This is a genomic window from Kosakonia oryzendophytica, assembly GCF_027886705.1.
Lineage (GTDB): Bacteria > Pseudomonadota > Gammaproteobacteria > Enterobacterales > Enterobacteriaceae > Kosakonia > Kosakonia oryzendophytica.
The window spans coordinates 1,780,883-1,838,553 of sequence record NZ_CP115659.1 but is presented as its reverse complement, the minus strand read 5'-3'; the positions used below and the strand labels follow the sequence as shown (position 1 = coordinate 1,838,553).

Here is a 57,671-nt window from a genome sequence, read left to right as displayed (position 1 = left end):
CGCTGCCGGTTCCCGCGCCTATATCGATCAGGTGGCGCGCCTGTTGTAGATCCAGCTTTGACAGCGCCAGCGCACGCACCGCCTCTTTGGTCATCGGCACCTTTTCACCGCGAATAAACAGCTCATCTTTCATTGAGGATCACCACCACATTCATCTCGTATTGCGCGTGAACATCCGCTGGCCGTAACCACTGGATACGTTCGTTGTCCATGCCAAGATTTTCGCCAATCACCAGCCAACGATCGGCGGCACCACGGGCGATAAGCGCATCGGCAATGACTTTCGGACCACAGCGCGCGTCGGTGACCATCGCCACTTTGGGTTCGCGGGCAAGCCGATCAAAATCCACCTCACGCCCGTGGCTGCTGGTCAGCCAGATGTCGTTCATATCGATCCCGGTGCGCGAGCAAAGGTACTGCGCGGCGCTGATGCCGGGGATAATCTGTAACTGCGCAATGCCAAAGTGCGCGACCAGCCGGGTACCGATGCCGTAAAACAGCGGATCGCCGGAGGCCAGCACCACCACCCGTCGCGCTGTCTGTTGCTCCAGCCAGGCAAGCAGCGCGGGGATATCGCTATCCAGCGCGCGCACTTCTCCGCCAAATGCCGGAAATTGCGCCAGATGGCGCTTGCCGCCGACCAGCACATCCGCCTGCGCCACGGCCTCTAACGCCTGCGGCGTCATCAGGGCAAGATGGCCCGGCCCCATACCGGCTACCGTCAGCATTGCAGCTCCCGGGCAATCGCCTCTGGCGAGCGGTTAGCGCCCAGTATTTTGTTTTCAAAAGAGAATAAAATGGCGTCGCACTGCGGTGGGGTTTGCGTAAAGCGCAGCATCTGCTCAATACGCTGGCAAATCCGCCGCGCAAGATGGTCGTAGAGATGGTTAAACCCGGCGGCGTCGATGTGCTCCATCGCTGCTTCGGTGGTATCGCAGTCGCTGACCGCCAGCAGCAACGCGTGCGGCGCACCAAGCAACGCCAAGTGCGCGACCAGGGTTTCCATACGCGCATCGGCAATATGGCTGTGGGTATGAAAGATACCGGCGGCGATTTTCACCAGCTTGCCAGGGTGACCCACCAGCACAATCTGCCGGTAGCCCATGCGCACCGCTTCTTCAATCATGTAGCCCACGAAGTTACTCATCGTCACAACATGCTCGCCGGAGACGCCCAGTTGTTCGCGAACGAAACGCTCGCCGTGGTTGCCAGGAACGAGGATCACCCGCTCCATCCCGCCCGCACGTTTTTGCTCCAGCTCCAGCGACAGCGAACGTTTCCAGCTCTCTTCGGACATCGGCGTCACGATGCCAGTGGTGCCAATAATCGAAATACCGCCAAGGATGCCAAGCCGCCCGTTGTAGGTTTTCTTCGCCCGCGCTTCCCCTTCCGGGGCGAAAATTTCCACCTCCGCGCCGCGCGTCGGGCCAATCACTTCACGCACAGCGGCCTCAATGGTCTGCCGCGGCGTGCGATTGATCGCCGCTTCGCCCACCGCAAGGCCAATGCCTTTACGGGTTACCCTACCCACGCCTTCGCCACCGCGCAGCGTAATGTTGCCGCTGTCGTTTACCGTCACGCGGGCAAAAATCAGCATGCCGTGCGTCGCGTCCACATCATCGCCCCCGTCTTTGCGGATAGCGGCCATCGCCTGTTGCCCCTCAATATGCGGTGATTCCACGTTGAGACGCAGCGTGACGCCGGAGGGCGTGACAATCGACACCTGGTGAATGATGTGTTGGCGCAGCACCATCAGTGCGGCGACTTTTGCCGCCGCCGTCGCGCAGGAGCCGGTGGTGTAACCTTTGCGTAGCGCTTTGCCGTTATGCCACACCGGGTCGTCAAAGGCTGGCTCACTCATTGCGCCTCCCGCAGGCTGTAGAGCAATGCATTGATAATGGCAGCGGCGACGTTGCTGCCCCCTTTGCGACCACGGGCGGCAATCGCCGGTAAACCGCTTTCCACCAGCGCCTCTTTTGACTCTTCCGCCCCCACAAAACCGACCGGCACGCCCACGACGCCACTCACCTGTGCCTTATGTTCGAGCAGACGAAACAGCGCGGTGGGCGCATTGCCAAAGACAAAGATTTTTTCCCCCGCGTCACCCAGGGCCAGATCCACCGCCGCCATAGAACGGGTGATGCCGTCCGCTTTGGCTCTGCGCACCACTCGGGGGTCGGAGATATAACAACGCACTTCGCTGCCAAACTGCGCCAGCAGCGTTTTATTGATACCGGAGAGTGCCATGGTGGTATCGGTATAGAGGGAGCAACCGCATTGAATCGCCGTACACAACCTGTCCAGCGCATCCGGGGAGAAGTGCAGAATATCCAGCCATTCGAAATCGGCGGTGGTGTGAATGACCCGTTTGATCACCGCTTCATGCAGCGGGCTGGCAAAACGGTAATCAGGACGGGTGTCATGAATGATCTCGCCGATAATGACAAAGCTTTTGGCTTCAATAGCCTGCGGTTGCTGCAGGTAATCCATTTTTTCCATCCTCAGGCTCCCGCCAGTAGGTAATGCGTCAGCGCAAACAACGCCAGCGCCAGCGTGGAGGCCACCCACATCAGGCCAATGGTTCGTGGAATGTCATCCACTTCAATGGCGCGGTGTTCATCACCAATCCAGGGTTTTTCGACGCGTTCGCCGAAGTAGCCATTCGGCCCGCCAAGACGAACACCCAGCGCCCCGGCCACGGTACCTTCCGGCCACGCGCAGTTAGGGCTGCTGTGATGACGTCGATCGCGAAAACCGATACGAAATGCGTTGCGGGCGTGGTGACCGCATAACAGGGTCGCTGCGCTCAACAGTAACCAGCTCAGCCGTGCCGGAATGAAGTTCGCCACATCGTCCAGCCGGGCGCTGACCATGCCTATGGCACGGTATTTTTCATGTTTGTAGCCAACCATCGAGTCCAGCGTATTCACCGCTTTATAGGCCATGGCCAGCGGCGCGCCGCCGATCAGTAAGAAGAACAGCGGCGCAATCACGCCATCTACGGTGTTTTCCGCCACGGTCTCCACCACGGCGCGGGTGATCTGCGGCGGTTGCAGGTGCGCCGTGTCGCGCCCGACAATCCATGACAATTTTTCGCGGCTGTCGCTGAGCGAGCCACGGCGCAGCGCGTTTTCCACCTCCCGCGCCATATCTGCCAGGCAGCGCGTCGCCAGCGTGGTGTAGATGATCCACACCTGCACACACCAGCCAAACCAAGGATGGATAGTCGTCGCCAACGCCAGCACGCCCCAGCTCACCGCCCAGGTGATGCCCACGACCAGCAACCACATCACACCACCGCCAACGCGCAATGCGGTATCACTGTGACACCGTCGCCGCACCACGCGCTGGATGTGCGTAATCAGCGCACCAATCCAGCGTACCGGGTGCGGCCAGTGCGGCGGATCGCCAAGCAGACGATCGAGGAGAAACGCCGCACACCATGCCAGTAACGTCATAAGGCCCTCCTTGCTGCCTGAAACCAGTGGTTGAGCATCTGCGGACGTTGCCCGAAATGCAGATGCAGATAGCTGGCGAAGGTATTTCCCACCTGCCAGCCCCCCTGCCAGTGTTTCACTACCTCACCATCGCGGGTTTTGTAGCAATCCAGCACGGCAGCATGCTGCGGAGTAAAGTCGGAGTAATGGAATTCGTGCCCCCTCAAGATCTCGCCCGATGCCGCGAGTAGCGTCTGTTGCGTGGCGCGGGCCTCACAGTAACCAAAGCGCGTCAGCCGTGTGCCCATTACGCTATGACCGGGAATGACATCAGCCATCGGCCAATGGTGGCCGTCCGCATCACACAGTGTGGTACCGAGGTACATCAGGCCACCACATTCGGCGTAGATTGCCACGCCGCGCTGGTGGGCGGCCCGAATGGCGTCACGCATCGGCTGATTGGCTGACAATGCACGCGCATGCAACTCCGGGTATCCCCCGCCCAGCCACACCATCTGGCACGCGGGCAATGTGCAGTCATGCAGTGGGCTGAAACGCACAATACGAACGCCAGCGCGTTCCAGCAGCAGCAGGTTATCAGGGTAGTAAAAGTTGAAGGCTTCGTCGTCCGCCAGCGCCAGCGTCAACCCGGCCCCGGCCTGTTCCTGCTCCAGAGGAGGTATATCGCCGTCCGGCAGATGGGTAATGGCACTCAGGGCGAGCAACCGATGGATATCCACGGTCTGCGCCAGGCGGTCGGCAAAGTCGCGCCACGGCTGCGCATCCACGATGGATTCACGGGCAGTGACCAGCCCAAGATGGCGTTCTGGCAGCGCCACACCCGGCACGGTCGGCACATACCCCAGCACCGGCACCGCGCAGAAATGTTCGATGGCCTGTTTAAGCAGCTGATAATGGCTGTCGCTATTGACGCGGTTAACAATCACGCCGGCAATCGGTAATTGCGGGTCGAAATGGCAAAAGCCCATCACCGTGGCGGCAATTGATGTGGAGACCGATTTGCCGTCTACCAGCAGGATCACCGGCACGCCAAGCTGTTTCGCCAGCCCGGCGCTGCTGCAATAGTGAGGGTCAGTGCCGTAGCCATCGTAGAGCCCCATTACGCCTTCGATAACGGCAATATCAGCGGCGAGCAAATGCTGTGTAAACAGAGCATTAAGCGTGGGTTCCGGCAGCATAAAGCTGTCGAGGTTGCGGGACGGAATGCCGGTTACGGCGCTGTGCCAGGCGGTGTCAATATAGTCCGGGCCGACTTTAAAAGGCTGCACGCGCAGGCCGAGGCGCTGCAAAACGGTGAGCAACCCGAGCGTGACAGTGGTTTTCCCACAGCCACTGCCCGTGCCGGCAAGGATAAAGGCGCTGCGCCTGTCTGACATTCCTGAAGCCCCGTTGCGGGTGGGAAAGGTGGGGTCAGGACGCGCGTCTGCCCAGTCTGTCGACTGTACGCTTCTGAGCAACCCACTTCCCACCGAAGTTGTTGATAACTGCCCATCCGGTCGGTCTTCTGGCTTAGCGTCATCCTCGCCCGTCCTTCCCGATCCTGCGATCAGTGGTGATTACGGGGTTGTCAGCATCACAGCAGCGGGGGCTGCGGGGGATTTTCACCCCCTTCCCTGCCGCAACAACGTGCGGCGTAACCGGATGGATTATTCATCACGGTGTGAAATTGTCACCGCAATGTTGTCCCTGAATGCACTATATCGAAGCAGGGAAATAAAAACTGATTCAGTGTATCGGGGCGGAGACAATAATTTGTTGCGCTATAACAATGTATTGCGCACCCCGTTGATTAAAGCCTTATACAGCCTTGATTCAAATGGGTATTACGCCATATTCGAATAGCAAAATAGTGTTATCGGAAAATTCATTCCCGTCATAGTTTGCATTATTCTGCAAACGGAAGGCTTGCGGCGTAACCGGATAAGTCTGGCGGAAAACCTGGCTAAAATAGCCGGCTTGAGAAATGTCTAAATTGCGCGCAATACTGGCGATGCTCCGCCGCATGCATTACGGTGATGCACCGCGATGATGCTTCCCGCTTTCACGGAGTGGCCAGATACCTGCCAAATGCGAGTGAAGCAGTCGGTTGTCACGCTCCGGCGTTGATTGTGATGGGAGAAGTGGTGTCATAGCGGGAATCTCTGGCGTTCGCCGGGCCAAAATGACACTATCCGGGCTTTCGATTTAAAGGAGCAGCGCTGTGGCGCAGGCACACTGTCCCGCATCCTGCGGTGAACTTATCCAGGGCTGGATCCTGGGCAGCGAAAAACTGGTGTCCTGCCCGGTGGATTGGTACAGCAGTGTGGAGGTGACCTACGGCGCACCGCTGCCGGATGAGCGCCCGCTTACCCGCGCCATGATTCGGCTGCTGCTTGAGCACTGGCGGTTACCGGCAAGCCTGACGCACACGCTGCGCATTGACTGCCGCTCCACCATTCCCGTCGCCAAAGGCATGGCCAGCAGTACCGCCGACATTGCCGCCACTGCTGTTGCCGCCGCTTGCCACCTTGACCAGCCACTGGATGAGCCGACGCTGGCAAAACTGTGTGTGGCGCTGGAGCCTACCGACAGTACCCTCTTTTCCGCACTGACATTGTTCGACCATCATGACGCGCAAACACACATTGCCTGCAATGGCCTGCCGCAAATGGAAGTACTGGTGCTCGAAAGCCCGTTAACACTGACCACCGCGGATTATCACCGTCTCCCGCGCCAGCAGATTTTGCAGGATAACGCCAGAACGCTGGATCTGGCGTGGCAAAAATTACAACAGGCGTGCCAGCGCAACGACCCTTCGCTGCTCGGCGAAGCCACCACGCTCAGCGCCATTGCCAGCCAGGCATTATTACCGAAACCCGCGTTCAACACGCTACTGGAGGTCGTGGAGCGCTACGGGTTATACGGTCTGAATGTGGCTCACAGCGGCAGCGTGGTCGGGCTGTTGCTCGACAGTGCACGGCACGATGTGGATGAGGTTCGGGAGAGGTTAAATACCCTGAAGTTGCTGGCGCACTGGCCGCAAAATCATTTGCTGAAAATGGTTGCCGGGGGCATCCGGCAGGACGGCGAGAGGCGAACCTCTCACCGCTGAAGAGATTATTCCGTTTTGGCGTCAACCGGCTTCAGTTCGCCCATGGTTTTGAGTTTTTTGGAGATGTCACGACGCTCTTTCGACAGCTCGGCGTTTTTGATGATGTAGTCATCAACGCGATCTTCATAGTCGGTCTTCATGCTGGCAATGATGCCCTGGATGGCTTCAACGCTCATGCCCGGCTTGATATAGTCGCTGAGGTTGTCCAGCAGCAGTACGCGCTTCTGGTTATCACGGATCTTCTTCTCAACGTCCTGAATTTCGCGTTGCAGTTTATTCTTGCGGCGGAACAGACGCACAAACTCCAGAACATCCTGGAATGAAGGCTTACTCGTTTCCATTTTTACACCCCTGATTATGTGAGATTCGGATTCGTTAAAGCAACGGCATGGAGGCAAACCTAACCCAAAGCCATTGCATCTGACAATGATTTTTCCTTTTCCCTATCATAACCTCAAATGTAGCTGAATCGAAACAACCTGACAGTGGCAAGTGGTTATCTGCCGCTTATTTACGCAACGCCCGACAGATCAAATGCGACAGTAATTCCAGCTGGCGCGCCAGTTCCATGCTCAACCAGACATAACCGTGGATAGACGTTTCCGCGACAGCGTCCCCCTGATGCTCACCACTTAATTGCCGAAGCTCTGCGACAATCTCATTCAGTTTTTCCGTATTCGCCAGCACCGGTTGCGGGTTGCCTTCGTACAACGCATGGGCGATGGTCAGCAGCGTCTGCTGCGTCATCTGTTGTGTTTCCCGTAAAGTGTTGGCATTGATCATCACAAAATGGCTGGCGCGTGAGCTCCAGTGCGCATTAATTTGCAGCTCCAGCATGCACACCATATTGCGGCTGACGGTCTGGATAGCTTCGAAAATCGCTTTCTGAATGTGCGTCTCTTTGCAGGCCGGGGTTATCAGGCCCCGCATTTTCACCACGTCGCTGAGAATCTTTTGCAGATGTTTTTCCAGCCGTGGACGCTCCACCAGGTTGCGGGAAAACCCCGCCTGGTAGACGCGGTTAAACGCGGTGACAAAACCCGCCATCTGGATCCGCCAGTGCAAAAACGCGCGCTGCGGCCAGATACCGGTAAACAACATAGCCAGCAGTGAACCGATGATCACATCACCGCTGCGCCAGAGTGCCGTGTGCATATCCCCGGCTGGCGCGCCGACCACCACCGACAGCGTAATGCCTATCAACAAGGCCTGATACGGTTTTTTACCCAGCGCCAGCCAGCCGCAGAGAAACATCGCCGCCGCGCACCACAGCAGCATCAGCGGCAAAGAAATCAGTTCCAGCTTGAGGGCAATCAACCCCAACGCCGCGCCAAAGATAGTACCGCCGATGCGCTCAAAGGCACGCGGCACCACGTTGCCCCAAAAGGAGATCGGCCCCATCAGCACCACCAGCGTAATGAGTGGCCAGGTCCCTTCCGGTACGTTCAACAGCCGGATTATCAGAAACGTCAGGATAAACGCCAGCGTCACGCGCGCACCGTGTACGATGCGATAGTGGCGATAGAGACGAATTTCAAACGGGCTAAGTGATTTGTCGCGACGCACAGCCGCTCTCCACATTCAAACGACGAAGGCGCAATTGTAGCGATATTTCTGTGGCGGAAGTCACTCTTTAAAACAAAAAAGAGGCAGGTAAGCACACGCTACCGCCTCTTTTTCACCACATAACCGCTTAAAGTACTTTCGGCTCCACCGGGATATGCATATCAATGTCCCAGTACCCGTCGCTTTGCCCGTCGTTTTGATAGACTTCAAAACAGGGTCCGGCCGCAATCTGCAACGACTGGTCGCTCAGTAACTCATCGAAAAACCGATCCCAGCACTGTTCAAACTCTTCGTTGTAGACGCGGGCATGTGCGACCGCATACTGCCCACCTGGGATGTCAGTGGTGATCACCCCTTCGCTATTGGCTGGAATCTTGAACGCACTGTCGACAGTAATGGCCACGTCGCAGCGCAGTTTTTCCGGCGGCACCTCGTCCGGGTTATCGTAATAGACGCACACCCATTCCAGCGGCTGAATCTGATTATTTTCCACCCACATTAACAACTGTTGAAAACCCTGCTTAACTTTCTCATCCCACGGTCCCACCAGATGGAAACCGGCGATACGGCGTTTTTCAAGCTGCTTAACGTTGTAGCCCATGCTGACTCCCTCACCATTACTGTTTAGACATACAGTATAGCTAATCCAGAAAGGAGCGCCATGCAGGCCAGCGTAATTATGCGAGCCGACTCGCACCCTTGCGATCCGGCCACCACGACGTCAGGATTTATGGTGCAGGTAATCGCTTAAACGGGAGAACCAGCCGCCTTTGCCGACGCTATCCAGCGTCACCAACGGCCAGTGGGCCACCACCTGGTCCCGGTCGTAAAGCTGGATCTCCCCTACCCGCTGGTGTGCTGCCAGCGGAGCATCCAGCTCTTTCTTGTCCAGCACGTATTTGGCTTTGATGTTTGCCAGTTCCGCTTTTGGCAACACCATCCAGAAATCCTGATCGGTGCCAACATCCACCTGCTCTTTATCGCCGTACCAGACCCGTTCGCTACCCACTTTCTTGCCATTACGTAGTACTTCGACAGTGTCGAAATTTTGCTGGCCCCAGTGCAGCAGCTTGCGCGCCTGATCTTCACGCCCTTTCGGGCTATCGGCACCCATGATCACCGCAATTAAACGGCGCTCGCCATCAGTGCTGGAAGCAATCAGATTAAACCCCGCCCCGGAGGTATGCCCGGTCTTCAGACCATCAACATTCAGCGTTTTATCCCACAACAGACCATTGCGGTTTTGCTGCGTGATGCCATTCCAGGTCAGACTTTTTTCACTGTACATATGATAAAAATCTGGCTCACCGTGAATGATGGCGCGCGAGAGCACCGCCAGATCGTAGGCCGAACTGTGCTGGCCTGGGGCATCCAATCCATGTACGGTTTCAAAGTGGGTGTCGCGCAGGTTCAGCTTCTGTACGTACTCATTCATCATGGTCACGAACTGCGACTGACCGCCCGCAACATGATCCGCCAGCGCCACACAAGCATCGTTGCCGGAATCCACAATCAGACCACGGCTCAGGTCGCGCACCGTCAGGCGGTCACCGGGTTTCAGGAACATCAAGGAGGATCCGTCAAACACCGGGTTGCCTTTTGCCCAAGCATCATGGCCTACGGTGACAACATCGTCAGCGCTGATGCGGTGGCTATCAATCGCGCGATCCACCACGTAACCGGTCATCAATTTGGTCAAACTCGCCGGGTTACGCTGCTGATGTTCATTGCCCGCCGTTAAGATTTGCCCGGTGGTGTAGTCCATCAATACCCAGGAACCGGCCTGAATCGCCGGAGGCTGCGGGGCAAAAGGTAAGTCGTCGGCCAGGGCGCTGTTTACACAGAGCGCCAGCAAAGAAGCAGCAAACAAACGGCGTTTCAATGAAATATCCTCATAAGCATCTAAAATCGCCGTTCTTTTTACGGAACTTCGTGTGTCGTTACCTGTTTAAATTGCAATAAAATGTGACACACATCTGATATAACCCCCTGTTTTTGCGAAGCTGCACGGAATCCACGCGGGTTTTTCTTCGGCACACTGCGCGGGATGGTTTACCATAGACGGCATATTTACTGACAGGATGAGCTTCTGGTGTCTGATTCCACCGCAACACCCACTTTTCTCTTTCACGACTACGAAACGTTCGGCACCAGCCCGGCGCTGGATCGCCCGGCGCAGTTCGCCGCCATCCGCACCGATGCGGATTTCAACATTATCGGCGAGCCGGAGGTGTTCTATTGTAAACCCGCCGACGACTATCTGCCGCAGCCGGAAGCGGTACTAATAACCGGTATCACTCCGCAGATAGCCCGCGCCAGAGGCGACAATGAAGCCGCTTTTGCCAAACGCATTCATGACCTGTTTACCGTGCCGAAAACCTGCGTGCTCGGTTACAACAATGTGCGCTTTGACGATGAGGTCACGCGCAATATCTTCTATCGCAACTTCTACGATCCCTATGCATGGAGCTGGCAGAACAACAACTCGCGTTGGGACTTGCTGGATGCGATGCGCGCCTGTTACGCGCTGCGCCCGGACGGCATTGTCTGGCCGGAAAATGAGGATGGCCTGCCGAGCTTTCGCCTTGAACACCTGACCAAAGCCAACGGCATCGAACACAGCAACGCGCATGATGCGATGGCCGACGTCTATGCCACCATTGCCATGGCGCAGTTGGTCAAAGCGAAACAGCCGAAGTTATTTGATTATCTGTTCAGCCACCGCAACAAGCAGAAGCTGGCGGCGCTGATTGATGTGCCGCAAATGAAGCCGCTGGTGCACGTCTCTGGCATGTTTGGCGCGTGGCGCGGCAATACCAGTTGGGTTGCGCCGCTGGCCTGGCACCCGGAAAACCGGAATGCGGTGATTATGGTCGACCTGGCGGGCGATATGTCGCCGTTACTGACGCTGGATGCCGATGCGCTGCGCGAGCGGCTCTACACCCCGAAAGCCGACCTGGGCGATAACGCCGCCGTGCCGGTGAAACTGGTGCATCTGAACAAGTGCCCGGTCCTGGCACAGGCCAATACATTGCGCCCTCAGGATGCGGAACGGCTGGGCATCAACCGCCAGCAGTGCCTCGATAATCTACAACACCTGCGCGATAACCCGCAGGTGCGGGAAAAAGTGGTGGCGATTTTCGCCGAGGCCGAGCCTTTCACGCCCTCAGAGAATGTTGATGCGCAGATCTACAACGGCTTTTTCAGCGACGCCGATCGCGCGGCAATGAAAATTCTGCTGGAAACCGAGCCGCGCAATTTGCCCGCTCTGGATATCACCTTTGCCGACAGCCGTATTGAGAAGTTGCTGTTTAACTACCGTGCACGTAATTTCCCTGGTACGCTGGATGAAAACGAGCAGCAGCGCTGGCTTCAGCACCGTCGCAATGTCTTTACCCCTGAGTACCTTCAACAGTACGCCGACCAGCTACAAGCACTGTTCCAGCAGCACGATGGCGACAGCGAAAAACAGGCGCTGCTGAAAGCGCTATGGCAGTATGCCGAAGAGATCGTGTGAGACGCGTTCCCTGACTGACAGGCATAAAAAAACCGGAGGCATGACCTCCGGTTTTTTATGTGCTGCAGCGTAAACGTTACTGCACGATATCTTCGTACTGCGGCACCGGATTACGGAAGCTGCGGGTTACGCAAGCCAGATAAACCAGCCCGATCCCACCCCAGATAAGGCCAAGGATCATCGAGCTCTGCTCCAGGTTCACCCACAGCGCCCCAACGGTCAGCGCGCCGCAGACCGGCAGCACCAGGTAGTTGAAGTGCTCTTTCAGCGTTTTGTTGCGTTTTTCGCGGATCCAGAACTGGGAGATCACCGACAGGTTAACGAAGGTGAACGCCACCAGTGCACCGAAGTTAATCAGCGCCGTTGCAGTGACCAGGTCGAAACGGATCGCCAGCAGCGCGATAGCGCCAACCAGCAGCACGTTCCACGCCGGTGTGCGCCATTTCGGATGCACATAGCCGAAGAAACGGGTCGGGAAAACACCATCACGGCCCATCACATACATCAGACGGGAAACGCCCGCATGCGCCGCCATACCGGATGCCAGTACGGTCACGCTGGAGAAAATCAGCACGCCCCACTGGAAGGTTTTACCGGCAACGTACAACATGATTTCCGGCTGGGATGCGTCCGGATTTTTAAAACGGGAGATATCCGGGAAGTAGAGTTGCAGGAAGTAAGACGCTGCGATAAAGACCACCCCACCGAGCAGTGCAGTCAGGAAGATGGCGCGTGGGATCACGCGTTCTGCATCTTTCGTCTCTTCAGAAAGAGAGGAGATGCCATCGAAGCCCAGGAACGAGAAGCACAGAATCGTCGCGCCGGTGATCATCGGCACAACATGTGCACCCTCAGACCAGAATGGGCGTGAGCTTACCAGCGTACCCGAACCTTCACCGTGCGACACGCCGTAGATAATCAGGCCAACGATCACCGCAACAATCCCCATCTGCAAAATCACGATCAGGGTGTTGAAGTTTGCGACGGTCTTGATGCTGCGCAGGTTGGAGATGGTCATAAAGGCCACCAGCGCAACCACGAACAGCCACGACGGAACGGAAGGTACCAGCGCTTCGAAGTAAATTTTGGCCAGCAGGATGTTGATCATCGGCATGAACAGATAGTCTAGCAGCGATGACCAGCCCACCATAAAGCCCACTGCCGGGGAGATAGATTTCTGCGCATAGGTATACGCGGAGCCCGCCGACGGGAAGCGGCGCACCAGCTTACCGTAGCTCAACGCAGTAAAGAGGATAGCGATAAGCGCAAACGCATACGCGGTCGCCACGTGGCCATCGGTCAGGCCAGAGACGATACCAAACGTATCGAACAGCGTCATCGGCTGCATATAGGCCAGGCCCATCATTACAACCGGAATCAGCGTAAGGGTCTTACGTAATTCCACGCGAGAGGTTTTTGGAGTAACGTTATGCGTCATGGCTTTCCCCCTGTACGGCGAGAGCCGGCGCAAAAGCAGATAATTGCCCCATTTTCGTTCTTTCCTCAGCGACAACGACTGTCGGTTTTTAAATGTGTATCTATCCGGTACGAAGCCCGGCCTCTTTTATTGAATGACGTTTTGCCTGCAAAAAAATAACCGACGTGTTTGGCGTCGGTTAATCTCTTCATTTTTGCAGCGACATATTTTGCACCAGATTGGAGCGTGATGACAATACGGTGAGACGTAACTCACTCATTTATCATCGCTAACCGTATGATTTGTAGACTATCGCTGAATGATTCGCCACAACAATAGCATTATTTGTTAAAAAATTGATTCCAGCGGCATCTGCAACGGATCCGGATAGAGGTACTCAAACCCCAGTTCATGACAGATACGGCTGCCATCCACCAGTTTACCTTTCTCCTTACTGTGGGAAGCGGTAAATTGCGGCGGCGTCACGCCAAGCTGACGCGCCATTGCCGGATAGAACGTCGCGCGTGTCGGGTGCTCCGGGGCGCAGAGATTATAAATATGGCCGCCTTTTGGCGATTGCAGCAGCAGTGTAATCGCCGCAATGACATCTTCCAGATGCACCAGGTTAACGCCGTGATCACCGTCCGGTGCGGTTTTCCCGGCAAAAAAGCGGCCAGGATGCCGGGCCGGGCCAACCAGCCCCGCCAGCCGAAGAATATCCACCGACGTGCCAGGCAGATTATGCAGCCAGTCTTCCAGCTCTTTCAGCGTGCGTCCGCTGGCAGTGACCGGATTGCGCGGCGAGTTCTCTTTCACCACACCGGAAACATCGCCATACACAGAGGTGGAACTGGTGAAAATAATCCGCGGAATGCGGTACGCCAGCGCACTGTCTACAATCTCCTGCATTGCCTGCAGGTAGAACTCCTCGCCAGGCCCGCTACGACGCGCGGGTAACGTGATGACCAGCGCATCCACACTCATCAGCGCATCGAGGTCATCTGGTTCGCAGACCAGATCGGGAGTGAGATTCAGCACATAGCTTTCGATCCCGCACATGCGGGCCGCTTCCACGCCATCCTGGCGAGTTTTACTGCCAGTGACTCGCCAACCGCGCGCCGTTAATGACAACGCTAACGGCATACCCAGCCACCCCAGACCAATAATCGCGACCTTTTTCATGTGCCCCCCTGTTCTCTTGCTTCCACCTTTCAAGGCTACGCCAGCCAGGGATAACTGACAATTCATAGAGCGTATATGAAATGATTTAAAGATAAAAAAAGGCCTTGCCTTTGCCGACCAAAGTGGTTTAGGTTAAACGACAACATATGAATAAGCATTCATCGAGAATTTTATGACACGCGTTCAATTTAAACACCACCACCATCACCATCATCCTGACTAGTCTTTCAGGCGATGTGTGCTGGAAGACATTCAGATCTTCCAGTGGTGCATGAACGCAGAGAAAGCCCCCGGAAGATCTTCTTCTGGGGGCTTTTTTTTGAACCAAATTCAGCAGGATAAAGAGGACAACAGAATGTTAGATAACTCGCGTTTACGCATAGCTATTCAGAAATCCGGTCGCCTGAGTGAAGACTCACGCGAATTGCTGGCCCGCTGCGGCATCAAGATCAATCTGCATACACAACGATTGATCGCCCTGGCCGAAAACATGCCGATTGATATTCTGCGCGTACGCGATGACGACATCCCGGGTCTGGTGATGGACGGCGTTGTTGATCTGGGGATCATTGGCGAAAACGTACTGGAAGAGGAACTGCTGAACCGCCGTGCGCAAGGCGAAGACCCTCGCTACTTCACGCTGCGTCGTCTTGATTTTGGTGGCTGCCGCCTGTCGCTGGCTACCCCCGCTGATGAAAGTTGGAGCGGCCCGGCGGCGCTGGACGGCAAACGCATCGCCACCTCTTACCCGCACCTGCTGAAACGCTATCTGGATCAGAAAGGCGTCTCCTTTAAATCCTGTCTGCTGAATGGCTCCGTCGAAGTGGCCCCGCGCGCGGGTCTGGCCGACGCGATTTGCGATCTGGTTTCCACTGGCGCCACGCTTGAAGCCAACGGCCTGCGCGAAGTGGAAGTGATTTACCGTTCCAAAGCCTGCCTGATCCAGCGTGATGGCGAAATGATGAATGCCAAACAACAACTGATCGACAAACTGCTGACCCGCATCCAGGGCGTGATTCAGGCGCGCGAATCTAAATACATCATGATGCATGCACCGAGTGAACGTCTGGAAGAGGTGATCGCCCTGCTGCCAGGCGCTGAACGCCCGACGATTCTGCCGCTGGCGGGCGATCAGCAGCGTGTGGCGATGCACATGGTGAGCAGCGAAACCCTGTTCTGGGAAACCATGGAAAAACTGAAAGCGTTGGGCGCAAGCTCCATTCTGGTGCTGCCGATTGAGAAGATGATGGAGTAACGCCATGAGCTTCAATACCGTAATCGACTGGAACAGCAGTAGCGAAGAGCAGCAGCGCGCCTTATTAATGCGCCCGGCGATCTCCGCGTCTGACAGCATTACCCGCACGGTGGTGGAGATCCTCGACACCGTTAAAGCACGCGGCGATGATGCGCTGCGTGAATACAGCGCAAAATTCGACAAAACGCAGGTTGACGCGTTGAAAGTCACCGATGATGAGATCCGTGCCGCCAGCGCTCGCCTGGGCGACGATATCAAACAGGCCATGGCCGTGGCCGTGAAAAATATCGACACCTTCCACAATGCGCAAAAACTGCAAACGGTGGATGTGGAAACCCTGCCCGGCGTGCGTTGCCAGCAGGTCACTCGTCCGATTGCGTCGGTTGGTCTTTATATTCCTGGCGGTTCCGCCCCGCTGTTTTCGACAGTATTGATGCTCGCGACCCCGGCACGTATTGCCGGTTGCCAGAAAGTGGTGCTCTGCTCACCACCGCCGATTGCCGACGAAATTCTCTATGCTGCGCAGCTCTGCGGTGTGCAGGAGATCTTTAAAGTGGGCGGCGCGCAGGCGATTGCGGCGCTGGCCTTTGGTACCGACTCCGTCCCCAAAGTCGATAAAATCTTTGGACCGGGCAACGCCTACGTTACCGAAGCGAAGCGCCAGGTCAGTCAGCGTCTGGATGGCGCGGCCATTGATATGCCCGCCGGCCCTTCGGAAGTTCTGGTGATTGCCGATAGCGGTGCAACACCGGATTTTGTCGCCTCCGATTTACTGTCGCAAGCCGAACACGGCCCGGACTCACAGGTGATCCTGTTGACGCCGGACAGCACAATGGCGACCCGCGTGGCGCAAGCCGTTGAGCGTCAGCTGGCCGATCTGCCGCGCGCGGAAACGGCGCGCCAGGCGCTGTCCGCCAGCCGTCTGATTGTGGCGCGAGATCTGGCTCAGTGCGTCGCTATCTCGAATCAGTACGGTCCGGAGCACCTGATTATTCAAACCCGCGACGCCCGTTCACTTGTAGAGAGCATCACCAGCGCCGGTTCCGTGTTCCTGGGAGACTGGTCACCAGAATCCGCCGGCGATTACGCGTCCGGCACCAACCATGTGTTGCCGACCTATGGTTACACCGCCACCTGCTCCAGCCTGGGTCTGGCGGATTTCCAGAAGCGCATGACGGTCCAGGAGCTTTCCCGTGAGGGTTTTGCCGCGTTGGCAAGCACCATTGAAACGCTGGCGGCGGCCGAACGCCTGACCGCTCACAAAAACGCCGTCACCCTGCGCGTCAATGCGCTGAAGGAGCAAGCATGAGCATCGAAGAACTGGCGCGCAAAAATGTGCGTGAACTGACGCCGTACCAGTCGGCCCGCCGTCTTGGTGGTAAAGGCGACGTCTGGCTGAATGCGAACGAATTCCCGACGGCTGTCGCGTTCGACCTCACACAGCAATCCCTGAACCGTTACCCGGAGTGCCAGCCGAAAGCGGTAATTGAAAACTATGCGCAGTACGCGGGCGTAAAACCGGAACAAGTACTGGTCAGCCGTGGTGCGGATGAGGGTATCGAATTGCTGATCCGCGCTTTCTGCGAGCCGGGTAAAGATGCCGTGCTGTTTTGTCCGCCGACCTACGGTATGTACAGCGTCAGCGCCGAAACCTTTGGCGTTGAATATCGCACCGTGCAGACGCTGGAAAACTGGCAGTTGGATCTGCAGGGTATTGCCGACAAGCTGGACAACGTGAAAGTGGTCTATGTTTGCAGCCCGAATAACCCCACCGGGCAGATTATCAACCCACAAGACCTGCGCGTACTGCTGGAAATGACCCGCGGTAAAGCGATTGTGGTAGCGGACGAAGCCTATATTGAGTTCTGCCCTCAGGCAACGCTGGCAGGCTGGTTGAGCGAATATCCGCACCTCGTTGTTTTGCGTACGCTGTCGAAAGCTTTTGCGCTGGCGGGCCTGCGCTGCGGCTTTACGCTGGCTAACGAAGAGGTGATCAACCTGCTGCTGAAAGTGATCGCACCGTATCCGCTGTCAACGCCTGTCGCAGACATCGCGGCGCAAGCGCTGAGCCCGCAGGGCATTGTGGCAATGCGTGAACGCGTAGCGCAGATCCTTACTGAGCGTCAGTATCTGGTCACCGCGTTAAAAGAGATTCCGTGCGTGGAACAGGTGTTTGATTCCGAAACCAACTACATCCTGGTGCGTTTTACTGCGTCCAGCGCCGTGTTTAAATCTTTGTGGGATCAAGGCATTATCCTGAGAGACCAGAACAAACAACCTTCTTTAAGCGGCTGCCTGCGCATCACCATCGGCACCCGTGCAGAGAGCCAGCGCGTCATTGACGCTTTACGTGCGGAGCAAGTATGAGCCAGAAGTACCTGTTTATTGACCGTGACGGAACATTGATTTCCGAGCCACCAACCGATTACCAGGTGGATAAATTCGACAAGCTGGCGTTTGAGCCCGGGGTGATCCCGGTGCTGCTGAAGCTGCAAAAAGCGGGTTATAAGTTGGTGATGATCACCAATCAGGATGGTCTGGGCACCAGCAGTTTCCCACAGGCAGATTTCGATGGCCCGCACAATCTGATGATGCAGGTCTTCACTTCTCAGGGCGTCGAATTTGAAGAGGTCCTGATTTGCCCCCACTTCCCTGGCGACGCGTGCGATTGCCGAAAACCAAAAGTGAAGCTGGTGGAGCGTTGGTTGGCGGAAGGGGTGCTCGATGCGGCCAACAGTTATGTGATTGGCGATCGTGCAACGGATATTGAGCTGGCGAATAATATGTCCATTTCCGGCCTGCGTTATCACCGCGACACGCTGAACTGGGCGATGATTGGCGAGCAACTCACCCGTCGCGACCGCTATGCGCACGTGAAGCGTCACACCAAAGAGACGCAAATTGATGTCAAAGTGTGGCTGGATCGCGAAGGCGGCAGCAAAATTCACACTGGCGTCGGCTTCTTCGATCATATGCTGGACCAGATCGCCACGCATGGTGGCTTCCGTATGGAGATTACCGTCAAAGGGGATCTCTATATTGACGATCACCACACCGTGGAAGACACCGGCCTGGCGCTGGGTGAGGCGCTGAAACTGGCGCTCGGCGATAAGCGCGGCATTAACCGCTTCGGCTTCGTGCTGCCGATGGATGAGTGCCTGGCCCGTTGTGCGCTGGATATCTCCGGCCGTCCACACCTGGAGTATAAAGCCGAGTTTACCTATCAACGTGTGGGCGATCTGAGCACCGAGATGGTTGAGCACTTTTTCCGCTCGCTCTCTTACACCATGGCCGTAACGTTGCACCTGAAAACCAAAGGCAAGAACGACCACCACCGGGTGGAAAGTCTGTTTAAAGCGTTCGGTCGCACGCTGCGTCAGGCCATCCGTGTGGAAGGCGACACCCTTCCCTCCTCGAAAGGAGTGCTGTGATGAATGTGGTGATCCTCGATACCGGCTGCGCCAATCTCAACTCCGTCAAATCCGCTATTGCCCGTCACGGCTATGAACCGCAAGTGAGTCGTGATCCGGACGTGGTTTTGCGCGCCGATAAACTCTTTCTGCCAGGCGTGGGTACCGCACAAGCAGCGATGGATCAGTTACGCGAGCGTGAGCTGATTGAACTGGTTAAGGCCTGCACCCAGCCGGTGCTCGGCATCTGCCTTGGCATGCAGTTACTCGGGCGTTTTAGCGAAGAGAACCACGGCGTCCCGCTGTTGGGCATCATCGATCATGATGTACCCAAAATGAAGGATGTCGGTCTGCCGCTTCCCCATATGGGCTGGAATCAGGTCTACCCGAAAGCGGGTAACCGCCTGTTTCAGGGCATTGAGGACGGCGCGTATTTCTATTTTGTGCACAGCTATGCCATGCCGGTTAACGCCAATACCATCGCACGTTGTGATTATGGTGAACCCTTTACTGCGGCAGTGCAGAAAGAGAATTTCTATGGCGTACAGTTCCACCCGGAACGCTCGGGCCGTGCAGGCGCGCAACTGCTGAAAAATTTCCTGGAGATGTGATGATTATTCCCGCACTAGATTTAATTGATGGCACCGTGGTGCGTCTCCATCAGGGGGATTACGCGCAGCAACGGGACTATGGTAATGATCCGCTGCCGCGCTTGCAGGATTATGCGGCCCAGGGCGCGGAAGTGCTGCACCTGGTGGACTTAACCGGCGCCAAAGATCCGGCGCGCCGGCAGATCCCTTTGCTGAAAACGCTGGTGGCCGGCGTGAATGTTCCTGTCCAGGTTGGCGGCGGCGTACGCACCGAAGAAGACGTAGCAGCCTTGCTGGATGCGGGTGTTGCCCGCGTAGTGATCGGTTCAACGGCAGTAAAATCGCCTGATGTGGTCAAAGGCTGGTTTACCCGTTTTGGCGCTGACAAGCTGGTGCTGGCGTTGGATGTGCGCATTGACGAACAGGGAACCAAACAGGTAGCCGTGAGCGGCTGGCAAGAGAACTCCGGCGTCACACTGGAGACATTGGTGGAAACCTACCTTGCGGTCGGTCTGAAACACGTGTTGTGCACTGATATCTCACGCGACGGTACCTTAGCTGGCTCCAATGTCTCGCTGTATGAGGAAATTTGCGCGCGCTGGCCGCAGGTGGCGTTTCAGTCTTCCGGCGGTATCGGCGGTATCAATGATATTGCCGCTCTGCGCGGTACGGGCGTGCGCGGCGTCATTGTCGGGCGGGCGCTGCTGGAAGGTAAATTCACGGTGAAGGAGGCCATTCAATGCTGGCAAAACGGATAATCCCTTGTCTTGACGTGCGCGATGGCCAGGTGGTGAAAGGCGTGCAGTTCCGCAATCACGAAATCATTGGCGATATCGTCCCACTGGCGAAGCGTTACGCTGAAGAAGGCGCGGATGAACTGGTGTTTTACGATATTACGGCCTCCAGCGACGGTCGTGTAGTGGATAAAAGCTGGGTGTCGCGGGTCGCTGAGGTGATTGATATTCCCTTCTGCGTAGCCGGGGGCATTAAATCTGCGGATGATGCAGCGAAAATCCTCTCTTTTGGCGCAGATAAGATTTCCATTAATTCCCCTGCACTGGCGGATCCGACGCTGATTACCCGACTGGCAGATCGCTTTGGCGTGCAGTGTATTGTGGTGGGTATCGACACCTGGTTTGACACAGCAACCGGTAAATACCACGTTAACCAGTATACCGGTGATGAAAGCCGTACCCGGGTCACGCAGTGGGAGACCCTGGACTGGGTACAGGAAGTGCAAAAACGCGGCGCCGGGGAAATCGTGTTAAATATGATGAATCAGGATGGCGTGCGGAACGGTTACGACCTTGAGCAACTGAAGAAAGTGCGTGCGGTGTGCCATGTTCCGCTGATTGCGTCCGGCGGTGCCGGTACGATGGAGCACTTCCTGCAAGCCTTCCGGGATGCGGATGTCGACGGCGCGCTGGCCGCATCGGTCTTCCACAAACAAATTATCAACATTGGCGAATTAAAAACGTACCTGGCAGACCAGGGCGTGGAGATAAGGGTATGTTAACAGAGCAACAACTGGCCCAACTGGACTGGGAAAAAACCGACGGACTGCTGCCCGCCGTGGTGCAGCATGCGGTTTCTGGTGAAGTCCTGATGCTGGGATACATGAATCAGGACGCGCTGGCAAAAACGCTGGAGAGCGGCAAGGTCACCTTTTTCTCCCGCACCAAAGGCCGCCTGTGGACCAAGGGCGAAACCTCCGGGCATTTCCTCAATGTGGTCAGTATCGCGCCGGACTGCGACAACGATACCCTGCTGGTGCTGGTCAACCCAATCGGCCCGACCTGCCATACCGGTACGTCGAGTTGCTTTGGTGATAACAGCCATCAGTGGTTGTTCCTGTATCAACTGGAAACGCTGTTAGCCGCGCGGAAAACTGCCGATCCGGCCAGTTCTTACACGGCAAAATTGTATGCCAGCGGCACTAAGCGTATCGCACAGAAAGTGGGGGAAGAAGGCGTAGAAACCGCGCTGGCCGCTACGGTGAATGACCGCGAAGAGCTCGTTAATGAGGCTTCAGATCTGATGTATCACCTGTTGGTATTGCTGCAAGACCAGCAACTTGATTTGACAACAGTGATTGAAAACCTGCGTAAGCGGCATAAGTAAAGTACCCGGGGAGCCACCACGCGCTCCCCTTATTTATCAGAGATAAAGCAGTTACCATTCTTTCCCACAGCAGGTATCATCCCCCCACAGTTTTACGCATCACACGTTATGCATACCAAACATTGAGGTTGAAGATGAAATTTCTGGTTACCGGCGCGGCCGGCTTTATCGGCTTTCACGTCTGCGGGCGTCTTCTGCAAGCGGGCCATCAGGTCGTAGGGATTGATAACCTTAATGATTACTACGACGTCAGCCTGAAGCAGGCGCGCCTGGATTTGCTCCAGTCTCCTGCGTTCAGCTTTCACAAAATCGATCTCGCCGACCGCGAAGCAATGAGCCACCTGTTCGCCAGTAAGAAATTCGATCGCGTCATCCATTTAGCCGCACAAGCGGGCGTACGGTATTCCCTTGAAAATCCACATGTTTATGCTGATTCAAACCTGATCGGTCATCTCAACGTGCTGGAAGGTTGTCGCCACAATAACGTGCAGCATTTACTGTACGCTTCTTCCAGCTCTGTTTATGGTCTGAACCGTAAGATGCCGTTCTCCACCGATGATTCCGTGGATCATCCGGTGTCGCTGTATGCGGCCACCAAAAAAGCCAACGAGCTGATGTCGCACACTTACTCTCATCTGTATGGTTTACCGACCACCGGGCTGCGTTTCTTTACCGTTTACGGCCCGTGGGGGCGCCCGGATATGGCGCTGTTTAAGTTCACCAAAGCGATGCTGGAAGGTAAAAGCATTGACGTGTACAACTACGGGAAGATGAAGCGTGACTTCACCTACGTGGATGACATTGTTGAGGCCATTATCCGTATGCAGGATGTGATCCCACAGGCAAACCCAGAGTGGACCGTAGAAAGCGGTTCTCCGGCTACAAGCTCCGCGCCTTATCATGTCTATAACATCGGCAACAGCTCGCCGGTGGAATTGATGGATTACATTACCGCGCTGGAAGAGGCATTAGGCATTGAAGCACAGAAAAATATGATGCCGATTCAGCCTGGCGATGTGCTGGAAACCAGCGCCGATACACAGCCGCTGTATGAGACAATTGGCTTTAAGCCGCAGACTACGGTCAAAGAAGGCGTGAAGAAATTCGTCGAATGGTATAAAGCCTATTACAACGCGTAACAGAAAAACGGCCCTGACGGGCCGCTTTCGTATCAGTCATTACCAAACAAATCGCGGGTATAGACTTTCTCTTCCACATCCGCCAGCTCTTTCGCCATGCGGTTTGAGATAATCACATCAGATTCTTGCTTGAATGCTTCCAGATCGCGCACGACGCGGGAGTGGAAGAATTCATCTTCTTTCATCATCGGCTCATAAATGATGACCTGCACGCCTTTTGCTTTAATACGCTTCATGATCCCCTGAATCGAAGAAGCGCGGAAGTTATCGGAGCCGCTCTTCATAATCAGACGATACACACCCACGACTTTTGGTTTGCGGGCAAGAATTGAGTCAGCAATAAAGTCTTTGCGTGTACGGTTTGCATCCACTATGGCCGAGATGATGTTGTTCGGCACAGACTGATAGTTTGCCAGCAACTGCTTGGTGTCTTTCGGCAGACAGTAGCCACCGTAACCGAAGGAAGGGTTGTTGTAGTGGTTACCAATACGCGGGTCCAGGCAAACGCCTTCAATAATCTGGCGGCTGTTCAGCCCCAGGCTTTCGGCATAGCTGTCCAGTTCATTAAAGTAGGCAACACGCATCGCCAGATAGGTGTTCGCGAACAATTTAATGGCTTCTGCTTCGGTGGAGTCGGTAAACAGTACCTGAATATCTTTCTTGATAGCCCCTTCCTGCAGTAGGGAAGCGAACCGCTCCGCACGTTCAGAACGTTCGCCAATCACAATACGAGACGGATAGAGGTTGTCATAAAGCGCTTTGCCTTCACGCAGGAACTCCGGCGAGAAGATGACGTTATCAATGCCCAACTTCTCTTTAATAGATTCGGTAAAACCGACCGGAATGGTGGACTTGATGATCATGACCGCTTGCGGGTTGATTTCATGCACATCGCGGATCACCGCTTCCACTGAACTAGTGTTGAAATAGTTGGTTTTCGGATCGTAATCCGTCGGTGTAGCAATAATCACAAAATCCGCGCCGCGGTAGGCATCATGCTTGTCCGTCGTTGCACGGAAATTCAGCGGCTTATTCTGCAAATACTCCTGGATTTCCTTATCAACGATGGGAGAAATCTTCTTGTTCAGCATATCGACTTTGTCCTTCACGATATCCAGCGCCACGACCTCATGGTGCTGCGCGATCAGGATCCCGTTCGATAGACCAACATAACCTGTTCCGGAGATTGTTATTTTCATTCGATAAGCAACTTTTGTGAGTGTATGAACCGGAGGTGGCGACTCCGCCGCCACCGCTTAATATCAATAACTGTTGGGGTTTTTACCTCTTCTGTTGAGGGACTGTCAAGGCGTCAAACGGCGTACAATAGCGGCGTTTATGCGCGGTTTAGCAGGTAACAGACAGTAAAATGAAGAGGACTTCCCGTAATAACGGCGATTCAGCGGAAAAAAAAGCCCGGTTGCAGTAACCGGGCTTGCTTTTAGAGACGACTGATTATCAGATTAATCCAGCCATTCGGTATGGAACACGCCGTCTTTGTCGATGCGTTTGTAAGTATGCGCGCCAAAGTAATCACGCTGCGCCTGAATCAGGTTGGCAGGCAGCACCGCAGAGCGGTAGCTGTCGTAGTAAGCGACGGCAGCAGAGAAAGTCGGAACCGGAATACCATTCTGGACCGCATAAGCAACAACATCACGCAGTGCTTGCTGGTAGTCATCCGCAATTTGCTTGAAGTACGGTGCCAGCAACAGGTTAGCAATGGCCGGCGTTTCCGCATAGGCATCGGTGATCTTCTGCAGGAATTGTGCACGGATAATGCAACCCGCACGGAAAATCTTCGCGATTTCGCCGTAGTTGAGATCCCATTTGTGCTCATCCGAAGCCGCACGCAACTGAGAGAAGCCCTGCGCATAAGAGACGATTTTACCGAGGTACAGTGCGCGACGGACTTTCTCGATGAATTCAGCTTTGTCACCAGCCGGTTTAGCCTGCGGACCGGACAACACTTTTGATGCCGCAACACGCTGATCTTTCAGCGAGGAGATATAGCGAGCGAATACGGACTCGGTGATCAGCGACAGCGGTTCACCCAGATCCAGCGAGCTCTGGCTGGTCCATTTACCGGTGCCTTTATTTGCCGCTTCATCCAGAATCACATCAACCAGGTATTTACCTTCTTCATCTTTTTTAGTGAAGATATCTTTGGTGATGTCGATCAGGTAGCTGCTCAGCTCGCCAGCGTTCCACTCACTGAACGTTTTCGCCAGCTCTTCATTGGAGAGGTTCAGACCGCCTTTCAGCAGGGCATACGCTTCTGCGATAAGCTGCATATCACCGTATTCAATGCCGTTGTGCACCATTTTGACATAGTGACCCGCACCGTCCGGACCGATATAGGTCACGCATGGCTCGCCATCTTCGGCAACCGCAGCGATTTTCGTCAGGATCGGTGCAACCAGCTCGTAAGCATCTTTCTGGCCGCCAGGCATGATAGACGGGCCCTTCAGGGCACCTTCTTCACCACCGGACACACCGGTGCCAATAAAGTTGAAGCCTTCCGCAGAGAGTTCGCGGTTACGACGAATGGTGTCCTGGAAGAAAGTGTTGCCGCCATCGATAATGATGTCGCCTTTTGCCAGATAAGGTTTCAGGGACTCGATAGCTTTGTCGGTGCCCTCACCCGCTTTCACCATCAGCAGAATGCGACGCGGGGTTTCCAGGGATTCAACAAATTCTTTAACGGTGTAGTAAGGAACCAGCTTTTTACCGGGGTTTTCGGCAATCACTTCTTCGGTTTTTTCGCGGGAGCGGTTGAAAACGGAAACGGTATAGCCACGGCTTTCGATGTTAAGCGCCAGGTTGCGCCCCATCACGGCCATACCAACAACGCCGATTTGTTGCTTGGACATTACATACTCCTGTCAGGTGTGGGCCCCACACTGGATAAAATATCCTAAAGGGTGTTTCAAATATCATACCCTTTAAGTGATTAAATGAGGTAGTTCAAAGTGGAGAAAAAAGACTAAAGTACACTAAACGCTAAAAAAAACAGAAAGACATAATTAGATAAACAATTAAACAATATGTATTAAAAGCGCAAATTTTAAACGGAAATGCATAATTCAATCATCTCCCAAGAATTTTTTTAATCCCGCGTTTGATTATGCTATCACTTCCGTGAAGACTTGCACTTCTGTGAGCAGACAAGTGATTGATAAAATGATGATTTATTGTGTCTGCAATTTGGCGACCAACCTCACCTGTCAGATGGTTAACATATGCAGCGTGTTTATCAGCTTCATTTTTCCACCATTGTTCTTTTGCCTTATGGATAAACATATTACCTGACAGCTCATATATAGCCCTGACTTTATCAAGGAATATCTCATCCTCAGCAAGTTCGAGAAGCGCTTGCGGCTGTTTCGATCCAACAAGGAGAACCCCGAGGCCATTTGAATGGTTGAAGCTAAAAGAAGGATACAGGCCGCAAATCTCCTGCCAAAATTGTTTTGAGCCAAAACCCTCCGCAACTACGTTTGTATCATGAAAAAGAATAATACCATTATCTTTGGACACTTTCGGTAGCCACGTCTCATAGTCATGCTTGACTGCTTCATAATGATGGCAACCATCAATATGGAGTATATTGACCGAGTTTTCAGCAAATTCAGCCAGAGCATTATCAAAAAGTGATCGATAAAGTTTAGTATTTGGGAACGTAGATGAGAAAAAGTCTTTTACTTCAGAATAAACCTCCTCACCATAAATACCCGTAGTATCGTCCCCCCCCCATGAATCAACACCAGTAATCTCGCAACCAATATTCAAATCACGAGAAGCTTGTGAGAAAGTCGCAAGACTATCACCACGGAAAACACCCAGTTCGACTAAAACCTCAGGCCTGGTAAGCTCCATAAGCCAGGCAGCAAACAAAAGATGTCCGTGCCAATCAATAGCCTTACTCAAACGTGCCGGGGTGAAACGTAGGCTGTAGGCGGAAGGATAGAGGTCAGTATTATCATTCGGATGCTTCACTGGCATTACTCCTGTTGGTTTCCATAATTTTTGAATTAAAATCAGAAAAACTGAATTGGCTTTTCTGTTCATAGTTTGCCAAATTAAAATCGCGATTGCCTTTAGGCATTGTCAATGCAAACTCAATTTTATCGTTGAGTGATTCGCGAATTGGATCAAAGGGTACAAGGTTTGACGAAATTGCTTCGATATAATCTGCATCGCGAATACCGAAAGTATTTGTTATTGTAGGTATTCCTGACGCGGCCGTCTGATAAGCTATAACACCTGGATGGTCAGAATAAATTAGTGCAACGACTGCATCGCAAGCTGAAATTAAATCAAGATAATCCTTTTTAGCTAGTTTACTGAGTATAATCACATCAGTTCCGTTTATTTTTTGTGAGAACGAAGTCCCAACCGCCCCAACCAAATAAATTTCATAGCCACAATGCTGATGGCAAAAATCAATAACTGTACGCATTATGAGCTCAGGCATATTTCTGCTATTAAATGCTTCTGGGCGATAATAAAAAAAGATTTTTTTCGACCTTTCTTTTTTTGCATCAAAAGGTTCTATATGTGGAGCAGTTACATAGCAGTTTACGTCATCACTAAGCAATCCTTTCCGAGTGATCGAACTAGCAAGAATACCTGTTGAAAACACAATATTTTTAGACTGGTACAAAGAAGCCTGGCTTCGAACATACATTGAACCGTAAGGATAAAAACCTGACTCAAAATCCTGACAATAATAAACAACCCGCTCAAGATTACCGAAAACATCCTTCGCCTGGAAAAATGTTTCGGTGTCAAAACAATATATAAGTGTTGGTAATTCAATTAACTCCCCGATCTTATTAAAAGGAATAACCTCAATTCCCTTCCCATATTTGTCAAGTAGCCTTTCATTATAATCCGGATTACCTACGATCACCTTCACATGAGCAAAATCCGGGAAAATCAAGGACATGTCCGAAAAAAAAACAGTATAACCAGCAAAGAAAAGATCGTCAGTAAGGAACGGAATGAAAATAAGTAACGTTTTCTCCTTCGCATCAGGGAGAGAACGCAGATCAGGTCGATAGCGAGGTAATGGGAAGATATTTTTAGGCTCTGCAATTCCAGTTGCCAGAACCGGCCCCTCTAGTCTAAATTCATAAATCTTGCGTGAACTCCATACTCTCAATTCAAGTTTACCAAGAGTACAAAAATGAACATATCCGCAACATAAATTGCCGGTACTCACAGCATGAGCGATGTCTGCGTTATTGTTAAGATAAAACTTATCGTCGAAATCTATGCCTGATTCCAGCCCTTGAGACAATAAATAGACATTATCAACGAACCAATCATATGAATATTTATTGCAATAGTCAGATTCCGGGTAAGCTAACTGTATTGAATGACCATATTTTTTAAGCCAACGTTTCTTCTTTAATCGTTCAATCAACATTAAGCATCCTCGCTGCTTCATCTCTTAAATGGCCAGAAAGATTATACATTAAAACTTGTGCCTCGGATTTCTTACCGCATCGCACCAAGCAACGGATAAGAGTAAATGCAGCCGTTTGATCTGACGGTTGGATCACGTTGGCCTGGCGTAAAAATTTCAGCGCAAGTCGTGGAAATCCGAGGTCTAGCATTGTGCATCCAAGCCCATGATTCACTCCCAAATTACCAGGCAATGATTTGTAGCTTCGCCAAAACCAATACAATGCATATGTAAGTTTACGCTTTCTGAAATAGTCTTCAGCAATGCGCACTGATAGATGTGCTGATTTTTTAAAATATTGCTTTAGATGAATAACAGCATTCTCAATAGAAGCTGTATCGCCATTAAAAGTAAAGGAATCAAGCATTCTCTCAAGCACAAACAGACAATCATCGTCAGATAAATATTTGATGTTACCATTATTAGATAACATCCAATTATAGACCATGCTTAGGGTTTCATTATCACGTTGTCGAATATTCCAGCGTAGTGCATGAGTAAGTTTTTTTGCATCAGGAGCGTCTGACTTCAACATTCTCTGAATTAATTTGCTGCGCAGTAAAACAATATCAGAATATTCACGAGAATAGTTGTTTCTTATGTTGTCGATCTCATCCCGAAAGGGTAATTCGGGAACCCATTCTGCATTCATCTCATCATCATTTGACGTTGGGATGAATAAGGCAGTAGAGTTAATGAACGGGAGATCTTCAACTGTACATCTTTTCTCTGGGGTATATTTCTCTACTAGACTTCGCAGTCTTTCAAATTCTTCTCGATCACCAGTTTGGTATTTATAAAGGCCTTCATTTATTCCCCAAGATGGAGACCTGCTACATTTGATGATATCCGTTAAAAAAGCAAAGTTACGATCAAATGCCTCGAACCATTTAGAATAAAGCAGTGCCATTTCAGGGCTGAGATTTGACCAATCATAGTCAAACACATTGTTATTACATTTCATCATTTCGTTCGACTGAAAACGCAGATCAAGCTTTTGGATGAGCAACATCAGTTGCTGATCTGTCTTACAGGCTTCCAGCCAGAGAAAACACTCAGGGCCAATACCATTAAAAATATGGTCGGCAACATATTGCGTCCGCACTGAAAAATGCATAACCTTTCTTATTGCGGAGATTGAGCCTAGATATATCATATCTTTAGCCATGAATGGCAGACTCAGCGAAATGTGCTCAACCGCTAAACGTTCATCTTGTATAGCTTTGCGCACGGCTGTATCGCCAAGGTCTGCATTGATGAAAGCTTCAATGACATCTTTGCGTAACAAAAACTTGTCAGTACGACCTTTCAGCACGTAGGCGTCCGGTTCCAGCACACTCAAACCCGCTTCAAGTGTACGCCATTGCCTGAATATATTAGCCGGGCCGCCAACATCGATTCCTGCACTACCTACTATTTTTATATTTTTAGATGCAATCCAATTAAACAGTTGCAGGTTTTTATTAATGTCTTCATGCCATGTTGAAATAACAACATCGATATGCTCGTTAGCTTTTTCCCTTTGCTCCAGGATGCAATCTATTATCAAAACAAATTCTTCAAGGTCGCGGACTGCGCCATTAATTAAAATTGTTTTTTTCATTTGACTGTCTCTTCATCCTTAACAAAATTCTCGAGCGATTCGCAGCAACCACTATGTTTGGTCGCTAAATATCCGAAATATCGTTCTAGCGCGTGTACACAGCAACCATCTAATTGACCAGCCTCTTTTTCAATTTTATGCCGGTGCAAATTCATAGCTTTCACGAGTTTTAGGAAATTTCCAGTTCCAAGAAACATAGTTCCTGGAATAAATTTACTATGCGCTTGCATAGGGTCATCACCTAATAAATAAGAAAGCCAATGGATATTATTCTCCAGATGATCGCTAATTTCCAAAACAGACTCGCCGAATATTTTAGGACCATCATCCGGCATTAACGAGAAAATTTTATCAGTGATACCTTTATTACCGATAAGAAACTCAACATTTAGCTTAAACCAGCGACCTTTATCCCGTAGATGTTTTGACTTTTTCGTATGCAGTTTAACAAAATGGCTGTAGTTATTAAGCTCAATGAACTTTAAGCTCATCAGGAAGGGCATAACATCCCTACCATGATTTGGCGTAATAAAACCTAAAACTCGTTCAGTACTGAAGCGCTTCTTTGCTTCTTCGATGATTTCACAATGTGGCGATGTGATGACAATGTCATAATCGGTGAAATCTTTGAGTTTATCATAAATATATGCTGCTTCTTCATGATAAAACGCATGTATGAAGACAACTTTGCTATTTTTTGTATTCAACCTTAATTGGGTGGTGCATATAGTATCTTGTAAATCACCTGAGGTGCAGTTGACATCTTCAATCAAAAAGCGATATGAGTCATTTTCCTTCTTTAACCCCAGGAACAAATCGTCATTATATAAACCAGTTGGTTTATTGGAAACGACTAACTTACTAATTGCCCCCCTATTCAGATAATTATGAAATCTTCTGAAAATTTTAAAAAAAGCAAGAAGCAAGAGCCTCCAGGGGTGATTGATAATGAAATCGGTTTTACTTTTATATTCCTGAAATTGGATAGTAAGCCTTAATACCTCAAAATATCCTCTAAGTAACATATTACTTATCCCTCTTCCTCATGAAATATCTGGCATATATATCTGTCAAACGAGGACAATTATATTTTAAGAAATCAATCGTTTTCCGAGAGAGATGTTTATTCAAAATGCGATGTGTAAGTGAATGAGTGAAATTAACATTTTGTGTTTTCCGTAAAATTTCATTCTCACGTCGTAAAGCGGTGATCTGCTCGTGATATCGTCTGCTTGCTGTGTCATTGACATCTTTTACAAAGAAATGCTGCGTGGCGCCAGAAATCACCCATTTATTACTTTGCTCACATACAGCTTTCGGTGAGGGTAAGTCACTAAACTTGCGTGAGAAGCGTTGATAATCATCGAATACATCTTTAGGAACAGCGAACATATCATAATTATCATGATTGCTAATATCATCACGGATAGCTTTTATTTGTTCTTCAGTAAACATCGAGACAAGGGATGTTATAAAACTTTGGTTAACGATCACATCACTTGAATCATCGCCAATTAATTTATCGTGACCTGAATATGTGAAAGCATCTTTCATGCAGGAAACATCAGCTGTTGTCTCCAACGTGGGCCCCCAGCCGATCTTGAAATAACTATCAAGAACTATCCACCAACCTTGAACAGCTCGCGAAATACTTGTGTTTGAAACAACATCATTGATCTGTTCACTTCGGCGATCTGCAATCTCACTAATGTGCGGCAAATTCCAGTAAAAGTGTTGCTTAAAGAGTGCCTGTTCTCTGAAAGGATTGAAAAAGAAAGTTTGTTCGACCGCTAAACGGTTATATAGCAACTCCATTTCAGCAGACAAATTCACTAGCTTCTTAAGATCGTTAATATGGCCAAAGAATTGAGCATCACCGCATAGGAACGGATATAGAGTTTGCGCATACTCAACCAGAATGCGATTTTTCAACCCAACATTGGCAAAATCATTCGTTACAGGTGTCCCATGCTCGAATTCATGCAGCATAGAGGCATGATTATCAGCTAAGTCAACTCTAGTTTTTAATACAAACTGATCTTGGTTCTTTAAAGCGCTCAGTCCGTAGTAGAAAGCTAACATCTGATGTAGCTGATGTCCGCCTTTAAGCACTAAACGAGGCTCTTCGACTTCGATGATTCTGACATTCTTGCTTTCTAATTCTTTACGTAAGCCAGGATAGTTATCGAGCTCGTTAATCCAAGTCGAGTATATAATTTCGTCAACACGTCCCTGATCGCGCCAATCAAAATAATTCTTAAGTTTAGTAAGCAATTTTTCCTGGCTTCTTACTAAGCCACAAATCACAACAGAAACGGCCATGATGATTATTCCAAATTATTTATTCGTAACAACTTCTATAAAATTTGACGCCTTCTTCAAAGGGACCATCAAATAAAACTTGACCTTTATCTATCATAACCAGTCGGTTACAAACACCTAGCATCTGATCTGGAGCGTGAGTTGCAATGAAAGCTGTCGAAGATATATTAATAGTATCCATCAATTTCGCATTCGCTTTTTTCATGAAAAACTCATCACCGCCACCAAGCACTTCATCGAGCACTAATATGTCAGGCTTTTCGCTAATGGCGATAGCGAAAGCGAGTCGACTTTTAAAACCAGTGGATAAATGTTTATACTGCTTGTAACGATCGTCGCTCAATTCACAGAAATCAAGAATAGACTCAGCAAGTATCGGAATGTCATTTTTCTTGACGTTTTTTATTATTAACGACAGATTGATATTCTCAGCCACACTCAACTCTTCCTCGAGCCCAATCCCAGCGGCCAGAACAACAGTTGGTTTTTTTTCTGTCCAGACGGTCCCACAACTAACGGGATAGATGCCTGAAAGTACTTTGAGAAAGGTCGTCTTACCATTCCCATTTCGTCCTACTACACATATTTTATCACCTTCATTAGCAACAAAATGTGGTATAGAGAGAATCTTTCTTTTTTTCCGATTCACATCTCTGAAGTTAAGAATCAGACTTTTCAGCGATTGCGGGCGCTCAGCTTCCGGTACTAATAATTCAACATTTTTAAATTCAACTGTTTTTTTCATAAGTTAATTACCGTTTTTTTCCCGACCGCATTTGATAGCATAAAACCAAGTGAAACAGTAATCACAGCCAATACAGTGGGTATAGCAACCAACTTCAGAGAAACCGGATCACCCATAAAAAGAGACTGAGACAAGAGGATAAAATACGTAAAAGGATTGAAGCTTATTATTGACGCAGCTAAACCTGTCATCGCTGATTTTGCATATGCGATTGGAGTGAGCCAAAAAGCAATCTGCAGGAAAATCCCCATAAGATAAGGGAGATCACGCAATACCGGAGTCAAAGTAGCCAAAATCATTCCAAGCCCGAACAAAAATATAAGGAGAATAATCATTAAGACCGGAACTAATAGTAGATTAAACACGGGGACGTGGTGAAAAATAGCCAGAGCAATAGCAATAAAGTAAAAAGGAATCAAAATGATGACTTCGGATAATATATCTGACATAACTAAAAGATTATGAGAGATATTATTATTTTGCAGAAGTGCCCTTCTTGAAATAAGGCTCTGACAACTCCTCAAAAGTGCACTTTGAATCACTATCCAGCAATTCAATCCACTAATTAACCAAAGCAATATATTTTCAATATTACTTTTAAAAACGTGAGTCATGATAAAGTACAATATAGCCATTTGTGACAATGGATTCATTAAACTCCATGTCCACCCGGCATATGTATTAAGAGACCTTTTCTGAATCTCAAATATTGCAAGTCGCAAGCTGCTATAAAACATTATTTCATACCTTAGTAAGCAATATCAAATTTTAGTCTGATATCTATTTACCAATTTTCAACAAAGAACGCTTCATTAAGAATCTATAATGAGATAAGAGTCCAAAAGAAAACTACCGAAGCGAGTGGCACATTAGTATTCTGATAAAAGGAAATTATCGCTACACTATATATTTGTCATTCAAAGCACCAGGTAACTTTACAACAACATTTGTAGCATCTGTTATTGCCTCAAATGAACTTATTTCACCAGGCGACAGAACAATAATATCGCCTTCATGCCATTCTTTATCCAACATTTTTATTGTGCCGCTAATTACAACGGTAACCTCAGTTGCAATCTTGTGATAATGGGCATCTTCTTTATCACCTTGTTTGTATTTTTTAACTGCAACTTCACAACTTTCCGTTGACAGGGCTGTTGGCGAAAATCCGCCAACAAACCAGCCTTTAATCATTTCATCAAGTTTAAAATTTTTCATAAGTGACAGCACTATTCTCGAATTGGTTGACTTGTCTTTCCGTTTTCAATGGCTTGTAGTCACTAACTTTCAAGTTACGGACCCCAATCTGCATCTGGCGGAGAATCAATTCATTAAAAGTTGGGGCGACGTAGAAGCGCTCATTAACACTAGCATTTTTTCTAATGATATTTTTTGCAGCTTCAAGAAAATCACCGGTGCGTGCAAACCAAAATACACCGGCAGTAGCCTGCTGGCTTATAGGTTTTTGCTGTGCTGCTTCAATAACGAATCCCTTTTCATCCAAAGAAACATATGAATAACGAGGATGAATCGATTTAAAAACAAACGTGCCGCCATCTAGTTTGTTTTTTCTGAACTCATTTAGTGCGTCAGTAAAGTCAAGATCAACAAGCTCATTTGCACTGATGATCAACAACTCATTAGCAGCATCAAGCTGGCTCGCAGCCAAAAGAGCAGTACAAGCAGAACCTTTAGTTCCTTCAGGTATTTTTGAAACAATACAATTCGGTGCTAGTAACTGAACAATACGGTCAAGATGATATTTTTCTATATCTTGCTCAAGCAAGGCAAAACTATATTGAGCGTTAGAAATACCTTTGGTGTTTATAACGATACGCTCAATAAGTGAAACACCATCGGTCTCTGTCAAACAAAGAGGGTAGCCACCGTCACGCTGTTCATTTGTAGTGGGACCAGCAGCAAGGACAAGTATGTTAACTGCCATAAATATTTCTCCTAATCGTAATGAAGATTACAGTGTTTTAATCCTTGAAGATATATTCGTGTAATTCGTATCATGAACATCGCGAACAACAAGTAAATGCCCACCGGCAGCTTTTGCAGCTTTAATGCCATTTTCATTATCTTCGACAATTAAACATTCCTCTGGTTTAAAACCAAGAGTTTTCATTGCTAATTGATACATTTCAGGATCAGGTTTACCGTGGGTAACATCTTCATTGGAGATCATCAGGTCAATATAACCAGACAGTGCTGCTTTATCCATCATCGTTGTAACGGTATTTCTGATTGAATTTGAACACACTGCAATTTTGTAGCCTTCAGCCTTCAGACTCGAAAGCGCATACTCATGAATAAATTGAGGTTTGCATTGTGTGTGCACAATTTCCATCGTGTATTGCTGCTTCATTTCATTGATAAAATCATGCAACTCAGATGGTAAGTGCCTCTCTTTACTGAGCATTTCTAATTTTTTTTTGGTCGGCAAACCATCAAAAGTCGTGAGATGATCAAATCGCGATATTTTCATCCCGAAAAGATCAAGTGCTTTGTTTAGTGCTTCGTAATGCCACTCTTTTGCATCAATAAGCACTCCATCCATATCAAACAAAATTGCTTTAATTGTCATAGCTGCCTCATTTACCAAAAAAATACTCACTCGCTTTTTCAGGGACATCAGTGCAAAGGATCAAATTTGATTCTCCACTAAAAGGCAACAGCATTTCCCATAGTCCCTTATTTTCCCTGCCATGTAACTCAGAGGAAACGACGCAAACACGTTTCTTAGTGTCCAACAAAGACAATATTGTTTCCGCGGAGTACCACTCACCATCGAATGCATCCAGCCATACTCCGGCACATTTATCCAGCCATATAGCTTGTGTTTCTACTTCACTAATTCGAGTAAAAACAGCCAAGGGACTGTCAAAATAGCCGCGCATATCGGGAATTGACATATCAAACACGAAGCAGTCGAGCGTTGGGTAATTTTCCACCACACTCGCCATTTTATTCGCCAAGCCATCGGCTTTCACATTAAGTGCCAATGTAAGCTTATTTTCCACCGTACCATATTGACTTGCATGCTTTATGAAATCATCAAATGGAACAGAGTTAACATCAGCAATATCATGAGAAATAACTAATGCACCATGATAATCACGAACATCTGTCTCAGTGCCATAGCCCAATGAGAAAGAACGAGTGAAAGCAATCTCTGTATTTTTCTCTCCAGATTCTTTCCAATAACCTCTATGAGAAATAATTTTCATTTAACTTTCCCCAGTGCTTCGTTGCATATAGCAAGCGACAGGAATAAATTTAAGTCATCTGGAATTCCTAAGCCATACATCCCATTAGCTTCTGAACCGACATTGAAAATGCCAACCTTATGATTTTTATCATTTATTAATTGATTATAAGTTGGTGCGACATAAAATTCATTATTAACACGTAAATTACTATCAATCATAGCTTCTGCCGCCGCGACAAAATCACTGCCATGCTTAAAATTATATATTCCAACAGTGGCTTCATCAGAGATAACCACTTTTTCAACCACTTCCCGGACTAAATTATTTTCATCAACTTTAACAAATGACCATTTAGGATCATTTGCGGTCATAGTCATAATTAATCCATCAAGGTTTCCTGTTTCCATAAAATCAAGATAATCATCTATATTAATATCGACATATTGATCACTATTGGCGATCATAAGCGCATCTTGATTATTTATGAGATTTTTGGCAGCAAGTACTGTACATGCTGCACCTTCAGTCAATCCATTAATTTCAATAACTTCAGCATTTGCAGACCACGATTTCAACTTTTGCTGCAGTCCATATTTCTGAGAGTGTTCTTTTTGACAGATAAAAATAAAACGATGAGGTTGCGTCGGCATAAGATTGTTAATAACCAATTTAATCATTGGTACTCCATTTATCGGAATCAATGGTTTCGGATCAACATATCCAGCTTTTGCGAAGCGACTTCCAGCACCAGCCATCGGAATAACAATATTTATCATTTGACACCTGCAAAAAAATTACATACAAAGAAAGATCGGTTTAATGATGAAATCCCATTTATAGGCACATATTCATCAGACTTTATTAAGCATTATCGCACACAAAAACGCCAGACTACCGAAAAGAGTTTGTCTGAATAATCTTATTTTCGAGAAAAGCCAAATCCTCTGAATCAATCCAGATTGCCTCGCTCGGACAAACCTATCGAGAATTTTTTTATTCTCATCAGTCAATTCGATATCCATAATGCTCAATACTTCAAGATTCATTTGGATCCAAGTCCTGTATCGGCCATCCAATACGCCAAGTAATCGACTTAATCGTGCCACGAGACTTTTATTGGCACCAATAATGTTACTTTGATGTTGCCTGTAAAGTATTGTTGGCTCTGCATCATAAATCACGCGACCACCACAGCCAGACACCAGTATATATATCCACCAATCATGTGATACAATATCTTTATCAACGGGGGTTTTTATGATTATCTTTCTAGTTGCGCGATTAAAAATCATAGTATTACCGCCAGCTATGCTTTGAACCAGTGCATTCCTGAAGCATGGATTTTTTTTAAAATGTGGCGAGTAGCCTAGATCAATATTTTTCTCATCGACTAACTTTGTTCTCCCGCAATATAATTCAGGAAGAACTGCATCTATATCAAGTTTTTCAGCCGCTATTTCTAATTTTCTATCTAGCCATTCATCATCTTGATCGCTGAATGCATAATAGTCAAAGTCCTCTGGAACTTTGTCAACAAGAGACAAAAAAATTCCATGCAAATCCCTTTCTAGGCCCCTGAAAAAGTATTACACGTTCATTACCCAGTCGCTCTTTATACTCATTAATTATAGATATTGTTTCATCCGTTGAGCCATCATCAGATACATACAACACCCAATTATTATGGGACTGTCGGATAATTGAATCAAGTTGCCTCCTGATATAAGCACTACCATTATATGTGCATAGCAGTATGGCTATCTTCGATTTATATTTCATATGTTAGTCGAATTGAGCATCTTTCAAAAGCAGACCTACTGCATCCTTTGCAGATAATGAGACATCATCAATTTCAGGCCATGTGATATTTAGCTGCGGGTCATTCCAGAGTATGCACCTTTCAGCATGTGGAGCATAATAATTCGTCGCTTTATATAAGAACTCAGCTGAATCCGTGAGTGTTAAAAATCCATGAGCAAACCCCTCAGGGATCCATAGTTGCCGCTTATTTTCCGCACTCAACTCGACGCCAACCCATTTGCCAAAAGTGGGAGACGAAGTTCTGATATCAACTGCTACATCAAATACGGCCCCGAAAGCGCACCGGACGAGTTTACCTTGAGAAAAGGGAGCTAACTGATAATGAAGCCCTCTCAAGACATTTTTTTTTGATTTTGAGTGATTGTCTTGTACAAACTGTACATTTCTACCAACTGCTTCATCAAAAAGATGTTGGTTAAAGCTCTCGAGGAAAAAACCTCTATCATCCCCGAATACCTTAGGCTCAAAAATAAGAACGTCCGGAATGGTTGTTTTAATTACATTCATTTGATTGCTTCTCTAATTTATTTACCAAGTGTTTCAGTGATGACTCTTCTTACTCCAACGCTCCAATGAGGTAGTAAGACATTAAATGCTTTTTGAAATTTTTCGTTTGATAAGCGTGAATTTAATGGCCGTTTTGCTGGCGTTGGATATGCAGAAGTTTCAACATGATTTACTTCTTTTATCTGTAACTTTTCACCGTGCTCTTTGGCAACATCGAACACATATCTTGCATAGTCATACCAGGTTGTTTCACCGCTTGCGACCAGGTGATACGTGCCATATAGCGTCTTACCTTCGCGCTCCGTCCTGATTGCAATAGCAGTACAGTCCGCTAATAATTCAGCCCCTGTTGGTGCGCCATGCTGATCGTTAATAATCGCTAATTGTTCTTTTTCCCGCGCCAGCCGTAACATTGTTTTGGCAAAATTAGCGCCTCGCGTTGCATATACCCAACTGGTACGGAAGATAAAGTGCCGAGGATTGTGCTTAGCGATCGCGAGTTCACCCATCAGTTTTGTTTCGCCATAAACATTTAATGGGCCGGTTGCTTCATCTTCAGTACGATAATGTGAACCTTCACCATTAAAAACATAGTCTGTGGAGTAATGGATCAGTAGTGCACCCAGCTTTGCGGTTTCTTTCGCTATAACTTCGACGCTGTCAGCATTCAAACGCTGTGCCAAATCCCTTTCACTTTCGGCTTTGTCCACTGCGGTATGCGCTGCGGCATTAACAACAACATCAGGCTTAATACGACTGATTGTCTCAGCAATACCATCAAGGTTAGTCAGATCACCACATAACTCTGTATCAAAATAATCAACAGCGATCAGGTCTCCCAGTGTAGAGAGTGAACGTTGCAGCTCCCAACCAACCTGACCATTCTTTCCAATTAGCAAAATTTTCATTATTTATCCGACGCTGGGTTCACATGTTTTACTCATTAATTAGCATGAGCAAATAACGACCATAGTCATTCTTGGCCATTCTCTTCGCCTGCTCTGCCACTTGTTCTTTGCTTAACCAACCTTTACGGTATGCTATCTCTTCGAGGCAGGCCACTTTCATTCCCTGCCGTTTCTCGATGGTGTGAATAAACTGTGATGCTTCAACCAGACTGTCATGTGTGCCTGTATCCAGCCAGGCAAAACCACGCCCCAGCAACTCAACCTGCAAACTACCACGCTCAAGATACATCTGGTTTAATGTCGTAATTTCAAGTTCACCGCGTGCCGAAGGTTTTACTTGTTTAGCCATTTCGACGACGTTGTTATCATAAAAATAGAGCCCGGTCACTGCCCAGTTCGATTTTGGTTTCAGCGGTTTTTCTTCAATAGAAAGCGCTCTAAAGTTCTCATCAAAATCAACAACCCCAAAACGTTCAGGATCCTGAACCTGGTAGCCAAATACCATTGCGCCACTAGTCAGTTGCGCCGCCGCTTCGAGTTTTTTACCAAAGCTTTGACCAAAGTAAATGTTGTCACCCAGCACCAATGCACAAGGCTCATTATTAATAAACTCTTCACCAATGATAAACGCCTGCGCAAGTCCATCCGGTGATGGCTGGACGGCATATGTCAGATTGATGCCGAATTGTGAACCATCCCCTAAAAGTCGCTGGAAAGCTGCCCTATCTTCAGGCGTAGTGATAACTAAAATGTCACGAATTCCTGCTAGCATAAGCACAGAAATCGGATAAAAAATCATTGGTTTGTCATAAACAGGCAGCAGTTGCTTTGAGACACCTAAAGTGATCGGATAAAGACGGGTTCCGGAACCACCAGCAAGAACAATACCTTTCATCATCTATTCCTTAATTAATCCGCCAGTCCCAGACGTTCGCCTGCGTAGGAGCCATCCATAACACGCTGCCACCAGCCCTAGTTATGCAAGTACCACTGAACGGTTTTGCGGATGCCGGATTCGAAAGTTTCCTGCGGAACCCAACCCAACTCATCTTTGATTTTGCTGGCGTCAATAGCATAGCGCAGGTCATGTCCCGGACGATCGGCAACATAGGTGATCAAATCGGCAAAGTGACTAATCCCCTCAGGTTTATCAGTGATCACCTCATCAAGGATGGCGCAAATCGTTTTGACCACATCGATGTTTTTACGCTCATTATGACCGCCAATATTGTAGGTCTCGCCGACCACGCCTTCGGTGACGACTTTATACAACGCACGTGCGTGATCCTCTACGAACAGCCAGTCGCGGATCTGCTCACCATTGCCGTACACCGGCAGTGGTTTGCCAGCCAGCGCGCTGAGGATGATCAACGGGATCAATTTCTCAGGGAAATGATAAGGACCGTAATTATTCGAGCAGTTCGTTACCAGCGTAGGCAACCCGTAGGTGCGACGCCATGCACGCACCAGATGATCGCTGGATGCTTTAGAGGACGAATAAGGGCTGCTCGGCGAGTAAGGCGTTTTCTCTGTAAACAGGGGCAACTCAGAGCCAGCCGGAACCTCGTCAGGATGTGGCAAATCGCCATAAACTTCATCGGTAGAGATATGGTGAAAGCGGAACAGGGATTTACGTGGTTCATCCAGTTGCGACCAGTACTTGCGCGCCGTTTCCAGCAACACATAGGTGCCAATGATGTTTGTTTCGATAAAAGCGGCAGGGCCTGTGATAGAGCGATCAACATGACTTTCAGCGGCAAGGTGCATTACCGCATCCGGCTGATGCTCAGCAAAAATGCGCGCCATCGCCTCACCATCACAAATATCAGCGCGTTCGAAAGCGTAGCGCGCATTATTTTCAATTTCCGTCAGTGACTCAAGGTTGCCGGCATAGGTTAATTTATCGACATTAACCACTGCATCCTGAGTGTTATTAATAATGTGGCGAACTACCGCTGAACCAATAAAACCTGCACCACCAGTGACCAGTATTTTCACGAGAATTATCCGCTCTTGCTTTTCAATGTATTGACTTAAAAAAACCAGGAACCCAGGCCTGTTACTCGCAACCAAATTTCAGATACGCTACCGCCCCTGGCTCTACAGCTACCAGTATACTGTGTGTACGACTCGACAATTTAAAGTTGCACCAACGCCTATCGGCGACTTAATTTTGCCCACCGCCCGGCACAAAATGCTAAACGCGTATTCTCCGCTTAAACAGCGCTGGAAACAAGGAAAAATCTCATCGACATCTTAGCGTTGTATATCAATCACTACCTTTTTTAGTGATTGATTTTAATAATGAAAATAAAAGGGCAGTAAGAATATGCTGAAGACGTAATCGTCTTATCGCCACTCTTCACTGCCCTTACGTTCGCTATTCTAAATACACGTTTTACGATTGGTTACTGCACCAGCAATTTCTTAATGCTGTCGCGGAATTTCTGCCCTTCTTTCAGGTTACGCAGCCCGTAGTTAACAAACGCCTGCATATAACCCATTTTTTTACCGCAATCATAGCTCTCGCCGGTCATCAGCATCGCATCAACCGACTGTTTGTTCGCCAGTTCAGCGATAGCATCCGTCAACTGAATACGTCCCCAGGCACCCGGCTCGGTTTTTTCCAGCTCAGGCCAGATGTCTGCGGAAAGCACATAACGCCCGACCGCCATCAGGTCGGAATCCAACGTCTGCGGCTGATCCGGTTTTTCAATAAACTGCACGATGCGACTCACTTTACCTTCGTTATCCAGCGGCTCTTTGGTCTGAATAACGGAATACTCAGAAAGATCGCCTTTCATACGCTTCGCCAGCACCTGGCTACGGCCAGTTTCAGCAAAACGCGCCACCATGGCGGCAAGGTTGTAGCGCAACGGGTCGGCCGTCGCGGTATCCAGTACGATATCCGGCAGCACAACCACGAACGGATTATCGCCCACGATCGGACGCGCGCACAGAATAGAGTGGCCCAGGCCCAGCGGCTGCGCCTGACGCACGTTCATAATGGTCACGCCCGGCGGACAGATGGACTGTACTTCTGCCAGTAATTGACGCTTAACACGCTGTTCGAGCAGCGCTTCAAGCTCATAAGAGGTGTCGAAGTGGTTCTCAACGGCATTTTTTGACGAGTGAGTCACCAGAACGATTTCTTTGATCCCTGCAGCAACAACTTCGTCGACGATGTATTGAATCATCGGCTTGTCGACGATCGGTAGCATCTCTTTAGGAATCGCTTTTGTGGCAGGAAGCATATGCATTCCCAGACCTGCTACCGGAATAACTGCTTTCAAATTAACCATTGATTTCTTCCACCTATAAATAATGGGATGAATTATAAACCTTTGCCCTGTTTTAGCCAGTGGGTTCGCAGCGTGCGACAGTGAAAGATGTTACGCCGAATGTCACGAGCAAGCAGTAGATGTAATCCTAACCCCTGGGTCAAAGCACCAGGATTTATCGTAAAAGCCTCGCTTGCGGTCATTACGACTTTTTCGCGGGTAAGCGGAAATTCAGATTATCGACATTCACCACATGCTGATCGACACGGTCGATGTCCACTGAACTTTGCCCGTTCTCATTAACCGCATGCACGTTCGCCAGTGACAGCAACGTGTCCTGTTTTGCCATAAAGCGACCCCGCACATCTTTGCGTAAATCAAAGTTTAGCTTCAGCGCCGGCCCCACCGATGCCTGCTGCATAATATTGATATTACGTAAGAAAAGGTGCTGGGGTTTGTTGTGCAGTTCCAGCGTGGCTTGCTGCATTTTTACGTTAGTGATCGCCACAAACGAAGTGGCATTGCCGGAGGAAATCTGAATACCGCGCAGCTTGTATTTACTGCTGGTATTATCCTGGCGGATATCGTTCAGTTTGAAATTCTGCGGAATGGAAAGATAGTTCCCTTTGATCACGCCGTAGCCAATCAACATACCGGCGCTATTGTCCATGCTGATGTTATCAATCACAAAGTTGTCGCAGCCATAAATCGCCACCGTGGCATTATCAAGACCGGCTTTTTTACTGAAATCCGGCGTGATGTTGCGAGCTTTCACGTTGCGGATAATGAAGTGCTTGCCGTTCTCAACGTGCACCAGTTGGCGGCAATTGCTGCCAGTGATATTGGCGACGACAAAGTTTTTCACCGCCTGATCTTCCGGATAGGTGTTGTCGTAAGTACTTCCTGCCAGACCAATGCCAATACCCCAGTTGATCTTGCCGTTAGTACAATCGATATTGTCGATAACATGGTCGGAGATCAGAATGTTGCGATCGTTGATAGCGACATTCCACTCGATGGCGTCCCCCTGCAAGTCGCTGAAGCGGCCATTGGTGATGCGCACGCCGTCAAACTGGTTATGGTAGCCCTGACGCAGAATGCCATAATTGGCCTTTGTCACCGTAATCTGATCAATCAGCAGATTGCGCATCACCCGGTTGTCTTTGCCACCAATGTAAATCTGCATCACCGGCCCATAGCCGCTCATCGCCACCCCTTTGATTTCACAATCGGAGCCGCGCACATCCAGCGTAATATTGTAAAGGTTGCCGCCATCCTCGCCGATCACACGGCTACCATCCTGCAATACAATGCGCCCACGACCATTGCCTTTCAGCGCACCGCGCACCAGCAATGTTTTGCCTGGCGGAATGAAAATCCCGGTATTGATGTTTTCACACACCAGCCCTGCGGGGATCTCAACCGTTTGTCCGGCGGCAAACGCGTCGTTAAGCGCCGCAGGCCAATCATTATGATTGTATTGACGGATATCGACAGTGCCGTTACCGCCTATCGCGCGCGCGACCGTGGTATGCAGAAGGGGTAATGCCGCCAGTGCTGAACTGGCGGCGAGGAAAGAGCGTCGGGTAAAAGATGTTGATGATTTGCAGGCGGCCATAAAACCTCTGTTTAAAGCGTTTGCAGCAGACTTGCCAGTTGCTGGTTGATGATTTTTTGGTTGAAGTCAGCTTCGACTTTCGCGCGTGCCCGGGTCACCACCGGGGTGAGATCGCTATCCTGCATGGTTCCGAAAGCGGCTAAACGCTGCGCCAGCGCTTCAGCATCTTTTTCCGGCACCAGCCAGCCAGACTCCCCGGCGTCAATCAATTCCGGAATGCCGCTGTGCATCGTCGAAACCACCGGGATCCCCACCGCCATCGCTTCCATCAGCGCAACAGGGATCCCTTCCATATCGCCGTCTGCGCCGGTAATAGACGGCAAAAGAAACACATCCGCTTCATCCAGAAGCGCTTTGACTTCATGGCTCGGTTTAAAGCCCGGCATCTCGATCACGTCTTCCAACTGGAACTGTTCAATCAGGGTACGCAAGCGCCGCTCCCAAGGCCCCATACCCAGAATGCGATATTTGAACGCCACGCCGCGCGCTTTCAGCAGACGGCAGGCTTCAATCGCCACATGCAGCCCCTTCTTCTCGGTCAGGCGGGCGACAGAGATAATTTGCAACGGGCTTCCCGGCGTTTTGACGGGCCGCAGACTAAAGCGCGTCATGTCTACGCCCATACGCGAGACGGCGATTTTTTTCTCCGGGCAGCCCATCTTTTTCAACCGCCCCGCCCATAAATCGCTGATCGGCAACATCAGGTCGCCGCGCTGGAATAATCGCTGATACTCTGGCGTGTAGTGGTTCAACACGTCGCGGTGTGAAACATCAATGCCATGGAAAACCGTGGCAATTTTGCCTTTCAGCACCCCAAGCTCGCGCAGTTTCGCCGCCGTAACGCCAGCAGGCCCAAAATGGGCGATAAACACATCCGCAATAAAGGCACGCGGCGCAAGCGCACAGATAGCCGAGAGGATCAGGTTGCGCGCTTCATCGCCATAACGCGACATATTCAGCGCTTTCCACGTCGACGATTTCCAGCAACCCCGTGCGATTGCCTGCGCGCGGTAACTCAGTTTCGCCAGTTTCCCTTCCGGTTCAGCCAGCAGCCAGTGTGTTTTTTCAGCCAGCTTATACTCCGTATATGCGGCGTGGGTGTTATTCATATCGCCCTTATGCAGGGCGACAATCTCCACCTCAAAACCCATGTTAATAAAGGCGACAATCTGGTTAAGGACGAATGTTTCCGACGCTAAGGGAAACTTCAGCAAAAAGAAGCTGACTTTCATTTCGCCCCCTGCACACGATCCAGTACCGATTTCACCATCTTCATTCCCTGTTCCCGTTCCGCTGCTACGGCGACTGCCAGTCGCGCGTTAATGGCAGGCAGTTGCCCGAGGGTATCCGCCGCCATCGCCGCCAGAGAACCATCAAGCAGATGACGGATATCCACCGCCATTTCCGGCATGCCCAATTGCTGCATAATTCCGGCAGATTTGTGTTCGTAGTTGATGGCGATCGCCGGTGTGCCGAAGTTCATTGAAATAATGGCGGAGTGCAGACGCGTCCCGACGGTTAAATCGCAGGCACCGAGAATTTTGCCCATTTCCAGGTCGTTCAGTTCGTCCATCACCACGTGGTAGCGCGACGGGTCACTGACATACTGACGTAAATTGAGCGCCACCATGCGGTCATCTTTGTTGTAACTATCAATACCGGTGCAGGTCGACAGCGCAATCACCTGGTAGCCTGCATCAATAATACGGTTAACGACGCCGGCAAAAGCCTGTTCATAAGCCTGCTGAGTGGTATTCAGGCGCTTGTCGAACGGTGCCAGTTCACGCAGGGTAATCGCCACCGTCTTCTCTTTCGCCGCCAGATCCAGCCAGTGCTGCACAGCATAGCTGGCCACAAAATCGGCCTGGTGATGCGCCACCAGCCAGGCGGTATCCACGCCCTGCTCCACTTTGTCGGTAGTGATACTGCTTTGCTTCATCAAATTAAGGCTGACGGTTTCGCGCAGGATCAACGCCTGGCAATGGCCGAAAACATAATTGGCCAGTTGGTTGAACTGCTCGTTCTGGAACGGCCCAACGCTGTGGCCGATCATATACAGCGGCTTTTTCGCCATAAACGTGCAGAGCGCATGTTCAAACTGCGGAACGCCATACAGATCAACAAAAAAGGAGCCGCCCACCTGAATAATGGCGTCATAGCCGGAAAGCAGGCGCACAAAATCGGTAAACCCCTGTGCAATGGCAATATTGCGCAGTTTGCCGGTATCGGTCACGCGGGAAAGCAGTACCTGATGCTGGTAGCGGCGACGCAGGACTTTCTTGACCCGCCCCATCAATCCGGCAGCATTGTTCTGTTCTTTCATTTGGCTGTACAGCGGGTCGCCCATCACCGGACGATTTAACAACCAGGATGAACTCACCGGATAGCGGCTCATCACATCCACATCTGCATCAGGCTCAATCAGGGCAATAGCATCCAGCAATCCGCGTAATATTGCGCTGTCACCACGGTTACCGCAGGTATGATTGCCAAGGATCAATAATTTCATAGCGACCTCTTAAAGGGGTTCAATAACGTTTCTTAGCCTGCGCGGAGCAGCGTTTTTAATTTCTCGTTACGGCAAAACTGGCGCTTCATCTCCACCACCAGCGCATTACGCGATACCACCAACATCAGCACAAAAGCCACAACCCCCGCCGCGACCTGAATCGCCAGCGTGGCAGCAAGGGGCAAATGCCCGTTCAGCGCCAGCCCCAAACCGTAGCTCACCACCAGCGTCGGTAATGAGAGGTAGAACGGCAGCCACAGGCTCAAAATGTACTGGCGGTAACTGGAACCGAGCACCGGTTTGATCATCACGAAATAGCTCAGAACGGTATTAATGATTTGTACCAGCAAAAAGCCGAGGGTGACGCCCAGCGCGCCCCCCATGTGCCCGCCGATAATAATGGCGGGAATAAAAAGAAACGTTTTAAAGACGTTGAATTTAAAGCTGATATCCACCCGCGCTTTCGCCATTAACAGCGAACCTATCGGGTTTCCTACTGCGCGTAACAAGCCAACGATGCACAACAGTTGCAGGATGGGAATAATGCTGCTCCATTTGTCACCGAAAACCAGCGGCACGAAGTTGTTTGACACCACCATCAGTCCGAGCAAAACAGGAAAGTTAATGATCCCCACCACCGACAGTAGCTTGTAGAAGTTCACGCGCAGTTTTTCGGTATCGTCCTGAATTTTGGCAAACGCCGGGAACAAGACACGGGTAATGATCGGGTTGAGCTTCATCGGCGGGACAACGGCCACGTTGTACGCCAGGTTGTATCCCCCGGCGACGCTGGCGCCGAGGATACGCGCCAGAACCAGCGTTGAGAGGTTGGTGTTGACATAATTGATGATACTGTCTGCGGTCAACCATGCGCCAAAGCGCAGGTTGGAACTCACCGAGGCCAGTGAAAAATGCAGCCCAGGACGGTAGATCTTACGACCAAAGTAGCCAAACAGCAGCGTACGCACAGCGCTGTTGACCAGATAACCAAGGATCGCCGTCATGGCGAGCGGCCAGAAAAAGGCGCTAATGACCGTAAAGCTAAAGCCCGCCAGTACGGAGAGCGTTTCGATCGCGCCGATTTTGTTGAACTCCAGCTCTTTTTGCATCAATGCACGGAACTGCTGGCCATGCGGTATCACCACAAAAGCCAGCGACAGCGTACGGATAAGCGGCGCCAGGTCAGGGTTATTCAGCACATGAGCAATCACGCCGCTCAGGGAGAAGACCGCCACACACACCACAATCCCCAACCCGACGTTCAGCCAGTAAAGCGTCGTCAGCTCAAGATGACTTATCTCTTTGCGCTGGATGATGGAGTTTGCAATGCCAAAATCAGACAGCGTATCCGCCAGCGCGATAATCACCAGCGAGATCGTCAACAAGCCAAACTGGTGGTTATCGATGATGCGCGCCAGTACCGTCATCTGCACCAGCCCCAGACCAATGATGGTCAGCGTGGCCATGGCGGACCACTTTGCGCCGCTGATGGTTTTTTCTCTCAGGCTCATGACCTTTCCTTAATACGCCGCTTTGTTGACAAAGCCTTTAAAGATGGTCAGAAAAACGATTTTGATATCGAACCACAAGCTCCATTCGCGAATGTACTCCAGGTCAAATTCGATACGTTTTTCCATTTTTTCCAGCGTGTCCGTCTCACCGCGCCAGCCATTAATCTGCGCCCAGCCGGTGATCCCCGGTTTCACTTTATGACGGAGCATGTAGCCTTCAATGAGTGAACGGTATTGTTCGTTATGCGCAACCGCGTGCGGACGTGGTCCCACAATGGACATTCCCCCCGTCAGCACATTGATAAACTGTGGCAATTCATCCAGCGAAGTACGGCGCAGAAAACTGCCAACGCGGGTCACGCGCGGATCGTTCTGTGTAGCCTGGGTCACGACTTTGTCGTTCTCCATCACCTTCATGGAGCGGAATTTCCACACTTTGATGGGTTTCCCATCCATGCCATAGCGCGTCTGACGAAAGATAATCGGCCCCGGCGAGCTGAGTTTCACCGCCACAGAAATGCCCAACAGCACCGGGGAAATCAGCAGCAGAATCAAAGAAGAGAGCACAATATCTTCGATGCGTTTCAGGATGCGGTTAATGCCGGACAACGGCGTGTCATACAGCGGCACCACCGGAACACCGTTTACCTCTTCAACACGGGAATGCAGGATATTGAAAGTAAAGACATCGGGAATCAGAATGACGGAACAGGTGGTGTCCGCCAGCTGACGCACCAGATTCTTAATGCAAGCAGCATCATTCATCGACATCGCGATGTAGACATTATGGATTTTGCCGGACTTGGCGTCATCGACCAGTTGCTCGAGGTTACCCGCCCAGTCAGTGGTAATGCAACCCGGTTGCGGATCGTGGTAAACACCGACCACATCGAAACCCAGCCACGGTTCATTGCGAAATCCTTCCAGTAACTCCTGCCCCATTGGCATATCACCCGCCACCGCGACACGACGGGTGTTATACCCCAGGTTACGCAGCCAGCCGGCGCCAAAACGGATCACCGCACGACTTATCATTAACCCCATACTGGTTAACAGATACCAGGAGAGATAAATTCTGAAGGTATTATCAAAATCATTGCTGAACGCCAGCAGCCCTGCGCTGAAAATCAGGCTCAGCGTCCAGTTCTGCAACAACAACGTCAGTTCGGTCATGATCTTAACGCCCCGCCACGAGCGATAAAAATCCGTCATTCCGCCAATCATCTGGAAGACGACCAGGGTAATCAGAGCCATCATAAGATGCATGTAGAAAAACGGCAGCGCATTAACTTTGCACACTACCCAAAGTCCGCCGAACATAATGGTGATGTCGGAGAAGCGCTGCACGATAGAGATTAACGATGCATTCGTTTTGGCCCGATCGCGCTTTTTTAGATTCGTCATCGTTGTACCTGCCTGTATGTTCACCCTCCCCGACCAAGGGGAGGGGAACGCCTGATATTTACTGATTCAACAGCGCCAGAATTTCCTGCGTTCGCGCTTCCATCAACGGCACATTCTGGCGGGATTCCACATTGAGACGCACGACCGGTTCCGTATTGGACGAACGCAGGTTGAAGCGCCAGTCCGGGAACGCGATGCTGATGCCATCCGTGCGATCGATTTCCTGTGCCCCCGGTGCGAAATGTTGTTCGACGCGGGCAATCGCCGTTGCCGGATCGGCCAGTTTGCTGTTGATTTCACCACTTGCCGGGAACGCTACCATGCGGTCACGAACCAGTTCGGCCAGCGTTTTGCCTTTCAGGCACAGCAATTCCGTTACCAGCAGCCATGGGATCATGCCGCTGTCGCAATAGGCAAAGTCGCGGAAATAGTGGTGCGCACTCATCTCGCCGCCGTAAATGGCATCTTCTTCACGCATGCGCTCTTTAATAAACGCGTGCCCGGTTTTCGACATCACCGGCGTGCCACCCGCACGGCTGACAACGTCCACGGTGTTCCAGGAGAGGCGCGGGTCATGAATGATCTTCGCCCCCGGATGTTTTTCGAGGAACGCTTCCGCCAGCAGGCCAACAATGTAGTAACCTTCAATAAACTGGCCGTCACCGTCGAACAGGAAGCAGCGGTCGAAATCGCCATCAAACGCGATGCCCATATCCGCATGGTGTTCAATCACTGCATTGCGGGTATCCGCGCGGCATTCCGGCAGCAGAGGGTTAGGAATACCGTGCGGGAAGGTGCCATCCGGTTCGTTATGCACTTTGACAAAAGTGACCGGCACGTTAAGCGCCTTAAAACGCGCCTCAATGGCGTCGATCACCGGACCGGCCGCGCCATTACCGGAGTTGATCACCAGTTTCAGCGGTTTCAGGTTGCGGGTATCGATATACCCCAGCAGGTGGTCGATGTAGGCATCACGCAGGTTGATTTGTTTATAGCTGCCGCGTTTGCTCGGGTTTACCGGTGGAAAGTCATTGGCTTCCGCCAGGCGCTGCACATCGCGCAGCCCGGTATCGCCGCTGATCGGGCGCGCACCCTTACGCACCAGTTTCATGCCGTTGTAATCCATCGGATTATGACTGGCGGTCACTTCAATGCCGCCATCCACGCCAAGGTGGAAGGTCGCGAAATAGATCTCTTCGGTACCGGAAAGCCCGATATCAAGTACATCCACTCCGGCATCCTGCAGACCTTTTGCCAGCGCCATTTTCAGCGCCTCGCTGGTCTGGCGAACATCGCCACCCAGCACAATGGTCTGCGGCTTCAGGTATTCACCGTAGGCGCGGCCAATACGCCATGCAATCTCTTCATTCAGTTCTTCGCCCAGCTTTCCACGGATATCGTAAGCTTTAAAACAGGTTAATTTTTCCATCATTACCTCTTCTTCAGGCAACAGTCAGCCTTGACCGCAAAATGGCCATATATAATTGATTAATAAATAATTTAATGCCGGAACGCGGTTCCGTTATCCGGCATCGGGCGTTAAATACGCCCGTAGCGATCCTTGAATCGCACGATGTCATCCTCTTCAAGGTACGAACCGGAGCGCACCTCAATCAGGTCGAGCGGAATTTTGCCCGGGTTTTCCAGGCAATGGCGCGCGCCGAGCGGGATGTAAATCGACTCGTTCTCGCCTAACAACTTGACATCATCATTAATGGTGACTTTCGCCGTGCCAGCCACAACCACCCAGTGCTCTGCGCGGTGATGGTGCATCTGTACGGACAGGCCTTCGCCAGGTTTGACGGTAATGCGTTTAACCTGGTAGCGTTCACCGGAATCGATAGAGTCGTATTTGCCCCACGGGCGATAGACTTCACGGTGGATATGGTGTTCGTGGCGTCCATCTGCTTTGATTTTTTCCACCACTTTTTTCACATCCTGTACATGGTTACGGTCAGCAATCAGCACCGCATCTTTGGTCTGTACCACCACCAAATCTTTTACGCCGACGGTCGTCACCAGTCCGGACTCCGCGTAGACGTAGCTGTTTTCGGTGTCATGACTGATAACGTCACCGTGATGGACGTTTCCCTCCGGCGTATGCTGGCTGATTTCCCACAGTGAAGACCAGGAGCCAACGTCACTCCAGCCTGCATCCATCGGCACCACAACCGCATCAGCGGTTCTCTCCATCACCGCGTAGTCAATCGACTCTTCCGGACAGGCCAGAAACGCGTCTTCGTCGACACGGATAAAGTCCATATCCGGGTCGGTGGCCTCCATCGCCTTTTCACATGCAGAAAGAATATCCGGACGGTATTTTTTCAACTCTTCCAGGAACCGACCGGCACGGAACAGAAACATGCCGCTATTCCAGTAGTATTCACCGGTGGCTACATAGCCCTGGGCGGTTTCCAGGTTCGGTTTTTCCACAAACTGCGCCACGTTAAACGCAACCGCATCCACTTTGCCTTCACACACCTCGCCACGGCGGATATAGCCGTAACCGGTTTCCGGCAGATCGGGCACAATCCCGAAGGTCACCAGTTTGCCGCTTTCCGCATAAGGAATAGCGTTACGAACGGATGTCCGGAAAGCCTCTTCGTTCTGAATAACGTGGTCGGCAGCCAGCACCAGCATTAACGGATCGGCATCCGGGTTGTGACGCTTAACCGCCAGCGCCGCGAGGGCGATAGCAGGCGCGGTGTTGCGCCCCGCCGGTTCCAGGATGATGTTTTCGGTCAGCTTATGCAGCTGGCGCAGTTGCTCGGCAACGATAAAACGGTGCTGCTCGTTACAAATCACCACCGGGCTTTCGCACTCCACCCCGTTCAAACGATTGACGGTGGTTTGCAGCATCGTGAGATCGCCCTTCAGGCACAGAAATTGTTTAGGGTAAAGCACGCGGGACAATGGCCACAGACGGCTACCGGAACCTCCGGCCATCACTACCGGATACAGTTGCGTTTGACTCATGATTTATCCCCATTGCCGTCGAAATTCAGGCTGCCGTGCTGCGCATGTGCATGCGCTGGCTGCGCGGAATTTTCCGGGCTGATATCAGCAATAAATTGGCGTAACACGTTCTCTTTTTCGAGCGTGCGTTCGGCATATTCACGTGCCACCGTGTTGTTTTTGGGCAGCGCTAACGCGCGTTCGATGCCCCAGGCCAGCGCATCAACCGATTCCGGCTCTACGCAGACCGCAATACCCGGCTGCGCAAGGCATAGCTGGCCAAGTTCGGTACTCTCTTCTGCGGTGATCACCGCATTGCCGCCGACGGCCAGAATGTTGGTTAACTTAGACGGCAGCACCGCATCCGCCGCGCCGCGTTTCTGGATAACCAGATGGCAATCGCCCAGGCTTAACAATGCGGGCAACGCATCGTATGGCTGCAACGGGAAAAATTTCACGTTGTCCAGACCGCGTTCGCTGACCATTTTTTCCAGTCGTGCCTTACCGCCGCCCTGCCCGACAATGACAAACAACCACGGATGGTTTTGCAGGCGCGCAGCGGCTTCAATCACGTTTTCCAGCCCCTGCTTCTCACCGATGTTGCCGGAATAAAGAATGATTTTTTTGTCATCCGGCAGACCGAGGTGGCGGCGTAACTGTGCAACGCTTTCTGCATCAACATCGCGAAAGCGCGCCACTTCGGACCAGTTCGGGAAGAAAATGATCTTGTCTGCCGCCACCCCTTTCTCCCGTGCTTTATTCATCATGGAGCGGGAGATGGTAGAGACGTTATCGACGTTATGCAGGCCACTCCGTTCAAAGGCCGCTGCCAGACGCGCTACGCGACCGCTCTTGCCTTTGCCCGCCATGCCTAAGCCCAGCATCGCGTCAACTTCATAATCCTGAATGTGCAACACCGTGCGTGCACCCGAAAGCTTCGCCAGCAGGCGCATGCCCGGTGTACAAAACAGCGTGGGCACCACGCCAATGATGCGATCCGGTTTCCAGCTACGTTGCGCCATCAGCGGGAAGAAACTGCTCAGGGCAAAGCTGCCCAGATGCAGCAACCGCTTTAACGTCGAGGGTTGACGAGGCACATACAGCGGGCAACGCCACACCGTGGCGGCCCCCTGCTCTTTTCGCCAGCGCCATGCGCTGTAATGCTCGCCGACTTTCCACTCCGGATAGTACGGCGGCGCAGTGATCACGCGCACGTCATGGCCCTGACGGGCCATCCATTCCACCATTTCGCCGGTGTACTTACCGATCCCGGTCAGCTCCGGCGAGTAGTTGATGCCATAGACCAGGATTTTCATAAGCCCGGTACTCCCTGTGCATCGAGGAAATAGGCGCGGCTGTTGTCATGTACCAGCGGATCGGCAATCAGCGACTCCGGCGTTCCCCAGCGATATTCATTGTGCTGATCCGGCGGTAGCACGAGCGTCTCCTCGTCCACACGCAAGCGGAAACCGAGCACAATGTAGTGGGTGGAAAACGCACTACCGGAGAAGTTATCGTCATAGAAGTGCTGCCAGACGCCGTAGAACTCACCTGCCGACATCGGCAGGCGCAGCCCCAGTTCCGCCTGGGTCAGGCGCTCGAAAGCCACCGCCAGCGGTTCATCCTTTTGCACGCGTCCGCCCGGCACAAACCAGTATCCCTGGGCCGGACGGTTAGTGCGTTTACCGAGTAAAAACTCGCCGCGTGAATTCTCCACGATCAAATCGATGGAGATCAGCGGGGTTGAACGCACCACCGTGGCAAAATCTTCATGACTCAAAAACATGCCTACCCCCGGAACCGGTGCTGGTTTTCAAGGAACCACTGGTAGGTGCTGGCAAGGCCAGCTTCCAGTGAAATCTCGTGATACCAGCCGAGCTGGTGCAGACGTGTCACATCCAGCAATTTACGCGGCGTACCATCCGGTTTTGTGGCATCAAACACCACGCGACCCTTGTAACCCACCACGTTGGCCATGGTTTGCGCCAGTTCGCGGATCGTGCAATCCACCCCGGTGCCGACGTTAATGTGCGACAGCATCGGTTCGGTATTTTCCAGCCACACTTCTCTCGCCAGTTCCTGGACGTGAATGCTGGCAGCAGCCATGTCATCCACATGCAGGAATTCACGCATTGGCGTACCGCTGCCCCACACCACCACATCCGACGCATTCTCCTGCGTCGCTTCATGGAAGCGTCGGAGCAATGCAGGGATCACGTGCGAGTTGCTCGGGTGGAAGTTATCGTTTGGCCCGTACAGATTGGTCGGCATCACTGAGCGATAATCACGACCGTATTGACGGTTGTAGGATTCACACAGCTTGATGCCGGCAATTTTGGCAATCGCATACGGTTCGTTGGTCGGCTCCAGCGTGCCTTGCAACAGCTCGCTTTCCGCCATCGGCTGATGCGCCAGTTTGGGGTAAATGCAGGACGAACCGAGGAACAACAGTTTATTCACGTCATGCACGTGCGCAGCATGAATGATGTTGCTCTCAATCATCATATTTTCGTAGATGAAGTCCGCCGGGTAGGTATTGTTCGCCACAATACCGCCCACCTTCGCTGCCGCCAGGTACACCTGATCGATGCGTTCATTTGCGAAAAACGCATGCACGGCGGCGGAATCCAACAGGTTCAGCTCCTCACGGGAACGCAGAACCAGTTCAACATCCGCACGCTGTTCAAGCTGCCGAACGATGGCTGACCCCACCATTCCGCGATGGCCAGCCACAAAAATACGTTGTTTCGTCATGCTCAGGACTCCAGCGCGATGGCAACCTCGTAACCGTGGGCCTTAAGCAGTGAGTGTTTTTTCGCTGCTTCCAGATCTTTTGCAACCATCTCGGAGACCATTTCTTGCAGCGTCGTTTCTGGCTTCCAGCCCAGTTTTTCGTGCGCTTTGGTCGGGTCGCCCAGCAGGGTTTCCACTTCAGCAGGACGGAAGTAGCGTGGGTCAACGGCAATGATCACATCGCCCGGTTTCACGCCCGGTGCGTCATGACCGGTCACCGAAACGACAATGCCTTTCTCTTCCACGCCGGTACCTTCAAAGCGCAGTTTGATACCCAGTTGCGCTGCCGCCATTTCAACGAACTGACGCACGGAATACTGCACGCCGGTGGCAATAACGAAATCTTCCGGTTTCTCCTGTTGCAGCATCATCCACTGCATTTTCACGTAGTCTTTCGCATGGCCCCAGTCACGCAGGGAGTCCATGTTGCCGAGATACAGGCAAGATTCGAGACCCTGCGCGATGTTGGCGATAGCGCGGGTGATTTTGCGGGTCACGAAGGTTTCACCACGGCGCGGAGACTCGTGGTTAAACAGAATGCCGTTACAGGCGTACATACCATAAGATTCACGGTAGTTAACGGTGATCCAGTAGGCGTACAGTTTGGCCACCGCGTACGGAGAACGCGGGTAGAATGGCGTGGTTTCTTTCTGCGGAATTTCCTGCACCAGGCCATACAGCTCAGAGGTGGAGGCCTGGTAGAAACGGGTTTTCTTCTCAAGGCCAAGGAAGCGAATGGCTTCCAGCAGACGCAGCGTACCCATTGCATCCACATCGGCGGTGTATTCCGGAGATTCGAAGGAGACCGCTACGTGGCTCATCGCCCCCAGGTTGTACACTTCATCCGGCTGAACCTCTTGCAGGATACGGGTCAGGTTTGACGTATCGGTCAGATCACCGTAATGCAGGTGGAACTTCGGATTGCAGGTGTGCGGATCCTGGTAGATGTGATCCACACGTTCGGTATTGAATGAGGAGGCGCGACGCTTAATGCCGTGGACTTCATAGCCCTTTTCCAGAAGCAGTTCCGCCAGATAAGAACCATCTTGCCCGGTTACGCCGGTGATGAGAGCGACTTTAGACATAATTTATTTTCCTCAATGTTCCCTGTTAGGGAGTTACCTTTTCAACGCGTTCGCGCGTCACCACTGCGGGATTGCCACGGCAAATCACATTTGCCGGTAGCGATTTAAAAACACTGCTGCGTGCACCGACCACCGTTCCGTCGCCGATGGTGACGCCAGGCGCGACAAACACATCCGTCGCCAGCCAGCACTTTTCACCAATCACGATAGGCGTCGCGTTAATGTCGAAATGCGCGCTCATATAATCGTGACTGCCAGTGCACAAATAACATTTCTGTGAAACAACGGAATTTGCACCGATAGAAATATCACCCAGCGTGTATAACACTGCGTCATCTCCTACCCAGCTGTAATCGCCTAACGTTAATTTCCACGGGTAGGTAATTCTGACTGAAGGGCGAATAACCACCCCTTTTCCTACCTTTGCGCCAAACAGACGTAATAAGAAAGCACGCCAGCGATACAGCACTTGCGGGGACCACGCGAATAATGTCGCCTGAACGGCCCACCACAGTTGAACCTTAATAGCATTGCCGCCCCGAAAGCCTTTTGGCACGGAGAATCCTTGTAAATCCTGCATCTGTTTTCCTTATATTTGAGCGCTATGCTTTGTTATATAAGGCCTTTGCTTTACCGGTGGTTCGCAAACGCAACATATAAGACAATTGCGCCCAAAAACCCGGCACACGCAATATTGTGCGCTGAACTTTGCGAGCATCCTGACATAATTCAAGGTTATTCGATGTGGATACGCCGCCCATTGAAAATTCAGACACAAGGCCTTTCAAACGCTTAAACGGAAAACCCGCTTTAAACATTCTGGCTGCTAATGCGTAATCGGAAGAGACTTTAAATTGCAGATCGTAGGGGTATGTTTTCAGACCATTTACTGGGAAAAATATTGCCTGATGGCTGGCCGGCAGACTGTGATAAATATACCAGCCACGTTTTGCACTACGACGTATTTTGGTGCCATCGCCGAAGTCCAGCATCGCATCACCGATATACATCGCATTTTCTGTTTTTTCATCCAGCTGACGAACAACATCCACAATTTCTTCATGGAAAATATCGCCGGAATTAAGGAATAGCGCAAAGCGGCCCGTGGCCATATCGATGCCTTTGTTCATCGCATCGTAAATGCCTTTGTCGCGTTCACTAATATAGCGTAAGTTGTA

The 57,671-nt window shown here is 50.6% G+C and carries 57 protein-coding genes, 1 pseudogene, 1 riboswitch and 1 other annotated feature (2 of these 60 running past the window's edge); of the genes and pseudogenes, 12 read left to right on the top strand and 46 right to left on the bottom strand.

The features are described from left to right. The 6 genes in view from O9K67_RS08850 to O9K67_RS08825 are tightly spaced (at most 11 nt apart) and all read right to left on the bottom strand, a layout consistent with a single transcriptional unit that may run on beyond the window. Positions 1 to 133, bottom strand: partial view of a decarboxylating cobalt-precorrin-6B (C(15))-methyltransferase gene (locus tag O9K67_RS08850; RefSeq protein WP_061494162.1) — the 5' portion only. Its footprint begins 437 nt before the window's first position; 133 of the gene's 570 nt are visible here — the first part of the coding sequence; it begins with the start codon at positions 131 to 133; its stop codon lies off the left edge, out of view. Further along, positions 123 to 728, bottom strand: coding sequence for a precorrin-6y C5,15-methyltransferase (decarboxylating) subunit CbiE (gene cbiE, locus O9K67_RS08845; RefSeq protein WP_061494160.1), 606 nt, complete (start codon positions 726 to 728; stop codon positions 123 to 125). The genes O9K67_RS08850 and cbiE overlap by 11 nt, the downstream gene beginning before the upstream one ends. Continuing rightward, positions 722 to 1,861, bottom strand: a complete 1,140-nt coding sequence (gene cbiD, locus O9K67_RS08840) for a cobalt-precorrin-5B (C(1))-methyltransferase CbiD (protein WP_061494159.1) — start codon at positions 1,859 to 1,861, stop codon at positions 722 to 724. The genes cbiE and cbiD overlap by 7 nt, the downstream gene beginning before the upstream one ends. Beyond that, a complete protein-coding gene (locus O9K67_RS08835; RefSeq protein WP_061499863.1) occupies positions 1,858 to 2,490 on the bottom strand; it encodes a cobalt-precorrin-8 methylmutase in 633 nt (210 codons plus the stop codon). Before O9K67_RS08835 ends, cbiD begins: the two co-directional genes overlap by 4 nt. An 11-nt stretch (positions 2,491 to 2,501) precedes the next feature. Then, the gene (gene cbiB, locus O9K67_RS08830; protein WP_061494158.1) at positions 2,502 to 3,458 is read right to left on the bottom strand and encodes an adenosylcobinamide-phosphate synthase CbiB; all 957 of its coding nucleotides are present in this window, start codon (positions 3,456 to 3,458) and stop codon (positions 2,502 to 2,504) included. Further along, positions 3,455 to 4,834: a cobyrinate a,c-diamide synthase gene (locus tag O9K67_RS08825; RefSeq protein WP_061494156.1), complete on the bottom strand. Its 1,380-nt coding sequence runs from the start codon at positions 4,832 to 4,834 to the stop codon at positions 3,455 to 3,457. The genes cbiB and O9K67_RS08825 overlap by 4 nt, the downstream gene beginning before the upstream one ends. A 101-nt stretch (positions 4,835 to 4,935) precedes the next feature. Next, a riboswitch (cobalamin riboswitch) is annotated at positions 4,936 to 5,115 on the bottom strand. A gap of 543 nt (positions 5,116 to 5,658) precedes the next feature. Here O9K67_RS08825 and O9K67_RS08815 point away from each other — a divergent pair. Beyond that, positions 5,659 to 6,549, top strand: coding sequence for a GHMP family kinase ATP-binding protein (locus O9K67_RS08815; RefSeq protein ID WP_061494152.1), 891 nt, complete (start codon positions 5,659 to 5,661; stop codon positions 6,547 to 6,549). Between the two features lie 5 nt (positions 6,550 to 6,554). Here the strand turns inward: O9K67_RS08815 and O9K67_RS08810 are convergent, their stop codons facing one another. The 4 genes from O9K67_RS08810 to dacD all read right to left on the bottom strand — a co-directional run bounded on the left by O9K67_RS08810 (position 6,555) and on the right by dacD (position 9,997). Continuing rightward, a complete protein-coding gene (locus O9K67_RS08810) occupies positions 6,555 to 6,890 on the bottom strand; it encodes a DUF496 family protein (protein WP_061494150.1) in 336 nt (111 codons plus the stop codon). A 166-nt stretch (positions 6,891 to 7,056) separates the two neighbouring features. Then, on the bottom strand, positions 7,057 to 8,115 hold the full coding sequence (locus O9K67_RS08805) for an FUSC family protein (protein ID WP_061494148.1): 1,059 nt from the start codon (positions 8,113 to 8,115) through the stop codon (positions 7,057 to 7,059). A gap of 127 nt (positions 8,116 to 8,242) precedes the next feature. Next, on the bottom strand, positions 8,243 to 8,716 hold the full coding sequence (gene sbmC, locus O9K67_RS08800; RefSeq protein WP_061494146.1) for a DNA gyrase inhibitor SbmC: 474 nt from the start codon (positions 8,714 to 8,716) through the stop codon (positions 8,243 to 8,245). A 120-nt stretch (positions 8,717 to 8,836) separates the two neighbouring features. Then, positions 8,837 to 9,997 carry a serine-type D-Ala-D-Ala carboxypeptidase DacD gene (gene dacD / locus O9K67_RS08795; protein ID WP_061494145.1) on the bottom strand — a complete coding sequence of 387 codons (1,161 nt, stop codon included), beginning with the start codon at positions 9,995 to 9,997 and terminating at the stop codon, positions 8,837 to 8,839. 210 nt (positions 9,998 to 10,207) lie between these two features. Between dacD and sbcB the strand changes: the two genes are divergently transcribed. Then, the gene (gene sbcB, locus O9K67_RS08790; protein WP_061494143.1) at positions 10,208 to 11,632 is read left to right on the top strand and encodes an exodeoxyribonuclease I; all 1,425 of its coding nucleotides are present in this window, start codon (positions 10,208 to 10,210) and stop codon (positions 11,630 to 11,632) included. 76 nt (positions 11,633 to 11,708) lie between these two features. Here the strand turns inward: sbcB and O9K67_RS08785 are convergent, their stop codons facing one another. Both O9K67_RS08785 and O9K67_RS08780 read right to left on the bottom strand, forming a co-directional pair. Next, entirely contained in the window at positions 11,709 to 13,070 is a 1,362-nt protein-coding gene (locus O9K67_RS08785; RefSeq protein ID WP_061494141.1) for an APC family permease, read from the bottom strand. A 327-nt stretch (positions 13,071 to 13,397) separates the two neighbouring features. Continuing rightward, positions 13,398 to 14,231, bottom strand: a complete 834-nt coding sequence (locus O9K67_RS08780; protein ID WP_061494140.1) for an SDR family oxidoreductase — start codon at positions 14,229 to 14,231, stop codon at positions 13,398 to 13,400. A 172-nt stretch (positions 14,232 to 14,403) separates the two neighbouring features. Here O9K67_RS08780 and hisL point away from each other — a divergent pair, with 172 nt between their 5' ends. The 10 genes from hisL to O9K67_RS08730 all read left to right on the top strand — a co-directional run bounded on the left by hisL (position 14,404) and on the right by O9K67_RS08730 (position 22,746). Continuing rightward, positions 14,404 to 14,454, top strand: coding sequence for a his operon leader peptide (hisL, locus tag O9K67_RS08775; protein ID WP_001364200.1), 51 nt, complete (start codon positions 14,404 to 14,406; stop codon positions 14,452 to 14,454). Then, positions 14,430 to 14,552: a sequence feature (His leader region), on the top strand. Its footprint overlaps the gene before it by 25 nt. A gap of 34 nt (positions 14,553 to 14,586) precedes the next feature. Then, positions 14,587 to 15,486: an ATP phosphoribosyltransferase gene (gene hisG / locus O9K67_RS08770; RefSeq protein WP_061499860.1), complete on the top strand. Its 900-nt coding sequence runs from the start codon at positions 14,587 to 14,589 to the stop codon at positions 15,484 to 15,486. 4 nt (positions 15,487 to 15,490) lie between these two features. Then, positions 15,491 to 16,795 (top strand): histidinol dehydrogenase, encoded by a 1,305-nt coding sequence (gene hisD / locus O9K67_RS08765; protein WP_061494138.1) that lies wholly within the window; start codon positions 15,491 to 15,493, stop codon positions 16,793 to 16,795. After that, complete coding sequence (hisC, locus tag O9K67_RS08760; protein ID WP_061494136.1) at positions 16,792 to 17,853, top strand: histidinol-phosphate transaminase; 1,062 nt, start codon at positions 16,792 to 16,794, stop codon at positions 17,851 to 17,853. Before hisD ends, hisC begins: the two co-directional genes overlap by 4 nt. Continuing rightward, the gene (hisB, locus tag O9K67_RS08755; protein WP_061494134.1) at positions 17,850 to 18,917 is read left to right on the top strand and encodes a bifunctional histidinol-phosphatase/imidazoleglycerol-phosphate dehydratase HisB; all 1,068 of its coding nucleotides are present in this window, start codon (positions 17,850 to 17,852) and stop codon (positions 18,915 to 18,917) included. The genes hisC and hisB overlap by 4 nt, the downstream gene beginning before the upstream one ends. After that, positions 18,917 to 19,507, top strand: a complete 591-nt coding sequence (hisH, locus tag O9K67_RS08750) for an imidazole glycerol phosphate synthase subunit HisH (protein WP_061494132.1) — start codon at positions 18,917 to 18,919, stop codon at positions 19,505 to 19,507. The genes hisB and hisH overlap by 1 nt, the downstream gene beginning before the upstream one ends. Then, entirely contained in the window at positions 19,507 to 20,244 is a 738-nt protein-coding gene (gene hisA, locus O9K67_RS08745; RefSeq protein WP_061494130.1) for a 1-(5-phosphoribosyl)-5-[(5-phosphoribosylamino)methylideneamino]imidazole-4-carboxamide isomerase, read from the top strand. The genes hisH and hisA overlap by 1 nt, the downstream gene beginning before the upstream one ends. After that, on the top strand, positions 20,226 to 21,002 hold the full coding sequence (gene hisF, locus O9K67_RS08740; protein WP_061494125.1) for an imidazole glycerol phosphate synthase subunit HisF: 777 nt from the start codon (positions 20,226 to 20,228) through the stop codon (positions 21,000 to 21,002). Before hisA ends, hisF begins: the two co-directional genes overlap by 19 nt. Continuing rightward, the gene (hisIE, locus tag O9K67_RS08735; RefSeq protein WP_061494123.1) at positions 20,996 to 21,607 is read left to right on the top strand and encodes a bifunctional phosphoribosyl-AMP cyclohydrolase/phosphoribosyl-ATP diphosphatase HisIE; all 612 of its coding nucleotides are present in this window, start codon (positions 20,996 to 20,998) and stop codon (positions 21,605 to 21,607) included. The genes hisF and hisIE overlap by 7 nt, the downstream gene beginning before the upstream one ends. A gap of 134 nt (positions 21,608 to 21,741) precedes the next feature. Beyond that, entirely contained in the window at positions 21,742 to 22,746 is a 1,005-nt protein-coding gene (locus tag O9K67_RS08730) for an NAD-dependent epimerase (protein ID WP_061494121.1), read from the top strand. Positions 22,747 to 22,778: 32 nt separating this feature from the next. Here the strand turns inward: O9K67_RS08730 and ugd are convergent, their stop codons facing one another. From ugd to wcaE, 34 genes and pseudogenes are all read right to left on the bottom strand, one after another. After that, the gene (gene ugd, locus O9K67_RS08725; protein WP_061494118.1) at positions 22,779 to 23,945 is read right to left on the bottom strand and encodes a UDP-glucose 6-dehydrogenase; all 1,167 of its coding nucleotides are present in this window, start codon (positions 23,943 to 23,945) and stop codon (positions 22,779 to 22,781) included. 264 nt (positions 23,946 to 24,209) lie between these two features. Beyond that, positions 24,210 to 25,616 carry an NADP-dependent phosphogluconate dehydrogenase gene (gene gndA, locus O9K67_RS08720; RefSeq protein ID WP_061494116.1) on the bottom strand — a complete coding sequence of 469 codons (1,407 nt, stop codon included), beginning with the start codon at positions 25,614 to 25,616 and terminating at the stop codon, positions 24,210 to 24,212. 217 nt (positions 25,617 to 25,833) lie between these two features. Beyond that, positions 25,834 to 26,742, bottom strand: a complete 909-nt coding sequence (locus O9K67_RS08715) for a class I SAM-dependent methyltransferase (protein ID WP_167352619.1) — start codon at positions 26,740 to 26,742, stop codon at positions 25,834 to 25,836. Continuing rightward, positions 26,726 to 28,177: a rhamnosyltransferase WsaF family glycosyltransferase gene (locus O9K67_RS08710; RefSeq protein WP_061494112.1), complete on the bottom strand. Its 1,452-nt coding sequence runs from the start codon at positions 28,175 to 28,177 to the stop codon at positions 26,726 to 26,728. The genes O9K67_RS08715 and O9K67_RS08710 overlap by 17 nt, the downstream gene beginning before the upstream one ends. Beyond that, a complete protein-coding gene (locus O9K67_RS08705) occupies positions 28,167 to 29,819 on the bottom strand; it encodes a tetratricopeptide repeat protein (protein ID WP_061494110.1) in 1,653 nt (550 codons plus the stop codon). Before O9K67_RS08705 ends, O9K67_RS08710 begins: the two co-directional genes overlap by 11 nt. Beyond that, positions 29,816 to 30,844 carry a rhamnan synthesis F family protein gene (locus O9K67_RS08700; RefSeq protein WP_061494108.1) on the bottom strand — a complete coding sequence of 343 codons (1,029 nt, stop codon included), beginning with the start codon at positions 30,842 to 30,844 and terminating at the stop codon, positions 29,816 to 29,818. The genes O9K67_RS08705 and O9K67_RS08700 overlap by 4 nt, the downstream gene beginning before the upstream one ends. A gap of 1 nt (position 30,845) precedes the next feature. Further along, positions 30,846 to 32,141, bottom strand: coding sequence for a hypothetical protein (locus O9K67_RS08695; RefSeq protein ID WP_061494106.1), 1,296 nt, complete (start codon positions 32,139 to 32,141; stop codon positions 30,846 to 30,848). A 19-nt stretch (positions 32,142 to 32,160) separates the two neighbouring features. After that, a complete protein-coding gene (locus O9K67_RS08690) occupies positions 32,161 to 32,886 on the bottom strand; it encodes an ABC transporter ATP-binding protein (RefSeq protein WP_061494104.1) in 726 nt (241 codons plus the stop codon). Next, entirely contained in the window at positions 32,883 to 33,623 is a 741-nt protein-coding gene (locus O9K67_RS08685) for an ABC transporter permease (RefSeq protein ID WP_061494102.1), read from the bottom strand. The genes O9K67_RS08690 and O9K67_RS08685 overlap by 4 nt, the downstream gene beginning before the upstream one ends. 160 nt (positions 33,624 to 33,783) lie before the next feature. Then, a complete protein-coding gene (locus O9K67_RS08680; RefSeq protein ID WP_061494100.1) occupies positions 33,784 to 34,104 on the bottom strand; it encodes a cupin domain-containing protein in 321 nt (106 codons plus the stop codon). After that, complete coding sequence (locus tag O9K67_RS08675; protein ID WP_061494098.1) at positions 34,091 to 34,831, bottom strand: glycosyltransferase family 2 protein; 741 nt, start codon at positions 34,829 to 34,831, stop codon at positions 34,091 to 34,093. Before O9K67_RS08675 ends, O9K67_RS08680 begins: the two co-directional genes overlap by 14 nt. A gap of 27 nt (positions 34,832 to 34,858) precedes the next feature. Continuing rightward, positions 34,859 to 35,476: an HAD family hydrolase gene (locus tag O9K67_RS08670; RefSeq protein WP_061494096.1), complete on the bottom strand. Its 618-nt coding sequence runs from the start codon at positions 35,474 to 35,476 to the stop codon at positions 34,859 to 34,861. Between the two features lie 7 nt (positions 35,477 to 35,483). Next, complete coding sequence (locus tag O9K67_RS08665) at positions 35,484 to 36,119, bottom strand: PI-PLC domain-containing protein (protein WP_061494094.1); 636 nt, start codon at positions 36,117 to 36,119, stop codon at positions 35,484 to 35,486. Continuing rightward, positions 36,116 to 36,877: a glycosyltransferase family 2 protein gene (locus tag O9K67_RS08660; protein WP_061494093.1), complete on the bottom strand. Its 762-nt coding sequence runs from the start codon at positions 36,875 to 36,877 to the stop codon at positions 36,116 to 36,118. Before O9K67_RS08660 ends, O9K67_RS08665 begins: the two co-directional genes overlap by 4 nt. Before the next feature lie 75 nt (positions 36,878 to 36,952). Beyond that, entirely contained in the window at positions 36,953 to 37,645 is a 693-nt protein-coding gene (locus tag O9K67_RS08655; protein WP_061494091.1) for a glycosyltransferase family protein, read from the bottom strand. Continuing rightward, positions 37,632 to 37,880 carry a glycosyltransferase gene (locus tag O9K67_RS24735; RefSeq protein WP_082794147.1) on the bottom strand — a complete coding sequence of 83 codons (249 nt, stop codon included), beginning with the start codon at positions 37,878 to 37,880 and terminating at the stop codon, positions 37,632 to 37,634. Before O9K67_RS24735 ends, O9K67_RS08655 begins: the two co-directional genes overlap by 14 nt. 3 nt (positions 37,881 to 37,883) lie before the next feature. After that, positions 37,884 to 38,429, bottom strand: a complete 546-nt coding sequence (gene rfbC / locus O9K67_RS08650) for a dTDP-4-dehydrorhamnose 3,5-epimerase (protein WP_061494089.1) — start codon at positions 38,427 to 38,429, stop codon at positions 37,884 to 37,886. Positions 38,430 to 38,446: 17 nt separating this feature from the next. Continuing rightward, the gene (gene rfbD, locus O9K67_RS08645) at positions 38,447 to 39,337 is read right to left on the bottom strand and encodes a dTDP-4-dehydrorhamnose reductase (RefSeq protein WP_061494087.1); all 891 of its coding nucleotides are present in this window, start codon (positions 39,335 to 39,337) and stop codon (positions 38,447 to 38,449) included. Positions 39,338 to 39,365: 28 nt separating this feature from the next. Further along, positions 39,366 to 40,232 (bottom strand): glucose-1-phosphate thymidylyltransferase RfbA, encoded by an 867-nt coding sequence (gene rfbA / locus O9K67_RS08640; protein ID WP_061494081.1) that lies wholly within the window; start codon positions 40,230 to 40,232, stop codon positions 39,366 to 39,368. Positions 40,233 to 40,312: 80 nt separating this feature from the next. Further along, positions 40,313 to 41,335 (bottom strand): annotated as a pseudogene (gene rfbB / locus O9K67_RS08635) (dTDP-glucose 4,6-dehydratase); the annotation flags it as partial. Between the two features lie 410 nt (positions 41,336 to 41,745). Then, positions 41,746 to 42,639, bottom strand: coding sequence for a GalU regulator GalF (gene galF, locus O9K67_RS08630; protein WP_061494078.1), 894 nt, complete (start codon positions 42,637 to 42,639; stop codon positions 41,746 to 41,748). Between the two features lie 181 nt (positions 42,640 to 42,820). Beyond that, positions 42,821 to 44,236 (bottom strand): colanic acid biosynthesis protein WcaM, encoded by a 1,416-nt coding sequence (gene wcaM, locus O9K67_RS08625; protein WP_061494077.1) that lies wholly within the window; start codon positions 44,234 to 44,236, stop codon positions 42,821 to 42,823. Between the two features lie 11 nt (positions 44,237 to 44,247). After that, entirely contained in the window at positions 44,248 to 45,468 is a 1,221-nt protein-coding gene (wcaL, locus tag O9K67_RS08620; RefSeq protein WP_061494076.1) for a colanic acid biosynthesis glycosyltransferase WcaL, read from the bottom strand. Beyond that, on the bottom strand, positions 45,465 to 46,745 hold the full coding sequence (gene wcaK / locus O9K67_RS08615) for a colanic acid biosynthesis pyruvyl transferase WcaK (RefSeq protein WP_061494075.1): 1,281 nt from the start codon (positions 46,743 to 46,745) through the stop codon (positions 45,465 to 45,467). The genes wcaL and wcaK overlap by 4 nt, the downstream gene beginning before the upstream one ends. 32 nt (positions 46,746 to 46,777) lie before the next feature. Next, on the bottom strand, positions 46,778 to 48,256 hold the full coding sequence (wzxC, locus tag O9K67_RS08610; protein WP_061494074.1) for a colanic acid undecaprenyl disphosphate flippase WzxC: 1,479 nt from the start codon (positions 48,254 to 48,256) through the stop codon (positions 46,778 to 46,780). 9 nt (positions 48,257 to 48,265) lie between these two features. After that, positions 48,266 to 49,660: an undecaprenyl-phosphate glucose phosphotransferase gene (gene wcaJ / locus O9K67_RS08605; protein ID WP_061494073.1), complete on the bottom strand. Its 1,395-nt coding sequence runs from the start codon at positions 49,658 to 49,660 to the stop codon at positions 48,266 to 48,268. Between the two features lie 58 nt (positions 49,661 to 49,718). Beyond that, positions 49,719 to 51,089, bottom strand: coding sequence for a colanic acid biosynthesis phosphomannomutase CpsG (gene cpsG / locus O9K67_RS08600; RefSeq protein ID WP_061499857.1), 1,371 nt, complete (start codon positions 51,087 to 51,089; stop codon positions 49,719 to 49,721). A gap of 110 nt (positions 51,090 to 51,199) precedes the next feature. Further along, on the bottom strand, positions 51,200 to 52,636 hold the full coding sequence (gene cpsB / locus O9K67_RS08595) for a mannose-1-phosphate guanyltransferase (RefSeq protein ID WP_061494072.1): 1,437 nt from the start codon (positions 52,634 to 52,636) through the stop codon (positions 51,200 to 51,202). Next, positions 52,633 to 53,931, bottom strand: coding sequence for a colanic acid biosynthesis fucosyltransferase WcaI (gene wcaI / locus O9K67_RS08590; RefSeq protein ID WP_061494071.1), 1,299 nt, complete (start codon positions 53,929 to 53,931; stop codon positions 52,633 to 52,635). The genes cpsB and wcaI overlap by 4 nt, the downstream gene beginning before the upstream one ends. Beyond that, positions 53,928 to 54,401: a GDP-mannose mannosyl hydrolase gene (locus O9K67_RS08585; RefSeq protein WP_061494070.1), complete on the bottom strand. Its 474-nt coding sequence runs from the start codon at positions 54,399 to 54,401 to the stop codon at positions 53,928 to 53,930. The genes wcaI and O9K67_RS08585 overlap by 4 nt, the downstream gene beginning before the upstream one ends. A 2-nt stretch (positions 54,402 to 54,403) precedes the next feature. Then, the gene (fcl, locus tag O9K67_RS08580; RefSeq protein ID WP_061494069.1) at positions 54,404 to 55,369 is read right to left on the bottom strand and encodes a GDP-L-fucose synthase; all 966 of its coding nucleotides are present in this window, start codon (positions 55,367 to 55,369) and stop codon (positions 54,404 to 54,406) included. Positions 55,370 to 55,371: 2 nt separating this feature from the next. After that, entirely contained in the window at positions 55,372 to 56,493 is a 1,122-nt protein-coding gene (gene gmd / locus O9K67_RS08575; RefSeq protein WP_061494068.1) for a GDP-mannose 4,6-dehydratase, read from the bottom strand. Between the two features lie 25 nt (positions 56,494 to 56,518). Then, entirely contained in the window at positions 56,519 to 57,073 is a 555-nt protein-coding gene (gene wcaF, locus O9K67_RS08570) for a colanic acid biosynthesis acetyltransferase WcaF (RefSeq protein WP_061494067.1), read from the bottom strand. Between the two features lie 22 nt (positions 57,074 to 57,095). Further along, positions 57,096 to 57,671, bottom strand: the 3' portion of a protein-coding gene (wcaE, locus tag O9K67_RS08565) for a colanic acid biosynthesis glycosyltransferase WcaE (protein ID WP_061494066.1). The gene runs 171 nt beyond the window's last position; the window shows 576 of its 747 coding nt (coding positions 172-747); the start codon falls outside the window, past its right edge; its stop codon occupies positions 57,096 to 57,098.

Coding starts and splice junctions, on each gene's coding strand:
- wcaI (WP_061494071.1), bottom strand. CDS start 53,931: ATGAAAATCCTGGTCTATGGCATCAACTACTCGCCGGAGCTGACCGGG.
- cbiD (WP_061494159.1), bottom strand. CDS start 1,861: ATGAGTGAGCCAGCCTTTGACGACCCGGTGTGGCATAACGGCAAAGCG.
- wcaF (WP_061494067.1), bottom strand. CDS start 57,073: ATGCAGGATTTACAAGGATTCTCCGTGCCAAAAGGCTTTCGGGGCGGC.
- fcl (WP_061494069.1), bottom strand. CDS start 55,369: ATGACGAAACAACGTATTTTTGTGGCTGGCCATCGCGGAATGGTGGGG.
- cbiE (WP_061494160.1), bottom strand. CDS start 728: ATGCTGACGGTAGCCGGTATGGGGCCGGGCCATCTTGCCCTGATGACG.
- O9K67_RS08705 (WP_061494110.1), bottom strand. CDS start 29,819: ATGAAAAAAACAATTTTAATTAATGGCGCAGTCCGCGACCTTGAAGAA.
- O9K67_RS08700 (WP_061494108.1), bottom strand. CDS start 30,844: ATGTTACTTAGAGGATATTTTGAGGTATTAAGGCTTACTATCCAATTT.
- O9K67_RS08690 (WP_061494104.1), bottom strand. CDS start 32,886: ATGAAAAAAACAGTTGAATTTAAAAATGTTGAATTATTAGTACCGGAA.
- cbiB (WP_061494158.1), bottom strand. CDS start 3,458: ATGACGTTACTGGCATGGTGTGCGGCGTTTCTCCTCGATCGTCTGCTT.
- cpsG (WP_061499857.1), bottom strand. CDS start 51,089: ATGGAAAAATTAACCTGTTTTAAAGCTTACGATATCCGTGGAAAGCTG.
- wzxC (WP_061494074.1), bottom strand. CDS start 48,256: ATGAGCCTGAGAGAAAAAACCATCAGCGGCGCAAAGTGGTCCGCCATG.
- O9K67_RS08730 (WP_061494121.1), top strand. CDS start 21,742: ATGAAATTTCTGGTTACCGGCGCGGCCGGCTTTATCGGCTTTCACGTC.
- O9K67_RS08675 (WP_061494098.1), bottom strand. CDS start 34,831: ATGGCAGTTAACATACTTGTCCTTGCTGCTGGTCCCACTACAAATGAA.
- O9K67_RS08785 (WP_061494141.1), bottom strand. CDS start 13,070: ATGACGCATAACGTTACTCCAAAAACCTCTCGCGTGGAATTACGTAAG.
- rfbD (WP_061494087.1), bottom strand. CDS start 39,337: ATGAAAATTTTGCTAATTGGAAAGAATGGTCAGGTTGGTTGGGAGCTG.
- sbmC (WP_061494146.1), bottom strand. CDS start 8,716: ATGGGCTACAACGTTAAGCAGCTTGAAAAACGCCGTATCGCCGGTTTC.
- O9K67_RS08695 (WP_061494106.1), bottom strand. CDS start 32,141: ATGGCCGTTTCTGTTGTGATTTGTGGCTTAGTAAGAAGCCAGGAAAAA.
- wcaL (WP_061494076.1), bottom strand. CDS start 45,468: ATGAAAGTCAGCTTCTTTTTGCTGAAGTTTCCCTTAGCGTCGGAAACA.
- O9K67_RS08810 (WP_061494150.1), bottom strand. CDS start 6,890: ATGGAAACGAGTAAGCCTTCATTCCAGGATGTTCTGGAGTTTGTGCGT.
- wcaK (WP_061494075.1), bottom strand. CDS start 46,745: ATGAAATTATTGATCCTTGGCAATCATACCTGCGGTAACCGTGGTGAC.
- hisA (WP_061494130.1), top strand. CDS start 19,507: ATGATTATTCCCGCACTAGATTTAATTGATGGCACCGTGGTGCGTCTC.
- rfbC (WP_061494089.1), bottom strand. CDS start 38,429: ATGAATGTAATTAAAACAACCATTCCGGACGTTCTTATTTTTGAGCCT.
- O9K67_RS08710 (WP_061494112.1), bottom strand. CDS start 28,177: ATGTTGATTGAACGATTAAAGAAGAAACGTTGGCTTAAAAAATATGGT.
- O9K67_RS08585 (WP_061494070.1), bottom strand. CDS start 54,401: ATGTTTTTGAGTCATGAAGATTTTGCCACGGTGGTGCGTTCAACCCCG.
- O9K67_RS08825 (WP_061494156.1), bottom strand. CDS start 4,834: ATGTCAGACAGGCGCAGCGCCTTTATCCTTGCCGGCACGGGCAGTGGC.
- hisH (WP_061494132.1), top strand. CDS start 18,917: ATGAATGTGGTGATCCTCGATACCGGCTGCGCCAATCTCAACTCCGTC.
- hisG (WP_061499860.1), top strand. CDS start 14,587: ATGTTAGATAACTCGCGTTTACGCATAGCTATTCAGAAATCCGGTCGC.
- hisIE (WP_061494123.1), top strand. CDS start 20,996: ATGTTAACAGAGCAACAACTGGCCCAACTGGACTGGGAAAAAACCGAC.
- gmd (WP_061494068.1), bottom strand. CDS start 56,493: ATGTCTAAAGTCGCTCTCATCACCGGCGTAACCGGGCAAGATGGTTCT.
- hisD (WP_061494138.1), top strand. CDS start 15,491: ATGAGCTTCAATACCGTAATCGACTGGAACAGCAGTAGCGAAGAGCAG.
- cpsB (WP_061494072.1), bottom strand. CDS start 52,636: ATGAGTCAAACGCAACTGTATCCGGTAGTGATGGCCGGAGGTTCCGGT.
- galF (WP_061494078.1), bottom strand. CDS start 42,639: ATGGTTAATTTGAAAGCAGTTATTCCGGTAGCAGGTCTGGGAATGCAT.
- wcaJ (WP_061494073.1), bottom strand. CDS start 49,660: ATGACGAATCTAAAAAAGCGCGATCGGGCCAAAACGAATGCATCGTTA.
- hisB (WP_061494134.1), top strand. CDS start 17,850: ATGAGCCAGAAGTACCTGTTTATTGACCGTGACGGAACATTGATTTCC.
- O9K67_RS24735 (WP_082794147.1), bottom strand. CDS start 37,880: ATGAAATATAAATCGAAGATAGCCATACTGCTATGCACATATAATGGT.
- hisF (WP_061494125.1), top strand. CDS start 20,226: ATGCTGGCAAAACGGATAATCCCTTGTCTTGACGTGCGCGATGGCCAG.
- rfbA (WP_061494081.1), bottom strand. CDS start 40,232: ATGAAAGGTATTGTTCTTGCTGGTGGTTCCGGAACCCGTCTTTATCCG.
- O9K67_RS08660 (WP_061494093.1), bottom strand. CDS start 36,877: ATGATAAATATTGTTATTCCGATGGCTGGTGCTGGAAGTCGCTTCGCA.
- O9K67_RS08685 (WP_061494102.1), bottom strand. CDS start 33,623: ATGTTTTATAGCAGCTTGCGACTTGCAATATTTGAGATTCAGAAAAGG.
- ugd (WP_061494118.1), bottom strand. CDS start 23,945: ATGAAAATAACAATCTCCGGAACAGGTTATGTTGGTCTATCGAACGGG.
- O9K67_RS08665 (WP_061494094.1), bottom strand. CDS start 36,119: ATGAAAATTATTTCTCATAGAGGTTATTGGAAAGAATCTGGAGAGAAA.
- O9K67_RS08835 (WP_061499863.1), bottom strand. CDS start 2,490: ATGGATTACCTGCAGCAACCGCAGGCTATTGAAGCCAAAAGCTTTGTC.
- wcaM (WP_061494077.1), bottom strand. CDS start 44,236: ATGGCCGCCTGCAAATCATCAACATCTTTTACCCGACGCTCTTTCCTC.
- gndA (WP_061494116.1), bottom strand. CDS start 25,616: ATGTCCAAGCAACAAATCGGCGTTGTTGGTATGGCCGTGATGGGGCGC.
- hisC (WP_061494136.1), top strand. CDS start 16,792: ATGAGCATCGAAGAACTGGCGCGCAAAAATGTGCGTGAACTGACGCCG.
- O9K67_RS08780 (WP_061494140.1), bottom strand. CDS start 14,231: ATGAAAAAGGTCGCGATTATTGGTCTGGGGTGGCTGGGTATGCCGTTA.
- O9K67_RS08680 (WP_061494100.1), bottom strand. CDS start 34,104: ATGAAAAATTTTAAACTTGATGAAATGATTAAAGGCTGGTTTGTTGGC.
- O9K67_RS08670 (WP_061494096.1), bottom strand. CDS start 35,476: ATGACAATTAAAGCAATTTTGTTTGATATGGATGGAGTGCTTATTGAT.